The sequence below is a fragment of the Photobacterium sp. R1 genome (assembly GCF_054600795.1).
Genome location: NZ_BAAHZP010000011.1, coordinates 1 through 57671 on the forward strand (window position 1 = coordinate 1; position 57671 = coordinate 57671).

General features: G+C 53.7%; 47 protein-coding genes, 1 tRNA gene, 2 rRNA genes and 1 riboswitch (1 of these 51 running past the window's edge). Of the genes, 32 read left to right on the forward strand and 18 right to left on the reverse strand.

All coding sequences use genetic code 11. The features are described from left to right. Window positions 1–155 precede the first annotated feature (155 nt). From rrf (ACYP03_RS17230) to metA, 4 genes are all read left to right on the forward strand, one after another. A 5S ribosomal RNA gene (gene rrf / locus ACYP03_RS17230) occupies window positions 156–271 on the forward strand. Window positions 272–430: 159 nt separating this feature from the next. Continuing rightward, window positions 431–506 (forward strand) — tRNA-Thr (locus ACYP03_RS17235). 7 nt (window positions 507–513) lie between these two features. After that, a 5S ribosomal RNA gene (rrf, locus tag ACYP03_RS17240) occupies window positions 514–629 on the forward strand. 219 nt (window positions 630–848) lie between these two features. Then, the gene (gene metA, locus ACYP03_RS17245) at window positions 849–1790 is read left to right on the forward strand and encodes a homoserine O-acetyltransferase MetA (protein ID WP_248143850.1); all 942 of its coding nucleotides are present in this window, start codon (window positions 849–851) and stop codon (window positions 1788–1790) included. Between the two features lie 70 nt (window positions 1791–1860). Here the strand turns inward: metA and ACYP03_RS17250 are convergent, their stop codons facing one another. Next, window positions 1861–3198, reverse strand: coding sequence for a cation:proton antiporter (locus ACYP03_RS17250; protein WP_459781276.1), 1338 nt, complete (start codon window positions 3196–3198; stop codon window positions 1861–1863). A 199-nt stretch (window positions 3199–3397) separates the two neighbouring features. On the opposite strand from ACYP03_RS17250, the gene metH reads away from it, so the two are divergent. Next, window positions 3398–7066 carry a methionine synthase gene (gene metH / locus ACYP03_RS17255; protein WP_459781277.1) on the forward strand — a complete coding sequence of 1223 codons (3669 nt, stop codon included), beginning with the start codon at window positions 3398–3400 and terminating at the stop codon, window positions 7064–7066. A 106-nt stretch (window positions 7067–7172) separates the two neighbouring features. Here metH and lysC read toward each other — a convergent pair whose 3' ends face one another. Continuing rightward, window positions 7173–8552, reverse strand: coding sequence for a lysine-sensitive aspartokinase 3 (gene lysC, locus ACYP03_RS17260; protein ID WP_256549365.1), 1380 nt, complete (start codon window positions 8550–8552; stop codon window positions 7173–7175). A 104-nt stretch (window positions 8553–8656) separates the two neighbouring features. Then, window positions 8657–8838: riboswitch (Lysine riboswitch) on the reverse strand. Between the two features lie 253 nt (window positions 8839–9091). Between lysC and ACYP03_RS17265 the strand changes: the two genes are divergently transcribed. Beyond that, window positions 9092–10210, forward strand: coding sequence for a pyridoxal-phosphate-dependent aminotransferase family protein (locus ACYP03_RS17265; RefSeq protein ID WP_459781279.1), 1119 nt, complete (start codon window positions 9092–9094; stop codon window positions 10208–10210). A 49-nt stretch (window positions 10211–10259) separates the two neighbouring features. Here the strand turns inward: ACYP03_RS17265 and ACYP03_RS17270 are convergent, their stop codons facing one another. Further along, the gene (locus tag ACYP03_RS17270; RefSeq protein WP_459781281.1) at window positions 10260–12038 is read right to left on the reverse strand and encodes a PglL family O-oligosaccharyltransferase; all 1779 of its coding nucleotides are present in this window, start codon (window positions 12036–12038) and stop codon (window positions 10260–10262) included. Window positions 12039–12109: 71 nt separating this feature from the next. After that, on the reverse strand, window positions 12110–14956 hold the full coding sequence (gene uvrA, locus ACYP03_RS17275; RefSeq protein WP_459781282.1) for an excinuclease ABC subunit UvrA: 2847 nt from the start codon (window positions 14954–14956) through the stop codon (window positions 12110–12112). Window positions 14957–15205: 249 nt separating this feature from the next. On the opposite strand from uvrA, the gene ACYP03_RS17280 reads away from it, so the two are divergent. Then, entirely contained in the window at window positions 15206–15736 is a 531-nt protein-coding gene (locus ACYP03_RS17280) for a single-stranded DNA-binding protein (protein ID WP_459781284.1), read from the forward strand. 133 nt (window positions 15737–15869) lie between these two features. Here ACYP03_RS17280 and ACYP03_RS17285 read toward each other — a convergent pair whose 3' ends face one another. After that, complete coding sequence (locus ACYP03_RS17285; RefSeq protein WP_248143857.1) at window positions 15870–16754, reverse strand: LysR family transcriptional regulator; 885 nt, start codon at window positions 16752–16754, stop codon at window positions 15870–15872. 201 nt (window positions 16755–16955) lie between these two features. Here ACYP03_RS17285 and csrD point away from each other — a divergent pair, with 201 nt between their 5' ends. From csrD to tldD, 24 genes are all read left to right on the forward strand, one after another. Continuing rightward, entirely contained in the window at window positions 16956–18899 is a 1944-nt protein-coding gene (gene csrD / locus ACYP03_RS17290; RefSeq protein WP_330961418.1) for an RNase E specificity factor CsrD, read from the forward strand. A gap of 161 nt (window positions 18900–19060) precedes the next feature. Further along, on the forward strand, window positions 19061–20515 hold the full coding sequence (locus ACYP03_RS17295) for a PilN domain-containing protein (protein ID WP_459781288.1): 1455 nt from the start codon (window positions 19061–19063) through the stop codon (window positions 20513–20515). Further along, on the forward strand, window positions 20512–21147 hold the full coding sequence (gspM, locus tag ACYP03_RS17300) for a type II secretion system protein GspM (RefSeq protein ID WP_330961420.1): 636 nt from the start codon (window positions 20512–20514) through the stop codon (window positions 21145–21147). Before ACYP03_RS17295 ends, gspM begins: the two co-directional genes overlap by 4 nt. After that, window positions 21140–21466, forward strand: a complete 327-nt coding sequence (locus tag ACYP03_RS17305; RefSeq protein WP_459781289.1) for an MSHA biogenesis protein MshK — start codon at window positions 21140–21142, stop codon at window positions 21464–21466. Before gspM ends, ACYP03_RS17305 begins: the two co-directional genes overlap by 8 nt. An 11-nt stretch (window positions 21467–21477) precedes the next feature. Then, window positions 21478–23142: a pilus (MSHA type) biogenesis protein MshL gene (mshL, locus tag ACYP03_RS17310; protein ID WP_459781290.1), complete on the forward strand. Its 1665-nt coding sequence runs from the start codon at window positions 21478–21480 to the stop codon at window positions 23140–23142. A gap of 5 nt (window positions 23143–23147) precedes the next feature. Then, window positions 23148–23990 (forward strand): ExeA family protein, encoded by an 843-nt coding sequence (locus tag ACYP03_RS17315; protein WP_248143863.1) that lies wholly within the window; start codon window positions 23148–23150, stop codon window positions 23988–23990. Window positions 23991–23992: 2 nt separating this feature from the next. Further along, a complete protein-coding gene (locus tag ACYP03_RS17320) occupies window positions 23993–25243 on the forward strand; it encodes a tetratricopeptide repeat protein (protein WP_459781292.1) in 1251 nt (416 codons plus the stop codon). A 4-nt stretch (window positions 25244–25247) separates the two neighbouring features. After that, on the forward strand, window positions 25248–26993 hold the full coding sequence (locus ACYP03_RS17325) for a GspE/PulE family protein (RefSeq protein ID WP_459781294.1): 1746 nt from the start codon (window positions 25248–25250) through the stop codon (window positions 26991–26993). After that, window positions 26993–28213 (forward strand): type II secretion system F family protein, encoded by a 1221-nt coding sequence (locus ACYP03_RS17330; RefSeq protein ID WP_459781296.1) that lies wholly within the window; start codon window positions 26993–26995, stop codon window positions 28211–28213. Before ACYP03_RS17325 ends, ACYP03_RS17330 begins: the two co-directional genes overlap by 1 nt. Window positions 28214–28417: 204 nt before the next feature. Continuing rightward, complete coding sequence (locus tag ACYP03_RS17335) at window positions 28418–29032, forward strand: type II secretion system protein (protein ID WP_459781297.1); 615 nt, start codon at window positions 28418–28420, stop codon at window positions 29030–29032. Window positions 29033–29041: 9 nt separating this feature from the next. Further along, complete coding sequence (locus ACYP03_RS17340) at window positions 29042–29512, forward strand: type II secretion system protein (protein WP_459781299.1); 471 nt, start codon at window positions 29042–29044, stop codon at window positions 29510–29512. Between the two features lie 96 nt (window positions 29513–29608). Next, window positions 29609–30115 (forward strand): prepilin-type N-terminal cleavage/methylation domain-containing protein, encoded by a 507-nt coding sequence (locus ACYP03_RS17345; RefSeq protein ID WP_459781301.1) that lies wholly within the window; start codon window positions 29609–29611, stop codon window positions 30113–30115. Continuing rightward, window positions 30102–30713: a type IV pilus modification PilV family protein gene (locus ACYP03_RS17350; RefSeq protein WP_459781302.1), complete on the forward strand. Its 612-nt coding sequence runs from the start codon at window positions 30102–30104 to the stop codon at window positions 30711–30713. Before ACYP03_RS17345 ends, ACYP03_RS17350 begins: the two co-directional genes overlap by 14 nt. Continuing rightward, window positions 30713–31456 carry a PilW family protein gene (locus tag ACYP03_RS17355; protein ID WP_459781304.1) on the forward strand — a complete coding sequence of 248 codons (744 nt, stop codon included), beginning with the start codon at window positions 30713–30715 and terminating at the stop codon, window positions 31454–31456. The genes ACYP03_RS17350 and ACYP03_RS17355 overlap by 1 nt, the downstream gene beginning before the upstream one ends. Next, window positions 31446–31895 carry an MSHA biogenesis protein MshP gene (locus tag ACYP03_RS17360; protein ID WP_459781306.1) on the forward strand — a complete coding sequence of 150 codons (450 nt, stop codon included), beginning with the start codon at window positions 31446–31448 and terminating at the stop codon, window positions 31893–31895. The genes ACYP03_RS17355 and ACYP03_RS17360 overlap by 11 nt, the downstream gene beginning before the upstream one ends. Then, a complete protein-coding gene (locus tag ACYP03_RS17365; RefSeq protein ID WP_459781308.1) occupies window positions 31888–35406 on the forward strand; it encodes a DUF6701 domain-containing protein in 3519 nt (1172 codons plus the stop codon). The genes ACYP03_RS17360 and ACYP03_RS17365 overlap by 8 nt, the downstream gene beginning before the upstream one ends. A gap of 189 nt (window positions 35407–35595) precedes the next feature. Next, window positions 35596–36639: a rod shape-determining protein MreB gene (gene mreB / locus ACYP03_RS17370; RefSeq protein ID WP_036749742.1), complete on the forward strand. Its 1044-nt coding sequence runs from the start codon at window positions 35596–35598 to the stop codon at window positions 36637–36639. 40 nt (window positions 36640–36679) lie between these two features. Further along, complete coding sequence (mreC, locus tag ACYP03_RS17375) at window positions 36680–37543, forward strand: rod shape-determining protein MreC (protein ID WP_248143873.1); 864 nt, start codon at window positions 36680–36682, stop codon at window positions 37541–37543. Continuing rightward, entirely contained in the window at window positions 37536–38024 is a 489-nt protein-coding gene (mreD, locus tag ACYP03_RS17380; protein WP_248143874.1) for a rod shape-determining protein MreD, read from the forward strand. The genes mreC and mreD overlap by 8 nt, the downstream gene beginning before the upstream one ends. An 88-nt stretch (window positions 38025–38112) precedes the next feature. Continuing rightward, window positions 38113–38679, forward strand: coding sequence for a Maf family protein (locus tag ACYP03_RS17385; protein WP_459781311.1), 567 nt, complete (start codon window positions 38113–38115; stop codon window positions 38677–38679). A gap of 19 nt (window positions 38680–38698) precedes the next feature. Next, on the forward strand, window positions 38699–40168 hold the full coding sequence (gene rng, locus ACYP03_RS17390) for a ribonuclease G (RefSeq protein ID WP_248143876.1): 1470 nt from the start codon (window positions 38699–38701) through the stop codon (window positions 40166–40168). A 25-nt stretch (window positions 40169–40193) separates the two neighbouring features. Continuing rightward, window positions 40194–44099 (forward strand): YhdP family protein, encoded by a 3906-nt coding sequence (locus ACYP03_RS17395; protein ID WP_459781313.1) that lies wholly within the window; start codon window positions 40194–40196, stop codon window positions 44097–44099. A gap of 88 nt (window positions 44100–44187) precedes the next feature. Further along, complete coding sequence (locus tag ACYP03_RS17400) at window positions 44188–45018, forward strand: carbon-nitrogen hydrolase family protein (protein WP_248143878.1); 831 nt, start codon at window positions 44188–44190, stop codon at window positions 45016–45018. A gap of 5 nt (window positions 45019–45023) precedes the next feature. Further along, entirely contained in the window at window positions 45024–46469 is a 1446-nt protein-coding gene (gene tldD, locus ACYP03_RS17405; protein ID WP_459781399.1) for a metalloprotease TldD, read from the forward strand. Window positions 46470–46555: 86 nt separating this feature from the next. Here the strand turns inward: tldD and yjgA are convergent, their stop codons facing one another. Continuing rightward, window positions 46556–47080, reverse strand: coding sequence for a ribosome biogenesis factor YjgA (gene yjgA, locus ACYP03_RS17410; RefSeq protein WP_248143879.1), 525 nt, complete (start codon window positions 47078–47080; stop codon window positions 46556–46558). Window positions 47081–47197: 117 nt separating this feature from the next. Here yjgA and pmbA point away from each other — a divergent pair, with 117 nt between their 5' ends. Then, window positions 47198–48541 carry a metalloprotease PmbA gene (gene pmbA, locus ACYP03_RS17415; RefSeq protein ID WP_330961435.1) on the forward strand — a complete coding sequence of 448 codons (1344 nt, stop codon included), beginning with the start codon at window positions 47198–47200 and terminating at the stop codon, window positions 48539–48541. A 78-nt stretch (window positions 48542–48619) separates the two neighbouring features. On the opposite strand, the gene mgtE is transcribed toward pmbA, so the two are convergent. The 12 genes from mgtE to ACYP03_RS17475 all read right to left on the reverse strand — a co-directional run. Then, window positions 48620–49978 carry a magnesium transporter gene (mgtE, locus tag ACYP03_RS17420; protein ID WP_330961436.1) on the reverse strand — a complete coding sequence of 453 codons (1359 nt, stop codon included), beginning with the start codon at window positions 49976–49978 and terminating at the stop codon, window positions 48620–48622. Between the two features lie 266 nt (window positions 49979–50244). Further along, complete coding sequence (locus ACYP03_RS17425; protein WP_248143881.1) at window positions 50245–50520, reverse strand: HPr family phosphocarrier protein; 276 nt, start codon at window positions 50518–50520, stop codon at window positions 50245–50247. A 2-nt stretch (window positions 50521–50522) separates the two neighbouring features. Beyond that, window positions 50523–51386 (reverse strand): RNase adapter RapZ, encoded by an 864-nt coding sequence (gene rapZ, locus ACYP03_RS17430; RefSeq protein ID WP_248143882.1) that lies wholly within the window; start codon window positions 51384–51386, stop codon window positions 50523–50525. 21 nt (window positions 51387–51407) lie between these two features. Further along, window positions 51408–51860, reverse strand: coding sequence for a PTS IIA-like nitrogen regulatory protein PtsN (ptsN, locus tag ACYP03_RS17435; protein WP_248143883.1), 453 nt, complete (start codon window positions 51858–51860; stop codon window positions 51408–51410). Window position 51861: 1 nt separating this feature from the next. Continuing rightward, window positions 51862–52149, reverse strand: a complete 288-nt coding sequence (gene hpf, locus ACYP03_RS17440; protein ID WP_036749710.1) for a ribosome hibernation promoting factor — start codon at window positions 52147–52149, stop codon at window positions 51862–51864. A gap of 31 nt (window positions 52150–52180) precedes the next feature. Next, a complete protein-coding gene (locus ACYP03_RS17445; RefSeq protein WP_248143884.1) occupies window positions 52181–53671 on the reverse strand; it encodes an RNA polymerase factor sigma-54 in 1491 nt (496 codons plus the stop codon). A gap of 78 nt (window positions 53672–53749) precedes the next feature. Continuing rightward, window positions 53750–54475, reverse strand: a complete 726-nt coding sequence (gene lptB / locus ACYP03_RS17450; protein ID WP_036749704.1) for an LPS export ABC transporter ATP-binding protein — start codon at window positions 54473–54475, stop codon at window positions 53750–53752. Window positions 54476–54488: 13 nt separating this feature from the next. Continuing rightward, window positions 54489–54989, reverse strand: a complete 501-nt coding sequence (gene lptA, locus ACYP03_RS17455) for a lipopolysaccharide transport periplasmic protein LptA (RefSeq protein WP_248143885.1) — start codon at window positions 54987–54989, stop codon at window positions 54489–54491. Next, on the reverse strand, window positions 54970–55533 hold the full coding sequence (gene lptC / locus ACYP03_RS17460; RefSeq protein ID WP_248143886.1) for an LPS export ABC transporter periplasmic protein LptC: 564 nt from the start codon (window positions 55531–55533) through the stop codon (window positions 54970–54972). Before lptC ends, lptA begins: the two co-directional genes overlap by 20 nt. Further along, window positions 55530–56078 carry a 3-deoxy-manno-octulosonate-8-phosphatase KdsC gene (gene kdsC / locus ACYP03_RS17465; RefSeq protein ID WP_371929367.1) on the reverse strand — a complete coding sequence of 183 codons (549 nt, stop codon included), beginning with the start codon at window positions 56076–56078 and terminating at the stop codon, window positions 55530–55532. The genes lptC and kdsC overlap by 4 nt, the downstream gene beginning before the upstream one ends. Window positions 56079–56089: 11 nt before the next feature. Then, window positions 56090–57061 (reverse strand): KpsF/GutQ family sugar-phosphate isomerase, encoded by a 972-nt coding sequence (locus ACYP03_RS17470; protein ID WP_248143888.1) that lies wholly within the window; start codon window positions 57059–57061, stop codon window positions 56090–56092. Window positions 57062–57075: 14 nt separating this feature from the next. Beyond that, window positions 57076–57671, reverse strand: the 3' portion of a protein-coding gene (locus ACYP03_RS17475) for a calcium/sodium antiporter (RefSeq protein WP_330961439.1). It continues 379 nt past the right edge of the window; 596 of the gene's 975 nt are visible here — the last part of the coding sequence; its start codon lies beyond the right edge, outside the window; the stop codon is at window positions 57076–57078.

The following is a 57671-nucleotide window of genomic DNA, read 5'->3' on the forward strand; positions in this document are numbered from 1 at the left end:
GTAAGCGTTGTGAGGCGCTCAGCTAACCTGTACTAATTGCCCGTGAGGCTTAACCATACAACACCCAAGGGGTTTTAAGTACGGACTCCATGAGCACTTGAATGATGTGCTGAGAACTTTAGTCAGATATTTCCGAGATTGTTGAACAAATTTTGCCTGGCGACCATAGCGCTGTGGAACCACCTGATCCCATGCCGAACTCAGACGTGAAACGCAGCAGCGCCGATGGTAGTGTGGGGTCTCCCCATGTGAGAGTAGGACATCGCCAGGCTTTGATTATCAATTTGTCTACTGTAGCTTGCCGCTTTTGAGTGCTGCGATGCTCATGTACTGAATGTACACTGCGCTTCTTGCATCAAAACCGCCATCGCACAGCGACAAATTAATCAAGCAAAGCTGTTAAATGTAAGACTTTGTGAGATAAAAATTTGCTGGTATAGCTCAGTTGGTAGAGCGCACCCTTGGTAAGGGTGAGGCCCCCAGTTCAAATCTGGGTACTAGCACCACAATTTGCTTAGCGACCATAGCGCTGTGGAACCACCTGATCCCATGCCGAACTCAGACGTGAAACGCAGAAGCGCCGATGGTAGTGTGGGGCCTCCCCATGTGAGAGTAGGACATCGCTAAGCCACCCTTTCAAAACCCAGCCTTCGGCTGGGTTTTTTCATTTCTGCCGCTTACGACTTCAGTTCAGGTTTACTGCTTGAAAATGAACTGTTTTCATTAGTTTTCTTCATTCATATCCCTCTATCTATAATTCTTTTAATGCGGTATTGCTTGCAGTCATGCGTGAAATTCTATAATTTTTGGGTATCTGGACGTCTAAACATCTTAGGGAGAGTGTGAACATGCCCATTAAAATTCCTGACCAGTTACCGGCTACTGATATTCTCAGGGGAGAGAATATTTTCGTTATGTCAGAAAAACGGGCAGCCAGTCAGGGAATACGTCCGCTGAAAGTGTTGTTGCTTAATCTGATGCCCAAAAAGATTGAAACAGAAACGCAGTTTTTGCGTCTGTTATCAAACAGTCCGTTGCAGGTTGATGTGGAGTTATTACGAATTGATAATCGCCCGACGAAGAATACACCCACCGAACACCTGGATACCTTTTATCGTCAGTTTGAAATGGTGAAAGACCGAAATTTCGATGGTCTGATTGTCACAGGAGCACCGCTGGGGCTGGTACAGTTTGAGGATGTTCTGTACTGGGAAGAGATCCAGACGATTCTCAATTGGGCGAAGGGACATGTCACTTCAACGATGTATGTCTGCTGGGCTGCTCAGGCCGGCCTGAAGCTGATGTATGATTTACCGAAGCGAACCCGAAAAGAAAAGCTGTCCGGCATCTACACCCATAGCATCCATCATCCGCATCATCCTTTGTTACGAGGCTTTGATGATACCTTTCTTGCACCACATTCCCGTTATGCTGATTTTTCACCAGATTTCCTCACGCAGCACACGGATTTGGATCTCTTAGCGACATCTGAGCAGGCAGGGGTTTATCTGGCAACAACGAAGGATAAGCGAAATGTCTTCGTCACAGGTCATCCAGAGTACGATGCGAAGACGTTACATCTTGAATATATGCGGGACTTGGGTGAAGGCATGGAGCCATGTTTGCCTGTGAATTATTATAAGGACGATAATCCGGACAATGAACCGGTTGCCAGCTGGCGCAGCCACGGGCATCTGCTTTTTTCGAATTGGCTCAATTACTGCGTTTACCAGCAGACACCATACGATCTGGAACATTTCTCAGAAGACAAGTTCACCAAAGACGACTGAGTGTTTCACGACAAGATGACAAACAAAAAAAGACCTGCGATTGCAGGTCTTTTTTGAAGGACGATAAACGTTAAGATTTTGGATTCGTTTCCGGCTGCTGATGTGACGCGATAGCCTGCTCGCTGTCCCCGCCATGTTTAGCTTCCCAGATTTTTGCCTTTTCAATCATTGGTGTAATGGTTGAGCCCTGGATCAGGATCGAGAACACCACAACCGCATAGGTCATCACCAGAATTAGCTCTTTAACGTCAATATTTTTTTCCGGGATAACAATGACACCAGCCGGAATCGCCATCGCCATGGCCAGTGCCAGTCCGCCACGCAGGCCACCCCAGGTTAGGATCTTCACCGACTCAGGGTTGTACTTCCGGAATCGTTTAAAGCCGACATAAGAGAGTTTGACACTCAGGTAACGGGCCAGCAGGACCAGCGGCACTGCAATGACCATCAGCGTCCAGTCTTCTTCGTGGAAGCTGAAAGAGAGCATGCTCATACCGATCAGCAGGAACAACACGCCATTCAGGAATTCATCAACAAGCTCCCAGAAGTGATCCAGGTGGTCCTCACTTTCTTTGGAGAAACCAATATAACGGGTCCAGTTGCCGATCATGATGCCGGAAACAACCATGGCCAGCGGGCCTGAGACATGAATGACATCAGCAAAAGCATAACCGGCGGTCGGGACACCCAGAGTCAGCAGTAACTCCATGGAGTGATCGTCGGTTGAGCTGATCAGATAGTGGAAAAGCAGGCCTAAAACAAAACCGTAAGTGATTCCGCCGATGGCTTCCTGTAAGAACAGGTGGCCAACGCCCAGCACGGTTGGTGCCTCATCACCAAAAGCGATGGTGAACAGGGTGACAAAAATGACCAGACCGAAACCATCGTTGAAGAGCGACTCGCCTTCGATCTGAGTTGAAATCCGGCGAGGCGCATGCAATTTTTTAACAATTGCAAGCACAGCAATCGGGTCCGTCGGCGAAATCAGTGCACCGAACAGCAGGCAGTAGATCAGGTCAAACTGGATGCCCACGGTCTGGCAAATCCACCAGAGCGCACCGCCGATAAAAAAGGTGGAAAACAGGGTAGCGCCAAGTGCCAGGATGGCAATTTCCCACTTTTGATCTTCGAGGTGAGGCAGCTTGATACCCAGACCGCCGGCGAAAAGCAGAAAGCCGAGAATCCCTTTCAGCAAGAAGCTTTCGAAGTCGATCTGTCCCAACTGCTCTGCGGCGATTTCTTCCAGGTGAAACCAGCCATTGTGACCCGCAATCACGATACCGAGCGATAAAACAATGGCGCCGGCAGTGATGGCAATGGTGGTTTGCATTTTGCCTATCTTATGATTAATAAATGCAATAGCCATCGCGGCAGCGGCGAGAAAACAGAGGGTACTGTATACCGACATCCTTGATCCTCATCTGTTGGAAAAGTGTTAAGCAAAAATTGTGACAGAATATAAATGTTCGGGCCTGTGATAGCCATAAAAACTTTGAGCTGATCGGTGAAGAATTAGTTTGCGCAAACGATGTATAGACGTCTAGATTTCCAATCAGGCTGTGATAGGATGATAGCAGCTGACAAGTTTAAGTGTAAGGAAGTAAGCAGTGTCGAAGGGAACGGAATTATTACACAAGCGATTAAATGAGCAGATCCTGATCATCGATGGCGGGATGGGCACCATGATCCAGAGTTATAAGCTGGATGAGCAGGATTACCGGGGTGAGCGTTTTGCCGACTGGCATTCGGACCTGAAAGGAAACAATGACCTGCTGGTCCTGACTCAGCCGCAGCTGATCAAGGATATTCACGCTGCTTACCTTGAGGCCGGGGCCGATATCCTCGAAACCAACACTTTCAATGCCACCACAATTGCGATGGCAGACTACGATATGGAAAGTCTGAGTGCCGAAATTAACCTGTCGGCCGCCAGGCTGGCCCGTCAGGTCGCAGATGAGTGGACCGCAAAAACACCGGACAAACCGCGTTTTGTGGCTGGTGTTCTTGGCCCGACCAACCGTACCTGCTCAATTTCTCCGGATGTGAACGATCCGGGATACCGCAATGTAAGCTTTGACCAGCTGGTTGAGGCGTACTCTGAATCGACCCGTGCTTTGATTGAGGGCGGTGCCGATATCATTCTGATTGAAACTATTTTTGACACGCTGAATGCAAAAGCCTGTGCCTTTGCGGTGGAGTCGGTATTTGAAGCGCTGGGACAAAGTCTGCCGGTGATGATTTCCGGGACGATCACTGATGCCTCCGGCCGTACCTTGTCCGGTCAAACGACCGAAGCTTTTTATAACTCACTCCGGCACGTCAAACCGTTCTCTTTCGGTCTGAACTGCGCACTGGGCCCGGATGAACTGCGTCAGTATGTTGAAGAACTGTCTCGGATCTCTGAATGTGCTGTCTCAGCACACCCAAACGCCGGTCTGCCAAACGCCTTTGGGGAATATGACCTGGAAGCAGATGAGATGGCCGAGCATATCCGGGAATGGGCGGAGTCCGGTTTCCTCAATCTGGTGGGGGGCTGCTGCGGGACCACACCTGAGCACATTCGTGAAATGGCCCGTGTGACGGCAAATATTCCGCCAAGGAAGTTGCCTGAATTACCCGTGGCCTGCCGGTTGTCTGGTCTGGAACCCCTGACCATCGAAAAAGAAACTCTGTTCGTCAATGTCGGCGAGCGTACCAATGTGACTGGTTCGGCCCGATTCCGCCGTCTGATCAAAGAAGAACTTTATGACGAGGCACTGGAAGTGGCGCGTCAGCAGGTAGAGGCTGGTGCGCAGATCATCGATATCAATATGGACGAAGGTATGCTGGATGCGGAAGCTGCCATGGTGCGGTTTCTGAACCTGTGTGCCTCTGAACCGGAAATTTCCCGCGTCCCCATTATGATTGACTCGTCTAAGTGGGAAATCCTTGAAGCGGGTCTGAAATGTGTTCAGGGTAAGCCGATTGTTAACTCAATCTCACTCAAGGAAGGCAAAGAGAAATTTGTTGAGCAGGCTAAATTAATCCGTCGCTACGGTGCGGCGGTGATCGTCATGGCGTTCGATGAGGTGGGTCAGGCGGATACCCGTGAGCGGAAGATCGAAATCTGTACCAATGCGTATCGTGTGCTGGTCGATGAAGTGGGTTTCCCGCCGGAAGATATTATTTTTGACCCGAATATCTTTGCGGTCGCGACAGGAATTGAAGAGCACAATAACTACGCCGTGGATTTCATTGAAGCCGTCGGGGATATCAAGCGTACCCTGCCGCATGCCATGGTGTCAGGTGGTGTGTCGAATGTCTCGTTCTCGTTCCGTGGCAATGAGCCGGTGCGTGAAGCGATTCATGCCGTCTTCCTGTATCACTGCTTCAAGAACGGAATGGATATGGGGATCGTGAATGCCGGTCAGCTGGCGATTTACGACGACCTGCCGGACGAGCTGCGTGTGGCTGTGGAAGATGTGGTCCTCAACCGCCGTGATGATTCGACAGAGCGGCTACTGGATTTAGCAGATAAATACCGGGGCAGCGGCGAAGCTGTGGAAGATAAAACCGCAGCAGAATGGCGCAGCTGGCCGGTCGATAAGCGTCTGGCGCATGCGCTGGTCAAAGGTATTACTGAGTTTATTGTTGAAGATACGGAAGAAGCCCGCCAGCAGGCCAGCAAACCGCTGGAGGTCATTGAAGGACCGCTGATGGCAGGGATGAACGTGGTCGGTGACCTGTTCGGTGAAGGAAAAATGTTCCTGCCACAGGTTGTGAAATCTGCCCGCGTGATGAAACAGGCTGTGGCCTATCTGGAGCCGTACATCAATGCCGAAAAGCAGGCTGGCAAGAGTAACGGAAAAATCTTGCTGGCAACTGTGAAAGGTGACGTGCACGACATCGGAAAGAACATTGTCGGCGTGGTGTTGCAGTGTAATAACTTCGAGATTATTGACCTCGGGGTGATGGTGCCCTGCGATAAGATTCTGAAAGTTGCCCGGGAAGAGAATGTCGATATTATCGGTCTATCCGGCCTGATCACACCATCTCTGGATGAAATGGTTCATGTGGCAAAAGAGATGGAACGTCAGGGCTTTGAGATCCCACTGCTGATTGGCGGCGCAACAACGTCTAAAGCACACACTGCCGTGAAAATCGAACAGAATTACCATGCGCCCGTGGTGTATGTGTCGAATGCATCCAGAGCCGTCGGGGTATGTGCGGCATTGTTATCTGAGACACAACGGCCTGCGTTTGTCGAACGTCTGGATCAGGAATACGAGGTGGTGCGTGAGCAGCATGCCCGAAAGCGTCCGCGCAGCGCGCCGGTCAGCCTGGAAGCTGCACGTGCCAATAAAGTGGCAATTGAATGGAACAGTTATACGCCGCCGGTTCCTGAACAACCGGGGATTCATGTATTCAAGGATTTTGATATCGCCACCTTGCGTCGTTATATCGACTGGACACCTTTCTTTATGACCTGGTCGCTGAGCGGTAAATATCCGACCATCCTTCGCCATGAAGTCGTCGGGAAAGAGGCGCAGCGGCTGTTCGATGATGCCAATCAGCTGCTGGATGAGATCGAAGCAACCGGCATGATCAAAGCCAATGGCGTGTGCGGTCTGTTCCCGGCCAATAACATTGGTGATGATATTGAAGTTTACACGGATGAAAGCCGGGCTCAGGTTCTGACGATACTGCGTGGTCTGCGGCAGCAGACGGAGAAACCGAAAGGGCCGAATTACTGTTTGTCAGATTATGTGGCCCCGAAAGACAGCGGGAAAGCTGACTGGATTGGTGCCTTTGCCGTGACTGGCGGGATTGGTGAGTACGAGATTGCCGAGCAATTTAAAGCCAAAGGGGATGACTATAATGCCATCATGATTCAGGCGGTGGCCGATCGTCTTGCCGAAGCGTTTGCCGAATGTATGCACGAGCAGGTGCGCAAGGAAATCTGGGGTTATGCGCCGGATGAAAACCTGGAAAATGAAGATCTGATCCGTGAGAAATATCAGGGGATCCGTCCGGCACCGGGCTATCCGGCCTGCCCGGAGCACACTGAAAAAGGTGAAATCTGGAAACTGCTGGATGCGGAAGCCAACGCTGGGATGCAACTGACAGAAAGCTTCGCGATGTGGCCGGGCGCGGCAGTGTCGGGCTGGTATTTCTCGCATCCGGAGTCTCGCTATTTTGCGGTTGCACAGATTCAGCGGGATCAGATGCTGAGCTATGCTGAGCGCAAAGGCTGGGATGAGGTTGAAGCCGAGAAATGGCTCGGTCCAAATCTCTGAGGCACCTCAGGTATCGGCCATCTGAATCCGGTGGCCGCATCAAAGGTTTCGTAAGATATTAAAAAAGGCGCTCACAGAGCGCCTTTTTTGAACGGTCAGGTTCAGATTACTCGAAAATCTTACTGTGCAGATTCTGGGCAATCGGAAGTGCGTGTTCGGTTTTCACCAGGAAGCACAGGTTGTGCGGGCTGGCACCGTAACAAATCATCCGCAGCTTGTATTCATCCAGCGTGTTGAAGACAGTGCTGACGGAACCTGCGGTCTGGCTCATGCGGTTTCCGATCAGAGAGATCAGACACAGATCCTGTTCGATCTCAACTCGGCACAGCTCGCTGAGGGCCGCATGTGCTCCCGGAGGAAGCGTTGGCGCGCCGCCGCCAGTGTCTGTCTGATCCATGGTCAGAGAAACGCTGACTTCAGAAGTCGAAATCAGATCGACTGAAACTTTGTGTTCAGCCAGAATACGGAATACTTCCGCGAGGAAGCCGTAAGCATGAAACATGTTCAGACTGGTCAGGGTGATCAGAGTCTGATTGTTGCGCAGGGCCAGCGCACGGAACAGGGGGGCATCACTGACCGATTTACGGATCCAGGTCCCGCCTTGCTCTGGTGCTTTGGAAGAGCCCACAAACACAGGGATCTGACGGCGAACCGCCGGGATCAGTGTAGACGGGTGAAGAATTTTGGCACCAAAGTTTGCCATCTCAGAAGCTTCGCTGAAGCTGATTTCCTTGATAGGCGTCGCTTTCGGGGCTATACGCGGATCGGTGGTATACATCCCAGGGACGTCAGTCCAGATTTCCAGCGTACCGGCATCGATCGCTTCAGCCATCAGCGCGGCGCTGTAGTCGCTGCCGCCGCGGCCCAGCGTTGTGGTGCGGCCCAGTTCATCACTGCCGATGAAGCCTTGAGAAACCACAATGTTATCCTGCAGCAATGGCAACAGCTTTTCTTCTGTCAGCTGACGGATCATCTCAGGTTCCGGGCTGGCTTTTCCGAAACGGCTGTCGGTACGCATGACGTCACGGATATCATAGCGCACGGCATCGGCACCCATTTCGCACATAATTTGGGTAAACAGGTAAGTTGACAGCAGTTCGCCGTTCGCGACCAGTTGATCGGTCAGTTCAGCAGATTTCTGGACTGCGGTCTGAGTTGCAATCTCTGCAACCTGATCCAGCAGCGCCTCAATCTTTCCGGCAACGGCTTCTGGTTGCTGCAGGTCCGCCAGTACACTGTGATGGATGGCACGCAGGCGCTCCATCAGGCTGGTACGGTGCTCAGCATCAGCGACGCCGTTGGCCAGTTCGACCAGAATATTGGTCACACCGGAGCACGCACTGATTAAAACCAGCTTGGTATTCGGATTATTCATCACGATCTTGGCACTGCGGCTCATTGCTACGTAATCGGCCACACTTGTGCCGCCAAATTTTGCGACAGTAATTTCAGCGTTCTGCGCTGAAGAAAAATGTACAGGGCTCAAAATGATCTCCCACTAAACAAAGCGTAAAGTCATGGGGCAAAATTTGGGGAATCTTTCCGACTTGATGTCAGAAGAGCCGTTCGGCGAGACATGAAAAGACTGCTGCGACCAGAAGCTCTCCACCTGTGCTTGATGCTGCAGGTGACAGCCAGAAGGATTCAACCTTCAAAGCCGATACGGCAAGCCCCCTGTCTCACCGTATCTCGGCGTTGCTCCCCCTCTCTATGGTGCTTTGGGGTGGGGCCCCGCCGCATAGATACCTGGATAACGCGCCTCTTCCGTTTTCACCTGAAAAATGAGCTCTTTCAGGGTGAACAAAAATTGCCCTTATTGAATAGGAGCAGGGGGGCTTTGTCAATGCCTGAATGCATTTTTCTGTGCCGTTATTGTTACTGATCCTGCAGAAATTTGTCTCTGTCATTTCTGCGGCGTCCGGTTCTGTTATGCTCGGTTGCGATACTGAACCGATATGACCGTTGCAAATCATCTTTAACGTGCTGATTGATAGGGATTTCAGCAACCATGCCAATGGAGGCCCCATGACAATTCAGAGTTTTTATCCGCCGCAGCGTACCCTGATGGGACCCGGCCCCTCAGATATTTATCCTCAGGTGCTGCAGGCGCTCAGTCGCCCGACTTTGGGCCATCTTGACCCATTATTCATCGGAATGATGGATGAACTGAAAGTCTTGCTTCAGTATGCATTTCAGACCACGAACCCGTTTACTATTGCCGTCTCTGCGCCGGGCAGTGCCGGGATGGAAGCGTGTTTTGTTAATCTGGTCGAGCTGGGCGATAAGGTGATTGTCTGCCGCAACGGGGTCTTTGGCGATCGGATGCGGGAAAATGTTGTTCGCTGCGGTGGTGAAGCCGTGCTGGTGGATAACGAATGGGGCGAGCCGGTTGATCCGTTGGCTGTTGAAGCGGTACTGAAAGCCCATCCGGATGCCAAGATCCTGGCCTTTGTTCATGCGGAAACCTCCACCGGAGCGCTCAGTGATGCCGAAACGTTGTCGAAACTGGCACGTGAACATGGCTGCCTGACGATTGTGGATGCGGTGACGTCACTGGGTGGTGTGCCGCTCAAAGTGGATGAATGGCAGCTCGATGCGGTGTACTCCGGCAGTCAGAAATGTCTGTCCTGTGTGCCGGGGCTGTCTCCGCTGACTTTTTCTCCCCGTGCGGTTGAGGCCATTCAGCAGCGTAAGACACCGGTACAGAGCTGGTTCCTGGACCAGAGCCTGGTTCTTGCATACTGGAGCGGCGAAGGCAAGCGGAGTTACCATCATACAGCGCCGGTGAACAGCCTGTACGCATTGCATGAAGCGCTGGTCCGTCTGCAAAATGAAGGGCTGGAAAATGCCTGGCAGCGTCACGTTGAGATGCATCAGTCGCTGCGTGAAGGCCTGGAAGCCATAGGAATTCGTTTTGTTGTAGAGGAAAAGAGCCGTTTGCCGCAACTCAACGCGGTCTACATTCCTGATGGTGTGGATGATGCCAAAGTGCGTCAGACCCTGCTGGAAAAATATAACCTGGAAATTGGCGCGGGTCTGGGCGCGCTGGCCGGGAAGGCTTGGCGTATCGGACTGATGGGGTATGCAGCCCGCAATGAAAATGTGGCGCTGTGTCTGAAAGCGCTGGAAGATGTATTGAAATAACCGGTAACGGATGGACAAACGGCTGCCGTGGCAGCCGTTTTTGTCTGGTTTAACCTTGTGTATTCCCAAGGCTGGCCTGAACGTTTTCTGTTTCCAGAGCAGGCTGAGCAAATATCGGCAATGCCTGCTCTGTGAAATCCAGTCCCGGGAACAGGTACCGGGCCTCTTCCCGTACATGTTCAGCCTGGCGGTGATTGTCCAGTGCCTGATGGGCGCGGATCAGATACTGATACAGAATCGGGCGCGGTAACTCCCGGGCCATGTGATCAGCCCAGGTGATAAATCCCTGTATCAGCTCAGGGTTGTTCTGGTGAATCCCCACTTTCAGCTGGGTCTGATAAAAATCCCATTCGAACCGGTGTCGCCAGGCCCAGGTATTGTTCACTTTCTCAAGGGCAGTCAGATCGGGCGGTGAAGTGGCTTCAAAGCGGGTCAGCATCGCCCCGGAGTAGAGTGTCGTGAGCATAAATGCGCTGATACAGGCGGGCAGCAGGATCCCCCCGACTTTGAATGGCTGGTGAAACCGCAGCGGCTGTTTGAAATACTTGGCGCTCAGCGAGTCGATCCAGTACAGCAGAAACAGAAAGACCACCCAATGAACCAGCGAGTGGTAGAACGGATACTCCAGCTGGGTGTGCAACGTGATCGGGAACAACAGGGCCACCAGTGCCAGCTGGGTATTGGCCGGGGCGCGCCTTATTTTTGCCAGCACGGCGGCGGCTGCAATGAGCAGCGCCAGCAGCGGCAGGATCCCGCCTTCACTGGCCCAGAACAGCAGTTCGTTGTGCGGATGGTCCAGACTGGCCAATCCGTAAGGCTGCGCTGGATCGGCCTGATGCCATTGCGCCGTCTGCATCAGATAGGCATGTTCGAAATTGCCGTATCCGACGCCCCGCATGGGTGCATGCAGGAACATCTCTGTGACTTGTGGGTAGATCACTGTCCGGGCACTTTCCAGAGAGACTCGGCCCGGCTGTGGAGACCATTGCAGTGTACTGGTCAGGTTCCAGGCCAGACTCAGCCCCATCATGACCATCAGTAACCACATACGCCATTTTGCCCGGGCGGCAAACTGGGTCAGGTACGGCAGGATCAGCAATACCCCGACGACAGCTGCAAGCCAGCCGGTCCGTGAGCTGAGGACAATCAGCATGGGCACAATGGCAACCGGCGTCAGCAAAAGCCCCAGCTGAGCCAGTGTCCAGCGGCGCTGATATGCGGGCTGGCGGGCCAGCAGATAGGCAGACAGGATCAGGCCGGTGGCCAGAAAACTGGCCATGACATTGGGTTGCTGAAAGATGCCGTAAGGTCGGTTGATGTCTGTGTTATACCCTATGGCATTCTCGGGAGAGATCCAGAGAAACTGATACCAGGCCAGCGCTGTTTGTAACCAGGCCGCTTTGAGGATCAGCCACAGAATTTGCTGACGCTGTTTCTGGCTGAAAGCAAATTGCTGAAGTGCAATAAAAAACAGCCAGCCAGCCCAGAGCGCAAACAATCGGTTGGCTGCTGCCTGAGGGCTCGCCTCCGGATAAAAGACCGGAAGAGTCAGCAGGAGGCAGCAGAGAAAGAGCACCAGCGTCAGGCGTGAATAGCGCAGGATTTTCTGACGGCTGATTTCCAGGAAACCAATCGCGATGGCAAAACTGAACGGAATCCAGCTGCTGACATTGAACGGGAGCTCGAGTCCGGACCCTCCCTGATTGTGCTGAAAGTAGTGCATGGTCAGCAGAAACAGGAAAGTCAGCGCCAGGATAAAGGGGCGCGTCAGGGGTTTGCTGATCGTGGCAGCAGCCAGTCGGGTGCCCCGTAATTGAATGACTGTCACGTTGTCCGGTCCCTCGACATATCGTCAAAAAATCAGGCTGGTGACCAGCCTGACAAAGATTGTTTTTATAATTAAGCCTGCTGAGCGGCCAGTGCCGGTAACAGGGGCTTGAGGAAGCGGGCTGTATGCGACCCGGCCACTTCCGCAACCTGTTCCGGTGTACCCGAGGCAATGATTTCACCACCGCCGTTGCCGCCTTCCGGTCCCAGATCGATGATCCAGTCTGCGGTTTTGATCACGTCAAGATTGTGTTCAATGACCACAATGGTGTTGCCGTGATCGCGCAGTTTATGCAGTACGCTCAGCAGTTGCTGAATGTCGTGGAAGTGCAGCCCGGTGGTTGGTTCATCCAGAATATACAGGGTCTTACCTGTATCGCGCTTGGACAGCTCACGTGCAAGTTTCACCCGTTGCGCTTCTCCGCCGGACAAGGTGGTCGCAGCCTGACCCAGACGAATATAGGATAAACCGACATCCATCAGGGTTTGCAGTTTTCGGGCAATTGCGGGGACAGGATCAAAAAATGTCCGGGCGTCTTCGACCGTCATCTCCAGAACTTCGTCAATGGCTTTGCCTTTATACTTCACTTCCAGAGTTTCCCGGTTGTAGCGCTTGCCTTTACAGCTGTCACAAGGCACATAAACATCCGGCAGGAAGTGCATCTCAACTTTGATCACCCCGTCGCCCTGGCAGGCCTCGCAGCGGCCGCCTTTCACGTTAAAACTGAAGCGGCCCGGTTTGTAACCCCGGGAACGGGATTCCTGCGTCCCTGAAAACAGCTCACGGATCGGGGTAAAGATACCGGTATAGGTCGCCGGATTAGAGCGTGGTGTCCGGCCGATCGGGCTCTGATCGATGTCGATCACCTTGTCCAGATGTTCCAGTCCCTGAATATCGTCATATGGCGCCGGTTCGCCGGAAGTGGCACCATTCAGTTCATGGTGGGCGATCCGGAAGAAGGTGTCGTTGATCAGGGTGGATTTGCCCGAGCCGGAGACACCGGTGACGCAGGTCATCAGACCAACCGGGATTGAGACATCTACCTTTTTCAGGTTGTTGCCGCGGGCACCGGTCAGCTGGACGACTTTCTCTGCATCCATCGGGGTCCGCTCAGCCGGAACTTCAATCTGTTTTTTACCGCTCAGGTAGTGACCGGTCAGAGATTCCTGAGAAGACAGAATGTCGTCCAGTGTCCCCTCGGCAATGACCTGGCCGCCGTGGACACCGGCGCCCGGACCGATATCAATAATATGATCGGCGCAGCGAATTGCATCTTCATCGTGCTCGACGACCAGCACGGTGTTCCCCAGATCGCGCAGGCGGGTCAGGGTACTGAGCAGACGTTCATTATCACGCTGGTGGAGGCCAATCGAGGGTTCATCCAGCACATACATGACTCCGACCAGACCAGCCCCGATCTGGCTGGCCAGACGGATCCGCTGGGCTTCGCCGCCCGACAGGGTTTCAGCACTGCGCGACAGGTTGAGGTAGTTCAGGCCGACGTTGACCAGGAAGGTCAGACGGTCATTGATTTCCTTCAGGATTTTATCGGCAATTTGTGCACGCTGGCCTTCCAGGGTCAGCTCAGTGAAGAAATCCAGTGCCTGACTGATGCTCATCTCGCTGACATGAGGCAGGTTGGTCTGCTCGATAAAGACATGACGCGCTTCTTCACGCAGGCGGGAGCCGTGACAGCTGGCACAGGGTTTGGTTGAGATATATTTGACCAGATCTTCCCGAACCGCATTGGATTCAGTTTCGCGGTATCGGCGCTCCATGTTGTTGAGGATGCCCTCAAACGGGTGGCGGCGCACCGTGACATCGCCGCGATCATTGATGTACTTGAATTCGATGTTGGTCGTCCCCGACCCTTGCAGCAGGACTTTCTGTACTCTGTTCGGCAGGGTGTTAAAGGGGGCTTCGACATCGAAATCGTAATGCTCAGCCAGTGAGCTCAGCATCTGGAAATAATAATAGTTGCGCTTATCCCAGCCGCGAATCGCACCGCCGGCCAGACTCAGCTCTTTATTCTGAACGACTCGAACCGGGTCAAAGTACTGCTGTACGCCCAGTCCGTCACAGGTTCCGCAGGCACCGGCCGGGTTGTTGAAGGAGAACAGGCGTGGTTCCAGTTCACGCATGCTGTAGCCACAATGGGGACAGGCAAAGTTCGCGGAAAAGATCAGCTCTTCCATGTCACAGTCGTCCATCGGGCTGATCACGACGGTCCCGCCGGACAGTTCCAGCGCCGTTTCAAAGGATTCCGCCAGACGCTGCTGGAGATCATCGCGGACTTTAAAGCGATCCACGACAACTTCAATGGTGTGCTTTTTGTGTAATTCCAGTGTCGGCGGATCGGACAGATCGCAGACTTCCCCGTCAATCCGGGCACGGATATAGCCCTGAGCTGACAGATTGGCTAGGGTTTTCAGGTGCTCGCCTTTCCGTTCTTTCACGATCGGGGCCAGCAGCATCAGCTTACTGCCTTCTGGCAGCGTCAGCACTTTATCGACCATCTGGCTGATGGTCTGGGCGGCCAGCGGGACATCATGGGTCGGACAACGCGGTTCGCCGACCCGGGCAAACAACAGACGCAGATAGTCGTAGATTTCGGTAATGGTACCAACGGTTGAACGCGGGTTGTGCGACGTTGATTTCTGCTCGATGGAAATGGCTGGTGACAGACCTTCAATGTGGTCGACATCCGGTTTTTCCATCAGTGACAGGAACTGGCGGGCATAAGCCGACAATGACTCGACATAGCGTCGCTGACCTTCGGCATACAGGGTATCGAAGGCCAGGGAAGACTTGCCGGAACCTGACAGGCCGGTAATCACAATCAGTTTATCCCGGGGGATAGTCAGGTTGATATTTTTGAGATTGTGGGTGCGGGCACCCCTGACTTCGATCTTATCCATGGTTGCAGTCATCAGCGCTGAATAAATTGGTCTGCATTATCGCATAGCCCCGAAAGGCTTAAAAGACTTGACTGTATAAAAACACAGTGCTTTGATCGTCTTTTATGCATTCGGTCTGAACATGGAATGGGTGATGTTGCCCTATGCCTGCAGGGGCCCACCATGTTAAACTCGACAATTAAGTTTAAACTTTGAATGAGAGAAGGGAGCCTGATTGGCAACCTCAACAGCGAAAACCTGGAGTGAACTATGGCCAGTCGTGGCGTGAATAAAGTTATCCTGGTAGGTAACTTAGGCAATGATCCTGAAATCCGTTATATGCCAAACGGCGGTGCAGTAGCAAATATTACCATTGCTACTTCTGAAACATGGCGTGACAAAGCGACCGGCGAGCAGCGTGAAAAAACTGAGTGGCACCGTGTTGTGCTGTTCGGCAAGCTGGCTGAAGTTGCTGGTGAGTACCTACGGAAAGGATCTCAGGTTTATATCGAAGGTCAGCTGCAAACCCGTAAGTGGCAGGATCAGAGCGGTCAGGATCGCTTCACCACTGAAGTTGTGGTTCAGGGCTTTAACGGTGTGATGCAAATGCTGGGCGGCCGTCAGGGCGGTCAGGGTGCCCCAATGGGTGGCCAGCAGCAGCAGGGCGGTTGGGGTCAGCCTCAGCAGCCACAGCAACAGCAACAGCAGAGCTATGCGCCGCAGCAACAGTCTGCGCCTCAGCAGTCTCAGCCTCAGTACAATGAACCACCAATGGATTTCGACGACGATATTCCATTCTGATCAACCCTTTGGGATTGACTGAATATTTGAAGAAGGCCCCTGAGATATCAGGGGCCTTTTCTTTGCATGTGGCTGGGAGGATTGGTGCTCGCATTCTGGGCTCTATGCAGCAGTGCAGTGGAAGCCTTGTTTCCTATCCTGACGCCCCGGCTTTTTGCTTGATAAAATCAATAAACAGCTTGGTTTTGGTGTGATTGTAATTCAGCTTGGGGTAATAGGCGTAAGCAGCATTCAGAGGCTGCTTGAGCTCGGGTAAAACCGGCACCAGCAGGCCATTGCTCAGTTCGCGTCTGACGGTATTTTGACCCACCAGGATCAGACCCATACCAGCCACTGCGGCTGCCACCAGAGCTTCCGGGTTTTGTGTGGTAAAGTTGCCGCGCAATCGCAACCGGCGGTTGTTTTCAAAGATATGCTCCTGCTCATGACCATGGTTGCCGAACAGCAGGCAGTTGTGCTGCGTCAGCTGCTCCGGACTTTCAATGGCCGGCCGGTCTTCCAGGTACCCCGGCGAGGCATAGAAACCGGCCTGAAAACTGAACAGCCGGGTGGCAATATAGCTGGTGGAATTAAAGTCGGTCAGCTCCCGGCTGATAAACACATCCAGATTCAGGTCCGGCAGCTGGCCCGGCGTAACCGTGTGCAGTTCGACCTGAATATTGGGATAGGTTTGCAGAAATTCATCCAGATAGTGCACCAGCACCCGGCTGCCTGTCGCCAGCGGTGCGCCGATACGCAGTACCCCCCGGACCTCACCAAAGGTCGAGGTGGTTTCCGCCAGGATCTGCTGCCAGTCATCGAGCAGGTGAACACTGCGGCGATAGAAGACTTTGCCTGCCTCGGTCACGGTCAGGTTGCGGGTTGTCCGTTTGAGCAACTGGACGCCCAGCTGTTTCTCCAGCCAGGACAGCCGCTTGGACAGTGCTGAGCTGGATGTATTGAGTGTGCTGGCTGCCTGGGCCAGTGAACCCTGTTCCACAACAGTGACAAAACTTTTGGTGCAGGTGATCCAGTCCATGTTTCTCCAATAAGATGGGTAAGCGAGCTTGTAACCCCCGGGTAACAAATCAGCAAAGTGTCGTACCGGGCACTGACGTTCCGGACCACCAGTGGTATTTTCCTGTGGAAACAGTCGCTTTAAAATTTTTGACCAACCTGCATGAGTTGACCACAGCGCCTGTCGGTTTTGAAATGTTTTTTGAATAAAGTTGGATACTGAATGAGAAAAGCCTCAGGGATGAAGCTGACCAATCGCTTGGTCGCTTTCGTCACCCTTATTGTCATCTGCGCCATGTTTGTCATTTTTATCGGTGGTGCGATCAGCTTTCGTAAGCTGGGACAGGACTATCTGCACCATTATCTGGCCGGAGTCGTTGAGGTGATCGATCTGGAAATGATTGAACCGCAAGGCTCACAATCGCTGAACCGCTGGCTGCCTAAATTGCTCAAGGCCAGTAATGTGGTCACACTGGATGTCAGTAACGACGCCGGTTCGGTATACCAGTTCCGGGGGCAGCAAAAAATTGATGACCCCAATATTCTCTATCGTACAGACTATCCGCTGACGCAGAACCCCGGCTATGTCGTCCGGATCCAGTCGATCCCGCCTTATACCGAGCTGACGTATTCGCTGGGGGCGATGTCGTCGATCAGTCTGGCAATTATGATCATCATTGCCGGTCTGGTGTGGGGCGTGAACTGGCTGAAACGTCAGTTGTATGGTTCTGAGCTGCTTGAAGAAAGAGGGCGGATGCTGCTGGCAGGTAAGCTGGATGACTTTGCCAAAGGCTCGGAGTTCGAGTGGCCGGATACGGCCAGTCTGGCGCTCGATAAACTGATCTCTGAACTGAAAGATGCGCGTCAGGAGCGCAGCCGGTTTGATACCTTCATCCGTACCCATACATTTTTGGATCAACTGACCGGTTCGGCAAACCGGGTGTTATTTGACAGCCGCCTGCAATCGGTGGTCCAGGATCAGGACAACCACGGTGCAGTGATCCTGATCCGCATTTCCGAGTGGGAAGAGTTGCTGCTCTCCAAAGGTAAGATTGTGGCAGATGAGCTGATCCAGGATGTCGGCATGGTGCTGTCAAATATGATCCAGCGTTACCCGGACAGCGTGTTATCCCGTTATTTTGAGGCAGAGTTTGCCATCATGCTGCTGCAGCAGCCCAGCAAGGAAATCAATCTGTTTGTAAGTCAGTTGCTGAAAGCGCTGGAACGGCTGACACCTGCCGCGCCGCTGCATCGTGATAACTGGTGCCACATAGGGGTGACCTATTTTGCCAGTGGCGAGCGACGAGGCCGGATCATGGATGAAGCTGACATGGCGCTGCGCAGTGCTCAGCTGCAGGGAACCAACAGCTGGTCCGTGTTCCAGAAAGATCCTCAGGGTGAAGATACCCGGGGCAGCGTGCGCTGGCGGACATTGCTGGACGGGGTGTTCAGTCAGGGGGGGCCGCAGCTTTACCAGCAACCGGCGTATCTGGCGGAAGGAAAAACACTGCTGCACCGGGAATTACTGGCCCGGATCCGGGACGAAAATGGCCTGGTGCTCAAAGCTTCCCGCTTTTTACCGGCGGTTGAACAGGTCGGCTTTCATGTCCGGATGGATAAACTGGTGATCAGCCAGGCTCTGGACCTGCTGAAAAACGGTCCGACGCTGGATAACTTCGCCGTCAATGTCAGTGTTGAATCCCTGCTGGATAAAGCTTTTGTGCGCTGGTTCAGGGATGAGTTACTTCAGACGCCCCGGCCCGTTCTGAAACGGCTGAGCATTGAGGTGCCGGAGCGGAATCTGTCACGTCATATCGATGCTGTCCGTACCTTTCTGAAAATGCTGACTGGTCTGGGATGCAGTCTGGGAGTCGATCAGGCCGGGAGAACCATCGTCAGTACTCACTACATCAAAGACGTGAATATCAGTTATATCAAACTGCACCGCAGTCTGATCCGGGAAATTGACCAGCGGCAGGAAAACCAGTTGTTTGTCCGCAGTATGCTGGGTGCCTGTGCCAATACCGGTGTGGCAGTGATTGCAGTTGGCGTGGAAAACGCCAGAGAGTGGCAGGTCTTGCAGCAATTGGGGATTCATGGTGGTCAGGGCCGCTTTTTCGAGCCTGAGAGAGATTTGACACAAATTGCGATGAAAAAGAGAAGATGAGGTTCTGCTGGTTAAAAAAATACCATCCTGGAGTGATTATTCTATACATGCCTGATTGCTAACAGTATCATCGGTCAAATAATTGACATAAACAGGTCAATATTTGGCCCGGGCGAGCACAGAACCGCCCGGATAAAGATGACGGAAAACGGGTTGATAACATGCTGATCAAAAAGCTTCTGAAGCGGAAAACTGTCAGTAAGGTTGCCAGTTTTGCTGTTTTCGAAAATAAGCTGACACTTGTCAGTCAATCCGGGGATGGCACTGATTGGATCTGCGACAGCCGGGAGCTTGGTTCGCGAGACAATTGGGGCCAGGCACTGGAAAGTCTGATTGTTCAGTATCAGCTCGCAGGCAGCCGAATCCGTTTTGTCCTCGGACATGGCCTTTATCAGAGCCTGACAATTGATAAACCCGCTTTACCGCATCAGGAATTAGCCAGCGCGCTGCCTTTCCTGGTGAAGGATCTGGTGTCTGAATCCCCGGCGAATCTGGTTGCCGGCGGGTACGACGAACCCTTGAAAAAACGTCTGCAGGTCTTTGTTGCAGAGCGAAAGCTGGTGCAGCGACTGGTTCTGGCCAGTCTGTCGCTGGGCTGTGTCACGGAAGTGATCACGGCCGATGAGGTGGTCCTGGGTGAATTGACGGATCTTCACCAGAGTCAGCTGGTGCTGCATGGCCGTCATCAATCCGGGCTTCAGTTGACTGCGTTTAAACAACAGGTGATGTGTTTTCAGCGTCAGTTGCGAGGCTTCCGCCAGCCGTTGCTGGGAGAAGAACCGTCTTCCCTGCAAATTGACGGACTGGCGCTGGAATTGCAGCGCTCTCTCGATTTTCTCAGTGCTCAGCTGCGCGACATGCCGATTGCTCAGGTACTGGTGAGCTGTGACAGCGAAGACAATGAGTTGCTCGCGGAGGCGCTAAGACGGCGGCTGAGTGTTCCCGTGGCGGCAGTCAGCAAGTTTCCATCCGGTCTGGCAGATTATGATGCCCGGGTCGCCTGGGCGGCACTGGCACATCAACCGATCCTCAACCTGTATCATGACAGTCTGAAGCCGCAATCCCGATTGCTGACATTGCCGAATCTGGCTGCCAGCTGGGCGATCGGAGCTGTGCTGCTGGCCTCTTTCGCTGGCTGGCAAAGCTGGCAGGAGCACCGGGTTCAACAGCAACTGGCGGAGGAACAGCTTCGTCTCAGCCAGAAAAAAACAGAGCTGGATACTGCAAAAGCGGCACTGGCGCGCCATCTGCCCAGTGAACTTAAAGTGAAACTGAACGGCGAGCTGGAACAGCAGCTTGCAGCCAAACAGGCCACGCTGAAAGCCATCGTCATGCATGACAAAAGCCTGCAAGCCGGTTTTGCCTCGCTGCTCCGGCAACTGGCACAGGCGGCGAGTCAGGAGATTTCCGTCAGCCGGATTCACCTGCAGGGTGACAAACTGGATCTGGAAGGGGTCGCCAGTTCTCCGAATGCCGTGCCTAACTGGCTTCAGAATTTTTCACGTTATCCGCAACTGACAAACCGGGGATTTGAAGTCATGACGCTGGGCAGAAATGAACAGAACGTCGTCACTTTCAAGCTGCATGCACAACGGCAAGATGAGGAGCAGCCATGAAAATCTGGTCCATGCTGGCCGAGCGTTTCGACCAGCTCAGTCGCAGAGAACAATGGCTGGTGGCAGTAACTGGCTGGATAATGCTGCTGTTGGGCGGATATCAGTTGCTGGTCGAGCCGCTTCAGAAAGTCCGGCTGTCGGCTGAGCTGCAGTATCACGCGATACAGGCGGAGTTCATCCGGAGTCATGGTGAATTGCATCAGATTCAGCGCCAGCTCAACACAGACCCGGACAAAGAGCTGGATGAGCAGATTGTCCGGCTGGAAGCAAAGAATGCCAGACTGGACAAAACGCTGAAAGAGCGGGTCGCCAGTCTGGTCACACCGGCTCAGATGGCCACTCTGATGGATCAGGTTCTGCAGCATTCTCAGCGGCTGAAACTGGTTTCTCTGGAATCCCTGCCACCCGCTCAGCTGGTTCATGGCGAGGATGCCGGGTATTACATTCACCCGGTACGTCTGACCCTGCGCGGCCGGTATTTTGACCTGGTGAATTATTTGCAGCAGCTGGAAGCCTTACCGGTGAAATATTACTGGCGAAGTCTGGAGTATCAGGTCGACATCTATCCCTGGTCTGATATAACACTTGATGTATATACCTTGGGTGAAAGTAAGGATTTCATTGGTGGTTAGAAACGCTTGTCTCGCATTCTTACTGGCAGGGATCAGTCTGCTGGCCCGGGCCGAAAGCGATCCGACAGCCCCGCTGGGCTGGCAGGCGCCGGCCGCACCGAAAAAAACGGTGACGCGCCGGCTTCCCGAACTGCAGGGAATTGTCTGTCCGCAGCAGGAAAAATGCAGTGTGATTCTGGATAACCGAGTCGTGCAGCCCGGTGAACAGATCAGCGGTTATACCCTGAAATCCGTACAGGATGATGCCGTTATCCTTCAGCGTGGTGGCCGGCAATGGCGACTGGCGCTGTTTCAAGAACAGATCAAAATACACGAATAAAGTGAGCTGACATGCGCTTATTGTTAACCGGGATCATGACTTTGTTGCTGACGGCCTGCGCTGCAAATATGGGCCATCACAAACCCGTTGAAGTGAAAGAAGCATTAAATCAGGCGGTGAATGAGGCACAGAGCCGTCCGCTGACAGATTTGCCTTCTGCTGTCAGTGCTGATCTCATGCCCAGTCTGAACCGGCAGGGATACGGGCGCAGTGGTGCTTACGAAAGGCGTTTCCGTGTGAATGCCCGCGGCGTTGAGGCCCGTGCATTTTTCTCCAGTCTGGTGCATGGCACCGCGTTTAACATGGTGATCCACCCCAATGTCAGCGGCCGTATTACGCTGTCGTTGCAGGATGTTACGCTGGATGAAGTGCTGGATGTGGTGTCAGATATGTATGGTTACAACGTCGAGCGCAAGGGCAATATCATCCAGGTTTTCCCGGCTGCTCTGCGGACGGAAGTGATCCCGGTAGATTACCTGCAGCTGCAGCGTCGCGGTATATCACTGACTTCCCTGACTACGGGCTCCATCAGTGATCCCAAGAATGACGGCAACTATCAGTCATATGATTATCGCCGGACCCGCAATAATGAAGAGGACAATAACAATCGCAGTGACAGTAGTGAGCGTACTTCGTATTCAACCGGCGGAACCCGGATTGAGACCCGCTCTGAAAGTGATTTCTGGAATCAGTTGCAGCGAGCCGTACAGGCCATGATTGGCACCGGGCAGGGACGGAGCATTGTTGTGTCACCGCAGGCCAGTCTGCTGACCGTTAAAGCCTTTCCGAATGAATTGCGGGAAGTGCGGGAATTTCTCGGGGTTTCGAAAAAGCGTTTGCAGCGACAGGTGGTACTGGAAGCCAAGATCATGGAAGTGACCCTGAATGACAGTTATCAGCAGGGGATCAACTGGAGCAATATTACCAAGACCATTGGCGGTACCGGGATCATTTTTGGCCGGACCGGTCCTTCTGCGCTGCCGGGCGGTAATGAGATAGCCAATCTGTTGGACGGGCAGACCAATATTACGATCACGGACGGGAATTTTTCTGCCGTCCTGAGCTTCCTTCAAACCCAGGGAGACCTGAACGTGCTGTCCAGCCCCCGGGTTACCGCGGCAAATAACCAGAAAGCGGTGATCAAAGTCGGGGGAGATCAGTACTTTGTGACCGAAGTGGATGGCGGAGAAGCGATCACGGATGGCGGCGTTGCCTCACCGAATGTGGTGCTGACGCCTTTCTTCTCAGGTATTTCTCTCGATGTTACCCCTCAGATTGACGATGATGGCGGCGTTTTACTGCATGTTCACCCCACAGTGGTTGAGGTGACTGAGGAAATCAAGGATATCGCACTGGGTGATACTTTCGGCACTTACAGCCTGCCGCTGGCCAAAAGCTCGGTCCGTGAATCAGATTCGGTGATCCATGCAAACAGCGGCGATGTGGTGGTGATTGGCGGTCTGATGAAATCGTCACTGAAAGACTTGGAAACCAAGGTCCCGCTGCTGGGTGATATTCCGGGGCTGGGGTATCTGTTCCGCAATATCAACAAGGTACAGACGAAGACTGAGCTGGTGATCCTGCTGAAACCAACCGTCGTGAGCGATCAGACCTGGCAGCAGGAAATCGAGCGGTCACGCTCACTGGTTGATCAATGGTTCCCGGATGAGGGGTAAGGCCAATGTATCTGGCGCACTTTGGTTTCACACAACTGCCTTTTCGGCTGACGCCGGACACTGAATTGTTTTACGCGCTGCCGCCGCATCTGGAAGCAATCCGGATGACATTGTCGGCACTCGCGATGGGAGAAGGGTTTATCCAGATTGCCGGTGAGGTCGGGACGGGAAAAACACTGGTGTGCCGGATGCTGGTCCGGCAATTACCGCAACAGTACGAATTGGCATATCTGCCGACTCCTGCCATGAGTGGCCGGGAGCTGCGTGCGGCCCTGGCAAAAGAGCTCGGGCTTGAGCCGGAAGAGGATCATCTGACCCTGACCGAATCCCTCCACAGCGCACTGGTGGAGCGCAAGCGGGCCGGGCGTTCTGTGGTGGTATTGCTGGACGAAGCTCAGGCACTACCCGATGAGGCGCTGGAAGCCCTGCGATTATTGGGAAATCTGGAAACGGAACAGGAAAAATTGCTGCATGTCGTTTTACTGGGCCAGCCTGAACTGGATACCCGGCTGGCGACCCCGCAACTGCGTCAGTTTCATCAGAGGATTACTTTCCGTGCTGTCTTACGCCCGTTGGATCTGGCTGAGACGGCCTCTTATATTGATCACAGGCTCGGGAAAGCGGGTGCGGAACCGGGATTGATCCCGCTGACACGGCAGAAAGAAATCTGGCATGCCAGTGGCGGGATCCCGCGTTTGATCAATCAACTGTGTCATAAGGCGTTTATTATGGCCTGCAGTGCCGGACGGGATTCTGTGGGCAAAGCTGATGTGCGTGCGGCCATTGAGGATACCCGGGCCGCCCGGCAGCCGCGCTGGTCTTTTCCGGTTTTATGGGGATGGAACTGAGCATGAGTCAGGTGAATCAGATGCTCAACAGTTTGAGCCAGAACGGCGCGTCTCAGGGCGCACCTGAATTGAAAGCCGCCCGGATCAAGCCATTGCCGAAAGCCCGGTGGCCGCTCTGGTTATTTTCGGGACTCATGATTGCCGGCGTGGCTGGTGCAACGGGCTGGTGGTTTGGTCAGCAGGACCGTGAACCAGTCGTGATGCATACGGATGCGGGCGAAACGATGCCTGTTTCAGACACACTGTCATCCCCTGAGCAGGATGACGGGCATGAGAATCATCAAGTGACGCCAGTTGTTTCAGCAAAGCCTTCTCCGAAACCCGCGGAGGGGGCGGCTTTAAGCCAGCAAACTTCTGCTGAACCTCCGACTGAGCGTCCAACAGATCGCTCCGCTCAGAAAGACGCAAAAACTCAGTTTCCCTCGGAACCGGTTGTCGGCAATTCTCCACAGCCGGATAAAGCGGTTGCTGAAATGAAAAGCCAGCGGCATATCCAGTCTGTTGTACCGGCAAAAACGCCAAGTCAGACACGGGCTCAGAATCAGGCCCAACCGCGAAAATTGGCATCTGTTGCCCCTGTATCACCGAAACCAGCCGGAGTGACTGCGGATGATGCGGGCCCCGTGGTAGAAGAGAGCAAAGATACCGAATTGTCGATTGAAAGCGTGGCTTTGCCGCCGAAGCAACTGGCTCAGGTGGATTACGACAAGGCGATGAAAGCGCTGAGCGAAGGTGACAGCCAGAAAGCGCTGGGATATCTCAAGTCGGTTCTGGACTATCAGCCGGACCGGGTGGAAGCCCGCCAGCAGTTGTCGGCGCTGTATTACGGCCGTGGGGATGTGCGCCGGGCGATGCTGACATTGCAGCAAGGGTTAGCGAAACAGCCTGAGCAGCAGACATTGCGCCTGACGATGGCGAAATTGCTGGCCAGTGAATCTCAGCCGAAAGTGGCGCTGGATGTGCTGAGCAAGCTGCCCCGAGAGCCCGAGAGTGAGTTTCTGGCCCTGCGGGGGGCGCTGGCACAGCAACTGAACAATCAGCCGCTGGCGCTGAGCAGCTATCAGCAGCTTATCGAAGCAGAACCTTTTGACGGCCGCTGGTGGCTGGGGTTGGGGATCGCGCTGGATCGCAGTGAGAAAACAGCCGAGGCCGTGGCCGCATACAGCAAAGCCCTGAAACTGGGGCAGGTGTCCGGCGCTTCTCAGCAGTTTATCCGTCAGCGTCTCAGCACGCTGAAGGCACAGGAGGGGTGAACTGATGCAACTTCGGTTACGTAAACGTCTGGGCGATCTGCTGGTTGAGGAAGGGATTGTCAAACAGGAGCAGCTGGATCGGGCGTTGGATCAGCAGCAGAGCACCGGGCGTAAGCTCGGAGATACCCTGATCAGTATGGGCTTTCTGAGTGAGCAGCAGTTGCTGTCGTTTTTGTCCCGGCAGCTGGATATTCCCCTGATCGATCTGAACCGGGTATCGGTCGACAGCGAGGCTGTCGGTCTGCTGCCGGAAGTCCATGCCCGGCGTTTGCGGGCATTGGTGATCAGCCATAAGGTCGACACGGTGCGGGTGGCTATGAGTGATCCGGCGGATTTGGCGGCGCAGGAGGCGGTGCTGAATCAGCTCTATCAGTACCGGGTTGAGCTGGTGATCGCCCCGGAACGACAACTGATTTCTGCGTTTGACCGGTATTACCGCCGCACCAAGGAAATTGTCACTTTTGCCGAGCAGCTGAATGCTGAGCATCAGGACAACCGGGACTTCAGCTTTACGGTCGACAATTTCGACAACGAAGAAGTCACCGTCGTCAAACTGATCAACTCTCTGTTTGAAGATGCAATTCAGGTGGGCGCGTCGGATATTCATATCGAACCGGATGCCAGTGTGCTGCGGATTCGCCAGCGGATCGATGGGATACTTCACGAGACCCTGATCAATGAATCGGCGATCGTCTCGGCGCTGGTGTTGCGCCTGAAACTGATGAGCGGGCTGGATATTTCAGAAAAACGTCTGCCGCAGGACGGGCGTTTTCATGTCACAGTGCGCGGCCACTCGGTGGATGTGCGTGTCTCGACGATGCCGGTGCAGTATGGCGAGTCGGTGGTGATGCGTCTGCTTGATCAGTCGGCCGGGATCCTCAGCCTGGATGAAATTGGAATGCCGCCGGAGATTTTGTCTCGTTTTCGCCGCCAGCTGAAACGTCCCCATGGGATGATTCTGGTCACCGGGCCTACCGGATCCGGTAAAACCACCACTTTGTACGGTGCGCTCAGCGAGCTGAACAAACCGGGTAAAAAGCTGATCACTGCGGAAGATCCGGTGGAATATCGCCTGCCGCGGGTGAATCAGGTACAGGTCAATCCCAAGATCGGTCTGACCTTTTCTTCGATCCTGCGAACTTTTCTGCGGCAGGATCCGGACATCATTCTGGTGGGTGAAATGCGGGATCAGGAAACCGTTGAAATTGGTCTGCGTTCCGCTCTGACCGGTCATCTGGTGTTATCGACCCTCCATACCAACGATGCGGTTGACAGTGCATTACGGATGATCGACATGCAAGCACCGGGGTATCTGGTGGCCAGTGCGGTCAGGGCTGTGCTCGCGCAGCGACTGGTCCGTCGGGTCTGCCAGGACTGTGCGGAAGATAGTGAACCGGATGCGGCGCAGCGGCAGTGGCTGAAAGCCCGTTTCCCAGAGTCAGCTGATCAGAATTTCCGGCAAGGCCGGGGCTGCCAGAGCTGTAATCTGACTGGATATAAAGGGCGAATCGGGGTGTTTGAACTGCTGGAAATGACACCGGCGATGATGGATGCCCTGCGGGCCAGTGATACTGTGACCTTTGCCCGGCTCGCACGAACAACTGAAGGTTATCAGCCCCTGATTGAGTCCGCGATGGCGCTGGCCCGGAATGGCAGGACCAGCCTGGAAGAAGTGCTGACGCTGAGCGAAGGAGACTATCTGGCCCCAGAGTTTGATACCTTGCTGGCGTCTGCCCTGGAGCATCATTGATGCCGACATTCGATTACCGGGGACGGAGCAGTCAGGGACAGTTGGAAAAAGGACAGCTGGAAGCTGCGACGGAAGAGGCAGCAGCGGAGCAGCTCATGCGGCAGGGGATCATTCCGCTGGAAATTCGGCGCGGGCACAGCCAGGGAAAACTGAATCTCGGTGAGTTGTTTCAGCGACAGGTTCCTCAGGAAGCGCTGGTGATCCTTTGCCGTCAGTTATACAGCCTGACCAAAGCCGGTGTGCCGTTGCTGCGGGCCATGAAGGGACTGGAACAAAGTACCAGTCATCCCTTATTACGTACCACGCTGGATGCAGTGACAGTCGAGCTGACCAATGGCCGGGCTCTATCGCAGGCGATGAAATTGCATCCGAAAGTCTTTTCTGAGCTGTTTGTTTCCATGATCCACGTGGGGGAAAACACGGGGCGGCTGGAAGATGCCCTGTTACAGCTGGCGCAGTATTACGAGCAGGAACTGGAGACCCGGCGCCGGATCAAGTCGGCGATGCGTTACCCGACGTTTGTGCTGACGGCAATTGTATTGGCGATGATCGTGCTCAATACCAAAGTGATTCCGCAATTTGCCGGCATGTTCAGTCGTTTTGGTGTCGAGCTGCCCTTACCGACCCGGCTTCTGATTGGTACTTCAGATTTTCTGATGAATTACTGGCCCTTGCTGCTGGGCGCTGCGCTGATGAGCTGGATTGGCGTCAAAGCCTGGCGGCAGACCGCAGAAGGCAAAGAAAAATGGGATCGCTGGCGGCTGAAAGTCCCGGTCGTTGGCGACATAGTGAACCGGGCTCAGCTGTCCCGGTTTTCCCGGACTTTTGCATTAATGATCCGGGCTGGTGTCCCCCTGAATCAGGCGCTGCAGTTATCTGCCGAAGCGCTGGAAAATCAGTATCTGGAAAATCGGCTGCTGGAGATGAAAAGCGGCATCGAAGGGGGGAGCAGTATTACGCAGACTGCCATGCAGAGCGGTATTTTTACTCCATTAGTGCTGCAGATGATCGCTGTTGGTGAGGAAACGGGTCAGGTAGACGAATTGCTGCATGAAGTGTCGGATTTTTATGATCGCGAAGTTGATTACGATCTGAAAACCCTGACTGCCCGGATAGAACCATTCCTGCTGGCGGTCGTGGCCGGTATGGTGCTGATCCTGGCATTGGGCATCTTTTTACCGATGTGGAACTTACTGGATTTGGCCCGGAGCGGGCTTTGAGTCCCATCGTTTTCTGCAGAAAGTTGTTCTGGCCATTCAGTAGTAACTTTCTTGTCATTATTTTGGCGGGAAATGGGTGCTAAGTTCACGTAAATCATATGAAAAAACTGAATTATCCCCGTTATTTTTGCTGGTATTTTTTTAGGATAGTGAGAGAATGGTGATGTTTATTTTGACGTCAAATCGTCATGATTTTGGCAATGTATGAATGAGTGTCTGAACAGACAAATAGGTTTCACACTGATAGAGCTGATCATGGTGATCGTTATCGTCAGTATATTGTCTGTGGTTGCCATTCCCCGGTATATCCAGATCGCCAATGAGGCCAGAGTGGCGGCACTGCAAGGCGTCGCTGGCAACTTTTCTGCCGCCGTCATTTCTGCGCGGGTGCAGTGGGAAGCCGATGGAAGGCCCCGTGAACCGTTTCCGGATGGGTTCCTCAATCAGGTTCGTTATGACGGGACGTTGTTTAACCTGACGTCGTCCGACATCAGAGGACGAGCAGGATATCCATTTTCTTTATCCGGGCAGGGAAGTGACCAGTTGTCGGCCGTTTCTGCTCAGGATTGCCTGGATCTGATGGGGGGACTTTTGCAAAGCCCGCCGTCGGCCACGCTGGATGATAAAGCGGCAGTTTCAGGACAATATCAGTATTTCGTCAGAGCTGAGGTAGTCAGCGGTCACCGGCTTTGTCGTTATTACCAGCTGGCTTCGGCCAGTGATTTTTGGACCGGTATGAAATCAATAACCGCCGGCCATTCTTTTATTTACACGCCGGCGTTGGGCCGGATTGATATGAAGATAGAACACAATAATTAGGAGTCAGTAATGAAACGTCAAGGTGGTTTTACCCTGATTGAACTGGTAGTGGTGATCGTGATTCTCGGTATTCTGGCTGTCACTGCGGCACCACGTTTTTTAGATTTACAGGATGATGCGCGGAATTCGGCCTTGCAGGGGTTGAAGGGCGCGATGGATGGGGCTGCTGGAATTGTTTACGGTAAGGCTGCGATCCGCGGGAATGAGGCGTCCTCGACAGAGGTTGCTGTTGACGGCGTGCAAACCATTTTTGGTTATCCGACTGCAGCAACAGACGGTATCGGTGCCGCGTTTGAGTCAGCGGATTGGATTGTTGCGCCAGCCAGTGTGACTGGCGGGGCTGCGTTACCAACCGGAAAGATTGGTTATACGTTCTCTGGCCGAACGACTGATGGCTGTTACGTACAATACACTCAGGCAACTTCTGGCGCCGTTGCGACAACACAAGTGGTGACTGGTGACGGTTGCACAATGAATTAAGATTTTCTGGCTGATGAGTATGAGCCAAATGCGTTGAGCTTGAGGGGCGGACTCCTGCCCCTTTTTTCTTTTTTACAGGGCGTCTCGGGTGACAGCATGGCGTGCCAATACCGCGCTGGCCGGCAATGCGGCTTTACGTTGATTGAGCTGATTCTGGTGATCATACTGCTGGGCATCCTCGGTATGACAGCCGCTTCACGCCTGATTGGCCGCAGCAGCTTCGATGCCTATCTGACCCGCGATCAGGCTGTCAGCCTGGCACGCCAGATCCAGCTCAGAGCCATGAGCAACAATACACCTCAGGGGACACAGGATCCTTGCCTGTCACTCATCGTGCAACCCGATCGCTTTGGTCCCGCGACTTGTGCTGATACCACTTATTCCGGCCGTGCACTGACGACCCAGGAAGATGGCGTGACGGTTTCCGGGACAACTCAGGGCGAAATCCGTTTTGATCTGCTGGGTCGGCCATATCAGTCAGACAGCAGCGGCAATAAAATTCAGCTTTGCGCCAGCATTTGCAAAATCACTTTTACCTCCCGCAATGCGCAGTCTGCGTCGCTCTGTATCAACCGTGAGGGCTATATCCATGCCTGCTCGTAATACGGCCGGAAGGCAACACGGTTTTACGCTGATTGAAGGGATCTTGGCGATTGTGATCATGGCGATGGCGCTGGTCATGCTGGTCAGCTTTTTATTCCCACAGGCCGAAGAATCGGCAGTTCCGCATTATCAGGCCCGGGCCGCAGCAATCGGGCAGGCCGCGATGAATGAAATTCTGGCACGAAAGTTCGACGAACAATCGGACCCGTTTAATGACAGCGTGATTCGTTGTGGAGAAGCCGGCTACACCTGCACCCCCCCGGCTTTGCTGGGAGGAGATGGCAGCGAACTGATCAGCAACCTGCTCAATGTCGGTGCGGCCGATGATGTGGATGACTTTACCGGATGCTGGGGGACTTCCGCTCAGTGTGCGGGCAGCGGCCTGAACCGCCTCGGCAACCTGCAGGATCTGGTCAAGGTTTCCGTGGCGGATGAGAGTGATTACCGCAATATCTGGCTGGAAGTGCAGGTCGGTTATGAACTTGATGCTTTTGATGGCGCATCGACAACAGTTACGGCTCAAAAACGCATTCGTGTGCTGGTGAAAACCACGCGATACGGAGACTATCTTTTCACTGCGTTCAGGAGTAATTACTGATGCGCCCGATGCGCGGATTTACGCTGATAGAGATGATCATGGCGATGGTGGTGCTGGCATTTATCACGCTGGGCATCGGAACCTATCTTCAGCTTGGCGCGCAGGGGTATACCGACACCATTCACCGTGAAAGGCTTCAGGCGGAGGCCCGTTTTGTGATTGAGCGGCTGACGCGTGAAATCCGTCACGCGGCCCCGAACAGCCTCAGTTTCAGCAAGGGTTGCCTGTCTTTTTATCCGGTCTATCTGGTTGCTGCTTATCGCAGTGAGCCGGATATGTCTGGGCTGCACGTTCTGGTGCCGCCCGATGCGCAGCAGATTGCGTTGTGGAATCGGGAACTGAAAGACTACCGGGCGGCGGCAGGCTTTACCGGTGCAGGGGAATATCAGGCTGCGGATGACGACAGTATGGTGATCACCGGCACCAGCAAGCAACCGACACTTGCCGATCCCACAGCCACGCTCCAGCTTTCACAATGGCTGGGAGACCGTTCTCCCGGGAAGCGCCTGTATCTGTTTTCACGGCGGGTGGCTTTCTGTCAGGAAGGTGAGCGTCTGATCCGCCGGGTGAATCAGGGGGCGGGTGAGGAACTGACCGATAAGCTGAATCGTTTTGATGTGGCGCTATCCGGCAGTGAACTCAACAGCAACGGGCTGATCCATCTGGAGATGACATTTGCCGACCCGGTCAGCCGGGAGTCCTCGGAATACAGTCAGAGTGTACAGGTGATCAATGTCTTATAGCAGGCGGAACTCTCCCAGACGGCAACAGGGCAGCGCACTGGTGGTTGCGATTTTCGTGATTGTGGTGATGGCTGCCATTGCCGCGGCCATGTTGCGGGTTAGTGGTTCCAGCCAAGACATGACAACCCGTGAGGTCCTGTCGACTCGCGCCTGGCTGACAGCACACTCTGCGAATGAAGTGATCATGAACCGGCTGTTTCCTGTGGCGGGCAGCGGTTCGTCGCTGACGGTTTGCGACAGCCTCAATCCGGCGACCGGGGCTCCTTATCGTTTTGCTCCGTCCGGGAATGGCGGGTGCGGCGCAACAGTGACGTGTGAGTCATCAACGAACGAGTCAGTGAATACTTACTATTTGGTCAGCGAGGCAAGCTGTGGCAGTGGTCCCCATACGGTTACCCGGACGCAGGTACTTTGGGCAAAGGATTTGGCACATGAGTAATGGTTGGCAATGGATGATGTTTACCTTACTGCTGTTTTGTCAGCAGGCCTGGGCGTCGGCTGAGCAGTGTAATGATATCCGGACCGACAGCAGGTTTAATGTGGCTTATCAGATTCATAATGCCCAGTTGAAAGAAACCATTTATGCGACCAAGAAGAACGACACGCGGCCTTTGGCACTCTGGAGTAATGATGCGTCCATCTCGCCAATTATCTCAGATACAGAGACGGTGGCTGGCGGTGACTATTACATCTGGCTGGAATATGAGCAGCTTGGGAATAAGCAAGGACGGCTGACTTACTATCTGTATGAATCGGGGTCTGTCCCGGTGGTGTGGCGAGCGGTGACAACAGTCTTTGCCGATTTATCTCCAATCAAGAGTGTTCCGATCAAGGTGGACGGGGTTGCGGTTGAGGGCATGTCCTGCACCATTGATGATTCCGCGCCAGATTTACCTGTTTCCCCCGATGTGTGTGAACTTTTCCCAGGACCGGCGCAGACCTGGGTCGGAAATCAGAATCATTTGTTCACTTCCGATGCCGGCACGCAAATCACTCATACGGACAATCACAGCGTTGGTTTCAGTAATGCCATTATTGACACGGATTACCCAGCCCCATACTCGCCCGGGGATAATGTTAAAGCACTGTGTGACGGAGTGATTTGTGCCCTGAATGGCAAGATGGCCCAGAAACGAAATCTGGCCTGGACGACAACGGGCACTACTGAGGTGAGGGATAAAGTCGTCATCGGGAGTGAGCGTGCGGTTCCCGGCACTTATTATGCGTCTTCTTTGGGTTCTCCTTATTTCGGCCTGTCGGTTGAGCCGTTTGGCAATTTGACTTTTCCGGCCGGAGAATACTGGTTAGACAGTGCGGATGTCCGTGGCACCATGACCATTGAAGGTGAGGTCGTATTGCATGTCTGGGACCGGTTCAGTGTCGCAGGGCAGGTGAATACAACCAGCCCGAGTGACAATCTGACCATCTATGCCTACAACCAAGGGCAAGACTGTCCGTTGCCGGGCCATCATCCGGATGGTCCGCCGGCAGTCAACATCAATTACTCCGTCGATATCAATTCCGCAGGCTTGTTCAACGGCAGGATTTATGCGCAGGGACCTGTCGCGTTGTCGAATCAGACGGGCTTAATCGGTGCGGTGACAGCCTGTCAGTTGCAGATGAGTAACAGTGCCCGGATTGTCGGGAACAGCCAGTGCTTTCAACCGCCGGAGACGAATTACCAGCTCATTGTCAGCCCGTCCCGGGCATTGAGTCTGATGTGTGAGCGTCAGCTGGTGGAATTTCAGGTGCTGGATAAAACCGGTGCGCTGGCAACAGGTTTTCAGGGCAGTATAGATGTGACTACAAACCTGACTGTCAGCGGGCAGGCAAGCTGGTATGAACAGGCCAGCGACGGTACAGGACAAGATGTCAGCCAAAGCCAGCGCTTTGCTGTGGTGAACGGGATCACCCGGCTCTGGCTGAAAAGTGAAGTGATTGAAACCATTCAGGTGAGTGGCCGTCTGGTTTCGGATGGTTATCCGACAGCGAATGGTCAGTACAGTTTTGTTCCTTTCAGACTGCAGCTTCAGGATCAGGCCCTGAAAATGGTGGCCGGGAAGCCTGAGTCTGTTGCGGTGTCGGCCATGAGCTGCGATGCCAGCCAGAGCACACCGGAAGTCGCGAAAGATTACAGCGGCGATCGCCTGCTCAATATGAGCACCGCTTACACCCTGCCGGACAACGGGACGAAGGCGATCGAACTGAAAGACAAGGCGGGGGACTGGCAGACATCTCGTGTAACGCTGACGTTTGCAGAAGGCGTGGCGAGTACTTTTCTCCGTTATCTCGATGCCGGGCAGGCACAATTGAAGCTGGTAGATCCGAACTGTACCAAATCCGGAGGATGCAGCATTCGTGGTGACGGACAGCCGCTGGATGATCTGGCACTCGGCGACTGGACGCAACTGGAAGGGACGCAGACCGTGTGGGCCCGTCCATATACTTTTGCACTGTGCGGAATTACCGCCAGCAACGGCAAGACGGATTTTTCCGGTACTGCCAGCAGCGGCCCCGGTTTTTCTGCGGCAGGGGAAAGTTTTTCCGCGATCCTGAAACCTGTGATCTGGACCGATGAAATGGCAGCCCCCGTACAGGATTTATCCGGAGATGGTCGCCATGATGTCGAAACAACAGTGTACGCCCGCGCTGACTGGTGTCGCGTGGCAACCACACCGAATTATTACTCTGTTGCATCTGTGAGTGCGCCGTTTGCGCTGTCAATTCCGGCCAAACCGGCTTCACCGGATGAGCCGGATGCTGCGGGAGGGATACTTGGCGGAACGCTGAGCGGGAAGTTTACCGCAGCGCAGGCTGCTCAAGGTCTCACCCTCAGTCACCTGAACTGGAGTGAAGTCGGCAGTGTGTGGCTTCAGGCGGATGCAGATTATCTGGGCATGACGGTGGATCAGGGCGTTGGGGAAATCGGACGCTTTTATCCGCATCATTTCGTGATCAAAGACAGCCTGGTCCTGGATGCCAACGGTGACCGCTTTACCTACATGGAACAGCCTTTCTCGGTTGAGGCCACGATAGAAGCACAGAATAAGCAAAGCGGTGCCACACAAAATTACGGCAACTTTGCCGGGCAATATCAGGAAGCTGTGTTGCTGCGAGCCGTCAATGACGATGCTTCTGGATCGGCGGCGAATGAGCTGACGGAGAGATTATCGGAGCACACGGTCTATCAGAGCTGGTCAAAGGCATTCCAGGCGATTCGTGCAGACAGCATTACTTTTCTGCGTGTTGTCAGCAGTGTCAGTCCGAGAGTGACACTGCCAGACGGGCCTTATCCGGTCAGTCTGGGACTGGTTGTGCGAGACAGGACAGATTGCGGTTCGAATGGTTGTACCGATTTTCAGACAAAATCGCAGGAAATCCGTGTTCTGGATGGTGTCACGCCGGAGAGGGCTGCAGCACTGAATGGGGACATTCATGCGCGTTATGGTCGGATGCGGCTCGAAGACAGCGTCGGTCGGGAAGGTGAAAACGTCAATATACCGGTGATTCTGGAATACTGGTCGCAAGGTCAGTTTGTCACGAATGGGGATGATTCATTTTCTCGCTTTGACGGACAGCATGCTTTCCGGCAGGGCCTCACGAATCCAGAGAGTCCGGCAATCACGGTTTCTGGCGGGGAAAAGACGGTTGTCAGTGGATCCTCACAATCTGGTGATCTGTATGCCACCGGCACCGCTGTCAGGGAGCAAGTCCGCTTCTGGCAAAAACTGGTGTCAGATATCCCGGCACCGATAGCCGGCGAAAATGAAATCAAAGATTCTGCTGCTGGCACACAGGTTGGGGCTGTGCCTCAGCGCTGGCTGCTGTACGATTGGCGCGGCCTCGGGGACGAAAACCCGTCAGCGGTCGTGACTTTCGGACTTTATCGCGGCAATGATCGCATCATTTACCGCGGTGAAATGAATATCAATCAGGCCCTGAATGAATAGGGAAGTGTGGGCTTACATCGTTTCTAACCGCAGTTCGCTGCCGGAAAAGCAAACACAAAAGGCTGACAACTCCTAAAAATGAGGATCTGTGGCAGGTTTGACAAAGCTTATCTTGTCTCGCTACCGACCCCTTGATACATTTAGGCGCAATTTTTACGAATTTTGAGCTTGCAGGATTAGCCGAAAACTATGTTTAAAAAACTTCGTGGCATGTTTTCTAATGACCTGTCTATTGACCTGGGTACTGCCAATACCCTGATTTATGTCAAAGGACAGGGGATCGTTCTCGATGAACCATCAGTGGTCGCCATTCGCCAGGATCGCGCCGGAGCAACCAAGAGTGTCGCGGCCGTTGGCCACGAAGCCAAACAGATGCTTGGTCGTACGCCGGGCAATATCGCGGCAATTCGTCCGATGAAAGACGGTGTGATCGCCGACTTTTACGTCACAGAGAAGATGCTTCAGCACTTTATCAAGCAAGTTCACGACAATAGTGTTTTGCGTCCGAGTCCGCGTGTACTGGTCGCCGTTCCTTGCGGTTCAACGCAGGTTGAACGTCGTGCTATCCGTGAATCTGCACAGGGTGCGGGTGCCCGTGAAGTTTACCTGATCGACGAGCCGATGGCGGCAGCGATCGGTGCGGGTCTGCCTGTTTCTGAAGCGACAGGTTCGATGGTGATCGATATCGGTGGTGGTACGACTGAAGTTGCAGTGATCTCCCTGAACGGTGTGGTTTATTCGTCTTCTGTGCGTATCGGTGGTGACCGTTTCGACGAAGCGATTATCAACTATGTTCGCCGTAACTACGGCAGCCTGATCGGTGAAGCAACCGCTGAACGTATTAAGCACGAAATCGGTTCTGCATATCCGGGTGATGAAGTTCGTGAAATCGAAGTTCGAGGTCGTAACCTGGCTGAAGGTGTGCCACGCAGCTTCACCCTGAACTCGAATGAAATTCTGGAAGCGCTGCAAGAGCCGCTGACCGGTATTGTCTCTGCAGTCATGGTAGCCCTGGAGCAGTGTCCGCCAGAATTGGCTTCTGATATCTCTGAGCGTGGTATGGTTCTGACCGGCGGTGGTGCACTGCTGCGTGATCTGGACCGTCTGCTGACGGAAGAAACCGGTATTCCTGTTGTTGTTGCTGAAGACCCACTGACCTGTGTTGCTCGTGGGGGCGGTAAAGCGCTGGAAATGATCGATATGCATGGTGGCGATCTATTCAGCGAAGACTAATGTCTACCCCGGCAAATATCCAGACAGGTCATAGTGTTACATGAAACCTATCTTTGGCAGAGGTCCTTCTCTGCAATGGCGCCTGTTTCTTGCCTTGTTACTGTCGGTCGGCCTGATGTTTGCCGACCGTCGTCTTGATGCTTTCGCTCAGGTTCGTTATGTCCTGAACTCGGCGGTTGCGCCACTGCAATACGCTGCAAATCTTCCTCGCGAAATTCTGGACGGACTTTCCAGTCAGCTGAGCTCTCATCAGCGGTTACTGGCAGAAAACAAAGCGCTTAAGCGTGATTTACTGGTGCTGCAGAGCGATGTGCTTTTGCTGGACCAGCTGCAACAGGAAAACCAGCGACTCCGTGAACTGCTGGGTTCGCCTTTCGTGCGTGATGAACGCAAGATGGTGGCCGAAGTCATGGCCGTCGACTCCGATCCGTACAGTCATCAGGTGATGATCGATAAAGGCCATGTCGATGGGGTTTATGAAGGTCAGCCTGTGATTAACGACAAAGGGATTGTGGGTCAGGTGTCTTATGTCGGTGCCCATAACAGCCGGGTACTGCTGTTGATTGACCCGACGCATGCGATCCCGGTGCAGGTGGTGCGGAACGACATTCGTGTGATTGCTTCCGGCAGCGGTGAACAGGACCAGATTCAGCTGGAACATGTGCCAAGCAGCACCGATATTAAGGTCGGCGATCTGTTGGTGACTTCTGGTCTGGGCGGTCGTTATCCTGAAGGTTATCCGGTTGCACGGGTCACTGAGTTCTCGTTCGACAATAAACGGCCTTTTGCACAAATTAAAGCGATGCCGACCGTGCAGTTCGACCGATTGCGCTATCTGCTGCTGGTCTGGCCGACCGACAGAGAAAGACAAGTCATAACCAAAGGAGAATCGGTCGATGGCTAATACTCGAGCCAATGGCATTCTGCTGATTTGGCTGTCGTTTGTGGTTGCGCTGATTTTACAGGCAGCCCCGTGGCCGGGACAGTTTGAGGCCTTCCGGCCTTCCTGGGTGATGCTGGTGGCATTTTACTGGGTGCTGGCCCTGCCGCATCGGGTCAATGTGGGGACCGCGCTGGTGCTGGGGCTGATCTGGGATTTGCTGCTCGGCTCAACCCTGGGAATCCGCGGCATGATGATGTCCGTGGTGTGCTATATTGTCGCGCTGAATTTTCAGGTGATGCGTAACCTGTCATTGTGGCAACAGGCGATGATCGTGGCTTTGTTATCACTGGCGGGCAAACTGGTCGAATTCTGGGCGGAATATCTGATCGTCGAAATCGAGTTCGATCCAAATCGGCTGTGGGCTGTGTTACTTAATTTCCTGCTCTGGCCGTGGCTGTTTCTGTTTTTGCGCCGTATTCGCCGTAAGTTTTCAATTCGTTAAGGGGCTTTCGCCCCTTTTTTGACAGTGCCGTTTGAGGCTGACCTGAAAGTGCCCTCAGGGTTCTGTCGTATTTCAAGGTAGAATCAAGATGACACAACTGTATCTGGCATCCGGCTCACCACGTCGTAAAGAATTACTGTCCCAACTCGGATATCCTTTCGAGATTCTTTCCCTGGATGTGGAAGAGTGCCATCAGGCCGGGGAAACGCCGGCAGAATATGTGCAGCGCCTGTCACTGGATAAAGCGATGGCCGGTGTCCGTGCTACCGATGGAAATATCCCGGTCGTCGGCTCAGACACGATCGTGGTTGTTGATGAGCAGATTCTTGAAAAACCGAGGGATTTTGCGCACAGCCACGAGATGCTCATGTTATTATCCGGACGAAGTCATCAGGTCATGACAGCGGTGTCTGTCGCGACGCAGACACGCCAGGTCACCAGACTTGTGGTGACTGAGGTCTGGTTCCGGCCACTGACCGAGCAGGATATCCGGGATTACTGGCAAAGCGGTGAACCCCGGGATAAAGCCGGCAGTTATGCCATTCAGGGGATTGGCGGGAAATTTATTCCCCGTATCGAAGGAAGCTACCATGCTGTAGTTGGCCTGCCGTTGGTGGAAACTGATGCGCTGATCCGTGATTTTATAGCCCACTAAAATAAAGACAGAGGCATCCATGAGTACCGAGCTGCTGATCAATGTGACACCCAGTGAAACCCGTGTGGCCATGATCGAGGGGGGAAACCTCCAGGAAATCCATATTGAGCGTGAATCGAAGCGTGGCATTGTCGGTAATATTTACAAAGGCAAGGTCAGCCGGGTTCTCCCGGGCATGCAGGCCGCTTTTGTGGATATCGGTCTGGATAAAGCCGCGTTTTTACATGCATCCGATATTGTGCCGCATACTGAGTGTGTCGCGGAAAATGAAAAACAGCAGTTTCAGGTGCGGGATATTTCAGAGCTGGTCCGTCAGGGGCAGGATCTGGTGGTGCAGGTAGTGAAAGATCCGCTGGGGACTAAAGGTGCCCGGCTGACCACAGATGTCACTCTGCCGTCACGCTATCTGGTGTTTATGCCGGGAGCCAGCCATGTCGGTGTCTCACAGCGAATTGAAAGTGAAACTGAACGTGAGCGGCTCAAAGCGCTGGTCATGCCGCATTGTGACGAGTTGGGCGGATTTATCATCCGGACTGCGGCAGAGGGTGCGACGACTGAAGAAATGGCTCAGGATGCGGCATTCCTGAAACATTTGTGGCGAAAAGTACTGGAACGTCGCAGAAAGTATAAAAGTAAGTCCATGCTGTACGGCGAACTGGGATTAGCCCAGCGTATATTGCGGGATTTTGTCGGGACGGAGCTGGACTCCATTTATGTCGATTCCCGCCTCGCTTTTGAAAATTTGATGGAATTTACCGACGAGTTCGTGCCAGAAATCAGCAGTAAGCTGGTGCATTACACTGGCGAGCAGCCCATTTTTGATTTGTACGATACCGAGAATGAAATTCAGCGCGCACTGGATCGTAAGGTTGAGCTGAAATCAGGTGGATATCTGATCATTGATCAGACGGAAGCCATGACCACGATCGATATTAATACCGGTGCATTTGTTGGTCGCCGTAATCTGGAAGAAACGATCTTCAACACCAACATCGAGGCGACCAAAGCCATTGCCCGTCAGCTGCGTTTGCGAAATTTAGGGGGCATTATCATTATCGATTTCATTGATATGGCCTCGGAAGAACATCGCCGCAGGGTACTGACTGCACTGGAGCACGCCCTGTCTTATGACAGAGTGAAAACCAATATTAATGGCTTTACGCAACTGGGGCTGGTTGAAATGACCCGGAAGCGTACCCGGGAAAGTATTGAACATGTACTGTGCGGGACTTGTCCAACTTGTGAAGGTCGCGGCACGGTGAAAACGGTCGACAGTGTCTGCTATGAGATCCTGCGTGAAATTACCCGGGTAAACCGGGCGTATGATGCCGACCGTTTTGTGGTTTATGTCTCGCCTGCTGTGGCCGAAACCCTGGCCGGAGAGGAATACCATGCGCTGGCCGAACTGGAAGTCTTTATCGGCAAACAGGTCGAAGTGAAAATTGAGCCTTTGTATAACCAAGAACAATTTGATGTTGTCATGATGTAACCCCTGATTCGAGAGTGGAAATGCTGTGCTGATAAAATTGACCCGCGTCCTGAAGTGGACGTTGCTGACACTGCTGGTCATCGGCGCGGTGCTGATTACATCTCTGCGTCTGCTGCTGCCTCAGCTGAACAATTACCGTGCGCCGATCACTGCCTGGCTTTCTGAGGAAACCAGCCTGCAGATCGGGGTCGCACAGGTGGAAGGGCGCTGGCATAACCTCGGTCCGGTCATGGCATTGCATGGTGTTCGTCTGGGCCAGAACAGCCACGACATGATCCAGGCCCGGGAAATCGATCTGGAACTCGACCTGTGGCAATCCCTCCTCAATCTGAAACCTGTGTTCCGGGACGTGCAAATCTACGGCCTGTCTCTGGATTTCACACAATTACCTGCCAGTAACGACGCCACGGATGGTGCCAGACAACTGGATCTGGCCCGGATTGAACAGGTGCTGTTCGTACAGCTGGGGACATTTTCACTCCGTGATGTAACGCTGGTGGTGACCTCCCCGGCAGGCCATCGTCAACCCGTGACGCTGAAAGAGCTGAAGTGGGACCGGCGGGGCGGGATGCATCTGGCTGAAGGTGTCGTCAGTATTCCGGGGACGGACCTGAATCAGCTGAATGTCGTTGCAAACCTGTCTGCAAAAAATGGCTTGCCCAGTTTGTCCGGTACCGTCTATGTCCGGACCCGAAACCTTTCTTTCACCCCCTGGCTCAATCAGGCCATTCTGGGCGGGGAGAAGATCACGGACAGCCAGATTAATACTGAAGTCTGGCTGACACTGGAGAATGGCCGGCTGAGTCACAGTAAGGTTCGCTTCCAGGACTCTTTTGTCCGCTGGCAGGAAAAAGGTGTGAAGCACGAACTGGCTCTGCTGCGCGGCATGCTGTCCCTTTCACCGGTCACACAAAATGGTGCGCCGGGATGGCGGCTGGACAGCCATAAGCTGGTGCTGGCAACGGATGAGAAGGCCTGGCCGCGTCTGGATTTTTCTGCCCAATGGCTGGCTGCGAACGGGCATGGGCAGGCATTGGCTGCGGACTTGCCGTTGACGGACACCATTCGTCAGGGAAGCTGGCAACTGGCGGTCAGCAACATTGAGCTGGCGCGGCTGCACCCGCTGAGTACTTTATTACCCGATGAAAATGCGGCCCGTCAGGCGATTCAGACACTTCAGCCAGCCGGTTTGTTGAAAGATCTGCGCTTTGCCGGTCAGGGGCTGGTAGTTCCGCGTTTTTCCCTGACGCTGGACAGTGTCTCCAACAAGCAATGGATGTACCTGCCGGCTTTTCAAAACCTGAATGCGACTGTGGCGGGTGATGCGCATCAGGGACAAATCATGCTGGATGTCGCTCAGCAAACGCTGGATTACGATAAAGTATTCCAGGCGCCGATGAAGATCGATCAGGTGGATGTGCGGGCTTTCTGGCAGCAGGATGAACAGGGCTGGCGGATCTGGAGCGACGCACTCTCGGTCAGTACCCCGCACCTGAAGGCCAGCGGGCAGTTCAGACTGGATTTTCCGGCCAATGCTCCTTCCTGGCTGTCATTTTACGGGGAAACAGAACTGAAAGATGCCGGGGCTGCCTGGCGTTATCTGCCCAGACCAGCTCTGGGTCAGCAACTGACGGATTATCTGTCTGCGGCGATCCGCGGCGGTCAGTCTGAGCATGCTCAGTTATTGTGGTACGGCGATCTGCCGGCTTTTCCTTACGCACATCATGACGGTAATTTTGAGGTTCATGTGCCGCTTCAGGCGGGGCGGTTCAGTTTTGACACGGCATGGCCGGAACTGACGGATTTGGATCTGGATCTGGTGTTTCGCAATGATCGGATGCTGATCGATGCGCGTCATGCCAAAACCAAAGGCGCAATTGCACAGCGGGTGACCGGGGATGCCTGGCTTCACCCCGATGGTCATCTCAAGCTGGATATGGAAGTGGGCGCACAGGGAGAGCTGGTGCGCGACTACATGATGGCGACCCCGCTGGTTGACTCCGTCGGCGCTGCATTGACAGCTGTGCAGGTCGAAGGCCCGGTCAATGCCCGGTTGTTGCTGGATATTCCGTTCAGCGGTGAGCTGGTGCACGCGAAAGGGGAAGCGATACTGGATAATAACGACGTGACGATTGAGAGTCTGGCGTTACCGCTGTCGCAGGTTAAAGGAAAAATTGAGTTCAGCGACGATCAGATCACAGCTCAGAACATGACGGCTTACTGGCTGGGTCAGCCGCTGACGGTGAGTTTTGATGGTGCCAGCGCGGCATCGGGGTATCAGGTCAGTGTCGACCTGGATGGCGTGTGGCAGTTCCCGTCTCTGCAACAACGGTTACAGGATCCTTTGCTCGCCCAAATGACGGGCAACAGCCGGTGGCACGGCAACGTGGGTGTGGTGCTGCACGATACCGGGCTGGATTATCAGGTTTCGATACAGGCGCCTCTGAAAGGGATTCGCAGTCAGCTACCGTATCCGCTCACACTGGTGCCCGGTAATTCGGGCAAAGCTTTGCTGACCGCTGCGGGCAATAGCTCACGACTGGAAGCCAGCCTGACGGTCCCGGATGCACAATATAAAGCCGAGATCCTTCTGTCACCGACGCCGAAAATAGTGCGCAGCGGACTGAGTATCGGATTGTCTGAACGTCGCAGCTTGCCGAAGAAAGGCCATGACATCCGGATTCAGGCTAACCGTGTGGATGCGGATGCCTGGGAAGCTCTGGTTCAGGCTATCATGGCCAAAAAGCAGCATCAGTCCGGACCTGCGCTGATCGAACTGCCTGTACCGACCCGGGTGAATGCCCGTATTCAGCAACTGAAACTGGCGGGGCTGAACTGGCACGATCTGGAACTGGCGGTGCGTAAACAGCCGTCCCAGTGGCATGCGGTGTTAGGCAGCCGGGAAGTGAGTGGTGAACTGTTCTGGCCGGATAAACAGCCACTGAAGATTAACCTTGAGCAGTTCCATCTGAATCTGCCGGAAGGAAAAAAACCGTTGGAGCCAATTGCTTCCAAACGTAAATATGTGCCGCAAGTCAGTATCCCGCCGGTCACTGACTTTGACCGGAGCATGATGACTTTTCTGCCGGAAATGGATGTGAAGGTGAAAGATCTGTGGTTGCAGGGCTATCGCCTGGGGGCGCTGAGCGGGCGTCTGCGCCGTGAGGATCAGACGCTGATTCTGGAGGAGCTGCAGCTGGATTCGGGGACCACGTCGCTGAGTCTGGATGGCCACTGGACCATGAGTCAGTATCAGAATGAAACTCAGATTGCTTTTGATATTTCCGGTGAAGACAGTTCTGAACTGATGGGACGTTTAGGCGTTTCCGGCGGTATTCAGGATGCCAGCTTTAAGAGTTATGCCTCTATTCAGTGGCAGGGTGCGCCCTGGTCCATGCACCGTGAAACCCTGACCGGTGAACTCAAAACAGAAACCGGGAAAGGGGTGATCCGGGATGTGGGCGGTGCCGGGCGGATTCTGGGGCTGTTCAGTCTGGACTCGATTATTCGTAAGATGCAGCTCGATTTCACTGGCGTGTTTGATGATGGCATGGCTTTTGACTACATCAAAGGCTCCGGGCGAATTGAAAATGGCCTTTTCCGCACCGATGATGTCGAAATGAAGGCACTGGCCGGGGATATGTATATTCAGGGAAGTGCTAATCTGGTAGATGAAACGGTGAATGCGCGGGTGAAATTTATTCCGGATCTGACTTCAGGGATTCCGGTGCTGACGGCATTTGCCGTGGCGCCTCAGACGGCGATTGTCGTGTTTGCGATTTCGACGGCACTGTCGCCGGTTGTGGACGTCTTTACCCAGATAAACTATGTGGTGAGCGGACCGATTGAGTCACCGACCGTGACCGAGCAGTCCCGCTTTACCGGGGAATTCAAGGTTCCGGAATCGCTGAAACAACAAGCGACCCCTTAAACCGACTGCGAAAGGACATGCCCGACTTTACCTGAAAGGAAAGTTGAGGTCATAATGATAAGAAAATCAATTCATAATGGAGTATGTGATGGCCAAAGTGGGTGTTGTACAGATGAATTCCGGGCCGGATCCTGAGGTGAATCTGGCGCAGTTGAAGAAGAAGCTGAAAGGGTTACAGCTCCAGGGCGCCAAGCTCGTTGTGACCCCGGAAAACTGCCTGGTCTTTGGGACGCGTCAGGATTATGAACGTCATGCGGAGCCTCTGGGCAACGGACCTTTACAATCTGAACTGGCGGCAATCTCGAAGCAGCTGGGGATCTGGCTGCTCATTGGCTCGATGCCGGTTCGTCGCGATGATGGTGCTATGACGACCACAGCGCTGCTGTTCAATGATCAGGGAGAGCTGGAGGCGCATTACGACAAACTGCATATGTTTGATGTGGAGGTGGCCGATCGTCACCACAGCTATCGGGAGTCGGATACCTTCCGGCCGGGTGGTGCGGTCCGGGTTGTGAAAACACCTTTCGGCAACATCGGACTGTCAATCTGTTATGATGTGCGTTTTCCGCAGCTCTACAGTGCGCTGCGGGCTCAGGGCGCAGACATTATCGTTGTCCCCGCGGCCTTCACGAAAGTCACCGGTAAGGCGCACTGGGATATCCTGCTGCGCGCCAGAGCGATCGAAACGCAGTGCTGGATTGTGGCAGCCGCGCAGTGGGGCGAGCATAACCAGGGCCGGGAAACCTGGGGGCACTCCATGATTGTGGATCCCTGGGGACAGGTGGTTGCCTGCCAGGAGCAGGGAACGGGGGTTGTCGCCGCGGAGATCGATCTGGGCCTGAGTGAGCAGATTCGAACCAATATGCCATTGCTGCAACACACCCGATTTCAGGTGCAGCAGTGCAACACAGAAGAGTAAAGGCAATGATGCTGGAAACCGTAGAACAGACCATGCTGGCCCAGTCCGGACTTGAGCGTAAAGATCTCAGCCAGATTCTGGCCCTGATGACCGCCCGTAATGTGGATTATGGCGACATCTATTTTCAGTCCAGCTGGCATGAGTCACTGGTCCTGGAAGACAGCATTATCAAGGATGGTTCATTCAATATTGACCGGGGGGTCGGGGTTCGTGCGGTCTCCGGTGAAAAAACCGGATTTGCCTATTCGGATCAAATCAGCAAGCTGGCTCTGACGCAAAGTGCGAAAGCAGCGCGCGGGATTGCGCGCAGCGGCGGAGAAGGGAAAGTCAAAACACTGGCAGCTTCTCCGGTGCCTGCGGTCTACGCACCGGTCAATCCGCTGGAAAGTATTGAACGGCAGGATAAAATAGCCCTCCTGAAGGAAGTGGATGCTTACATTCGTGCCAAAGAACCACTGGTGAAAGAAGTTTCCGTCAGCATCAACGGTGTCTATGAACAGGTGCTGGTGGCTGCCATTGACGGTACTTACGCCGCAGACATCCGTCCGCTGGTCCGTTTTTCGGTCAGTGTGCTGATCGAAAAAAATGGCAAGCGGGAAAGCGGCAGTGCGGGTGGTGGCGGCCGGTTCGGCTACCAGTACTTTAAAACGGAAACGGATGGTAAATCTGTTGCCCTTCAGTATGCCGATGAAGCCCTGCGTCAGGCATTGATTAATGTAGATGCGGATCCGGCACCTGCCGGAACCATGCCGGTGGTCCTTGGGGCCGGATGGCCTGGTGTATTGCTGCATGAAGCTGTGGGCCATGGCCTGGAAGGCGACTTTAACCGAAAAGGCTCTTCTATGTTCTCCGGTCAGATGGGACAGCAGGTGACCTCCAGCCTGTGTACCATTGTGGATGACGGCACCCTGGCAGATCGCCGGGGCTCTCTGAATATCGATGATGAGGGCACACCGGGTCAGTACAATGTGCTGGTGGAAGGCGGCAAGCTGAAAGGTTACATGCAGGATAAACTGAATGCGCGCCTGATGGGGGTAAACCCAACGGGGAACGGTCGCCGTGAATCCTATGCGCATCTGCCGATGCCACGCATGACCAATACTTATATGCTGCCGGGCGAGCATACCCCGGAAGAAATTATTGCCAGTGTCTCGAAAGGTATTTATGCGCCGAATTTTGGCGGTGGTCAGGTCGATATTACTTCAGGCAAGTTTGTATTCTCCGCGTCTGAAGCGTATTTGATTGAAAACGGTAAAATTACGCGTCCGATTAAAGGCGCGACGCTTATCGGCAGCGGTATCGAAGCCATGCAGAAAGTGTCGATGGTCGGTAATGATCTGGAGATTGACCGCGGGGTTGGCGTCTGCGGCAAAGCGGGTCAGAGTGTTCCGGTTGGTGTCGGCCAGCCGACGCTGAAACTGGAATCGATGACTGTGGGTGGTACACAGTAAATTCTGTAGTATTGCGACCGAAACAAGCATAAAAAATGCCAGCGAAATGCTGGCATTTTTATTCGCAGCAAAGCGTATCGGATACATCAGTCAGTGATGTACAGACCTTTCAGGATCTGGAAGATCTCGCGATAGGCTTTGGCGGGTTTGTTCTGTGCTTTTTCTTTGTTAGCCATGCGAACAAGCTGACGCAGTTGCTGACGATCAGCTTCCGGGTGAGCATCCATCACTTCATTGATGACGCTGTCGCCGTCGTCAATCATGCGATCCCGCAGGGTTTCCAGCTTGTGCAGTTGTGCAGTGACCTGAGCATGTTTGTTGTTCAGTTTATCCAGTGCAGTCTGAATCGGCTCAATGTCTTCATTTCGCATGAGTTTGCCAATCAACTGTAACTGGCGACGATAAGCTTCCTGCTTGAACCGGTGCGCATCTTTAATGGCACGCAGCAGGTCTTCGCTGACCGGTACTTTTGCCAGGGCATTTGGCTTGAGCTTGACCAGCTCTTCGCCCATTTTCTGCAGGGCTTCCATGTCACGTTTCATCTCGGATTTACTGACCCAGATGATTTCCTCTTCCTCTTCCCAGGGGGCTCTCTTGTTTTTACGACTCATAACAGGCTCATGACTGACTTCAATGTCTCTATTTTATCAGTTTCAGGTTGAATTTGGGCGCATTTTAATTCCCTTGAGTGTTATCCTTAGGAAAACAGTACAGATTAAATGATGGCTATGGATGTGAAACAACAAGTCGCTCAGCAACGCCGCGAGCTGGAACAGGCAGTCGCCCGAGCTCTGGAACTGGCTGGTCAGCAGGCAGATGCTGCCGAAGTGGCGATTAACAAGTCAACAGGGATCAGTGTCTCGACGCACCTGTGTGAGGTTGAAAACGTTGAGTTCAACAGTGATGGTGCCATGGGGATTACCGTGTACCGCGGCCAGAAAAAAGGCAGCGCCTCGACTTCTGATCTCAGCGAAGCCGCGATAGCTCAGACTGTGGCTGCGGCGCTGGAAATTGCCCGCCATACCTCGGAAGATCCTTATGCTGGTCCCGGCCCTGCGGAACTGATGGCCCGGAATATTCCGGATCTGGATCTTTTCCATCCGGATGAACCCGAGCCGGATCATGCCGCTTCTATCGCAATTGCTGCCGAACAGGCTGCGCTGGATGCTGACAGCCGGATCAAACAAAGTGACGGTGCCAGTTATGACAGCCACTACGGCGTTCGGGTTTACGGTAATAGCCATGGCATGCTGGCCAGTTATGCGAGCAGTCGCCACAGCATCAGTTGCAGCGTAATTGCGGAAGGCAAAAACGGGGATATGGAGCGAGATTACAGCTACACGCTGGCGCGACGTACTTCTGATTTGTGGTCGCCGGAGCAGGTCGGGCGCCATGCTGCCGAGCGTACCGTCAGCCGTATTGATCCACAGAAACTGACCACCCGTCAGGCGCCGGTGATGTTTGCATCGGATATTGCGACCGGGCTGTTTGGTCATCTGGTGATGGGGATCAGCGGTGCAAACCTGTACCGGAAATCGACCTTTTTGCTGGATATGCTGGATGAGCAGATTTTTCCGTCCTGGCTCAATATCAGTGAGCGGCCGCACCTGCTGCGCGGATTGGCCAGTACGCCTTTCGATAGTGAAGGTCTGGCAACTCATGACCGGGAAATTATTCAGGACGGGGTTTTGAAAACCTACCTGATGACCAGCTATGCAGCCCGGAAACTGGGGCGTCAGCCAACGGGACATGCCGGTGGTATTCACAACTGGTTGGTGTCCAGTACCGGTGAAGATTTTCAGGCGATGCTGCGCAAGCTGGATACAGGCTTCCTGGTGACCGAGCTGATGGGGCAGGGCGTGAACATTGTGACCGGTGATTATTCCCGTGGTGCAGCCGGTTTCTGGGTCGAGCGGGGCGAAATCCAGTTCCCGGTCAGTGAAGTCACGATCGCTGGCAATCTGAAAGACATGATGACCAACATTGTGGCGATCGGCACAGATACGGAAACACGCAGCCAGATCCAGACTGGATCGGTCTTGCTCGAATCAATGAAGATCGCGGGCGAATAGCAGCGTTTAGCGTATAAAATTGTCGTATAAAAAAGGTCTGGCAGTGCCAGACCTTTTTTGTTTCTGTGCTGTCACTTGTCAGGTGATAAAGACGGTTGCAAGGCCGAGGAAGACCGACAATCCGACAATGTCGGTAATGGTGGTCAGTGCCATGCCGCCTGCCAGTGCGGGGTCAATGTCCAGTTTCTTGAGAATAATGGGGACACCGACACCAGCCACCCCGGCAACCAGCAGATTAGTCATCATGGCCCCGGCAATAATACCGCCCAGCATCACATTGCCTTTCCACAACATGACCACACCGCCAATGATACAGGCCCAGAGAATCCCGTTGATCAGGCCGACCCGGGCTTCTTTGCTCAGCAGCCAGCGGGTGTTGGAATCCCCGATGTGGCCCACGGCAAGACCACGGATCACCAGGGCGACGGTCTGGTTGCCAGCCACACCGCCCATGGAAGGCACAATCGTCATCAGGACGGCAATGGCTGCCATCTTGTCCAGTGTATCTTCGAACATATTGGAAACCGATGCCGCAGCCAGGGCTGCCAGAACATTCACACCCAGCCAGATACTGCGGCGACGGGCTGATTTCATCACGGGGGCAAAGGTGTCTTCGTCATCATCCATACCCGCCATACTCATCATGGAGTGTTCGGCATCTTCACGGATGATATCAACCACATCATCAATGGTGATCCGGCCGACCAGCTGATTATTGGCATCAACGACTGGGGCTGACAGCCAGTTCCGGCGCTCGAACAGATTCGCGACTTCGCTGTCGTCCATGTCGACATTGATGGCTTCATCCGGGTCGTCCATCACTTCGCTGATTTGTACATCAGGCTGGGTCGTGATCAGAGTGGCGAGTGAGAGGTGACCAATCAGCACATTATTTTCGTCAACTACGTACAGGGCGTCGGTCGCTTCCGGCAGTTCGCCTTTCATCCGCAGGTAACGCAGCACCACATCTGCGGTTACATCGCCGCGAATTGTGACGAAGTCGGTACTCATCATACCGCCGGCGCTTTCTTCCGGATAGGCCAGCGCCAGTTCGATCCGGTGTCGATCGGCGGCATCCATTTGCGCCAGAACTTCCTGGAACCGCCGGTCCGGCAGGCTACGCAGGACGTAAGCGACGTCATCGCTTTCCATACCTTCAGCAACGGCCGCCAGCTTTTCCGGGGCCATCATGGCGACGATGCCGTCTTTGACATCTTCAGACAGTTCGTCGAGGATCTCGCCCTGTTCTTCCGGATCAGTCAGTTGCCAGAGCACCTGGCGCTCTTTCGGCGGACAGGCTTCAAGCAGGTGGGCAATGTCTTCCGGCTCCATATCCTGCAGCATTCGCCTGACGTGCACGAACATCCCTCGTTCCAGGGCCTGGTTGACTTGTTGCAGCGTCTGGTGGGTCTGATCTTGTTCGAAAACGTCCGCCATGAGAACTACCTTGCTTCGTGAATATGTCCGGCGCTCAAATGAAAGCGGACGGAAAATGGCGCAATAAGCTGAATATTAACGCAATAATGTGTCCTTTGTCTCATTGGATCTGAAATCTTACTGAGATTTCACCAGATGGCGGGACAATTCCGGAAGAGTCTGAAAAGCGGTAGAGTATTGTCAGAAAGGTTCATATTGCCGCAATTCAAAGCGATTTCAGCACAATTCGCGGCAAATGTTTTGTTCACAAAGCAACGGGACAGCGGTCAGCTATCTTCATCAAAGCCGTTTTCAATCAGGGAAGTGACGGCTTCCAGCGCGGCACTGGCATCACTGCCTTCGGCGCTGACGGTGATTTTCTGTCCCTGCGCCGACTCCAGCATCAACAGTCCCATCACACTGTCCGCGGTCGCAGACTTGTCTGCGTTGGTGACGGTGACGGTCGATTCAAAGCTCTGGGCCAGTTCGACCAGTTTGATTGCAGCTCTGGCGTGCAGGCCCAGGCGATTTTTGATGAATAGTTCTCGGCTGACTGTACTCATGCTCAATGCTTCTGTTTTGTCTGTTGTTCCAGGGTCCGGTGCCGGATCTGAACCTGCTGGCCCTGATGCCGGAAATACTCTGCCAGTTGCTGGGCGACATAGACCGACCGGTGCTGACCACCGGTGCAGCCAATGGCAACCGTGACATAACTGCGGTTGTTTTTCTCCAGCATCGGCAGCCAGTTCTCCAGGAAGTTACGGATCTGATAGATCAGCTGGGAAACTTCATGGTGGCTGGCGAGGTAATCCTGAACAGCACTGTCAAGGCCCGTCTGTGGTTTCAGTTCCGGAACCCAGTGCGGATTAGGCAGGAAACGAACATCAAAGACGAAGTCTGCATCGGTCGGCAGACCGTGTTTGAAGCCGAAGGATTCAAAGACCATCACCAGTTCACGGGATTCACGTCCCAGTACCCGGGCACGCACGGTCTCACTCAGATCATGAATCGATAGCTGTGTGGTATCCAGCACCAGATCAGCCTGTTCCTTGAGATTGGCCAACCAGGCGCTTTCTGCCTGAATGGCTTCTTCCAGGCTCATATTCTGGCGGGATAATGGATGCAGACGCCGGGTTTCACTGTAGCGCTTCACCAGGGTTTTATCGTCTGCATCGAGAAACAGCAGGCTGACATCTGCCTGCTGACGTACATCGTGCAGAACGCCACTGGTAATATCGTGATCGGCCGGCATATTGCGCACATCAACGCTGACAGCGACATTCTGGGTGAGCGGGTCCAGTGTTTTGATCAGATCGGAAAGCAGGTGAACCGGCAGGTTATCGACACAATAGTATCCGAGGTCTTCCAGTACCCGCAGGGCAACTGATTTTCCTGAGCCTGAGCGGCCACTGACTATCATCAATTTCATGACGGGCTTTCCTTGTGCCGGTTAAGAGGGCTCTGTGGTCATGATCTGGTAAAGCTCTTCGTCGCTTTTCGCGGCCCGCAGCTGTTTCAGGATGGTTTTATCACTGAGTTTTTCGGCCATACTGGACAAAGTTTTCAGGTGCTCTTTGCATTGAGCATCCGGAACCAGCAGTGCAAACAACAGATCGACCGGTTGATTGTCGATGGCATCAAACTGAATGGGTTGCTGGCATTGGATCAGAACAGCAATGGCTTGCTCACTGTCGCTGATGCGGCCATGGGGTATCGCGATGCCGTTACCGATCCCGGTGCTGCCCATTTTTTCCCGGTTCAGCATGCACTCAAACAGTGGCTGAGGGTTTTGGTTTAAATGTTGGCCGGCGATTTCGCTGATAATTTCCAGCGCGCGTTTTTTGCTGGAGCAGTGGACTGCACTCTTGGTGCAGTCCAGGCTTAATACTCGACTCAGTTGCATGTTAATGACTATTGAGTTTGTCTTTGTGTTTGTTTAGTTGACGGACCAGTTTATCAGTTAATTGGTCAATTGCAGCATACATATTTTCAGAATCTGCTCTCGCATGGATTTCACCGGCGTTAATGTGAAGGGTCGCCTCGGCGATTTGCTGCAATTTCTCCACATTCAGGACCACATGCACGTTGTTAATCTTATCGAAAAAGCGCTCCAGCTTATCGAACTTGGTTGTCACATATTCACGCAGCGAAGGGGTGATTTCAATGTGGTGACCAGTGAGATTAATTTGCATAGACATCTTCCTCCTTTTGCTGCCTCTCTCCTCAGAGCAGGCGCTTTCTTTGGCTTGAAGGCGGGATACCAAGCGATTCACGGTATTTGGCAATAGTACGTCGGGCCACCATGATGCCTTGATCCGCCAGTAATGTCGCTATTTTGCTATCACTCAAAGGTTTGGCCTGATTTTCGGCCGCAACCAATTTCTTCACCAGTGCTCGGATCGCGGTGGAAGAACATTCACCCCCGTTATCCGTACTGACATGGCTGGAAAAGAAGAATTTCAACTCAAAGATACCCCGGGGGGTATGCATATATTTCTGCGTTGTGACCCGGGAAATGGTGGATTCGTGCATATCGACGGCCAGTGCGATGTCGTTCAGAACCATCGGCTTCATGGCTTCTTCGCCGTATTCGAAAAAGTCCTGCTGGTGCTCCACAATGCAGCGGGCAACTTTGAGCAGGGTTTCATTCCGGCTTTCCAGACTTTTGATCAGCCACTTGGCATCCTGCAGGTGACTGCGAATAAACTGGCTGTCTGCGCTGTTTCGCGTGTGTTTACTCAGCGCTGCATATTGCTCATTCACCCGCAGGCGAGGCACGCTGTCGGGGTTGATGGTGACCACCCACTTGCCTTTGTCCTTGAAGACGGACACGTCCGGAACAACATATTCGGTCTCAGAGGCGACGACCCGGTTTCCGGGACGCGGATCCAGCGAGTGGATCAGGGACATCACGTTTTTCAGCTCATCTTCCTTGAGCTTGGTATCGCGCATCAGCTGGCGGTAATCACGGTTTGCCAGCAAGTCGAGGTGTTGAGTCAGAATCGTTTTGGCTTCATTCAGCCACGGAGTGTCTTCCGGATAGGTTGCCAGCTGAAGTAACAGGCATTCTTGAAGGCTGCGCGAGGCAACACCGAGCGGGTCAAACTGCTGAACCCGTTTCAGCACGGCTTCGACTTCATCAAGCTCGACGTTTTCATCGCCCATGCTCTCAAGAATGTCTTCACAACTGCAGGTGAGATAGCCCTTGTCATCAATGGCATCAATGATGGCGAAGGCGATGGCACGGTCGGTATCGCTGAACGGGGTCAGCTCCAGCTGCCACATCAGGTAATCTTGCAGGGTTTCCGTGGTTTCCCCCTGATAGACCGGCATATCATCATCGGGGGCAATTCCGGTGCTGCCGGTACCCGCGCTGTAGACGTCGTCCCAGGTGGTATCAACGGGTAAATCGGAAGGCATTTCCCGCTGTTCAATGACTTCAGAGGTGTCAAAGCTGTCACTACTGATCTCGTCGTATTGTTCGACTGAATCATCCTTGCCGTTTGCACTTTCCGCACGGATTTCATCATTATCTGAGGATGTGGTGTCGTTGTCATGACTCTCGTCGAGCTCCAGCAAAGGGTTGGCATCTAAGGCTTCCTGGATTTCCTGTTGCAGGTCCAGTGTCGACAGTTGCAACAAGCGAATGGCTTGTTGCAGTTGCGGCGTCATTGCCAATTGTTGACCTAGCTTAAGCTGGAGCGAAGTTTTCATGTGTGTACAGACACCTTGTGATTATTGTATGAATCGCTTGTGGGTCAGCTTACCTCTCTTGTGCCCTTTTATCTATAACTATAGACGGAACTGGTCTCCCAGATAGACACGTTTCACATGCTCATCATTCAGCACTTCAGCGGGCGTTCCATGGGCGATGAGCTGCCCCTGACTGACAATGTAAGCATGCTCACAAACGTCCAGCGTCTCCCTGACATTATGGTCCGTGATCAGGACGCCGAGGCCGCGATCTCGCAGGTGTTCAATGATCTTCTTGATATCGATCACAGAGATAGGATCGACCCCGGCAAAGGGTTCATCCAGCAGGATGAATTTCGGGTTCGCCGCCAGAGCACGGGCGATTTCAACCCGGCGGCGCTCACCACCGGACAGCGCCATGCCCTGACTGTTACGGATGTGCTGAATGTTGAATTCGTCCAACAGTTCTTCCAGCTTGTCCTGACGTTCGGCTTTAGAGAGCTCAGAGCGGGTCTGCAGCACGGCCATCAGATTGTCATGGACTGTCAGGCGACGGAAGATCGATGCTTCCTGCGGCAGATATCCGATCCCCATCCGGGCTCGGTTATGCATGGGCTGCAGGCTGATGTCATGATCGTCAATGGTGATTGAGCCGGCATCGCGGGCGACCAGGCCCACAATCATATAAAACGATGTGGTTTTGCCAGCCCCGTTCGGGCCGAGCAGACCGACAATCTTGCCGGACTCCACTTCCAGGCTGACATCGGATACGACTTTGCGCCCGTTGTAACTTTTTGCCAGATGGGTTGCGGTTAACTTTGACATTCGTTCTCTTTATTTATGGTTTTTGCTTGAGCTGATTTGGCTGCAAAATCGTGATCACCCGCTGCTGACCGCCGCTGGTGGCAACCAGTTTCTGCTCATCAATCTTATAGCTGATGGTTTTGCCCTTAATTTCACTGCCTTCCTGAACCAGCACGGCTTTATCCGTCATTTTCAGGAACTCGGTGGCGGTCTCGTAGCGCATTTGCATCGCGGAACCATTGATTGGCTTGCCATCATCCATTTTCTGGAAAAACGTGGCGGGTGAGCCATAAGCATCAATGGTTTGCTGATCACCGTTCTGAGTCTGGCGGGTGACGACAATTTTGTCCGCGCGAATATCAATACTGCCCTGACGCAGCGTGACATTGCCGGTGAACGTCACCACATTTTTCTGGATGTCCAGTTCCTGACTATCCGAATTGATGTAAATTGGTTGTTCGGTATCGTTGCTTAATGCCCAGCCGGATGTGCTGACTGCCAGGCAAAGCAGGGCGCTAATTTTGCAAAGCTTCATATCTACCTTTTACATTGTTCATCAGGGTCGCCACACTGCGCTCCATATTGCCTTTCATGCCAATCCCTTCATTCTGAAAGGCGCTGCCGGTAATCGTAACCGGATCGGGCGTATCGAAATCTTTACTGATTAAATCCAGCCGCAGTGTATCTGTTTTTATTGCTTCAATGGCGGAGTCGGGTAACAGGTTGAAGATTCTTACATTACCAGACATCTGCAGGATGTGTTCTTTATTTAGTGTGGCGTGATTTGCACTGATACGCCATTCGGTTTCATCGCCGTCTTTGTAAACCCAAATCACCGGCTGTTGGAAATCCGTGTTGCCGCTGAGATTGAAATACTCCAGCGTCTCAGATTCGATCCGATAACTGCGAATGCCCGACTCGGTATATGAGGTATTTCTGACCCCAGTACCCGTGAAGATTGGTTTTTCAGTATCCGGGGCGATCTGTGTTTCCTGTTGCCAGTGTTTCTGGAGCAGGTAGTAACCGGTCCATGCGCACAGGACGATCAGGAGCGCATAGAGCAGCCGGTTAAACGTCATATGCTCAGTCCCTTATGCTGATCCAGCTCACCGCGTGCTTCCAGAATCAGATCGCACACCTCACGTACGGCGCCGTAACCCCCTTTGATCCGGGTGGTCAGCTTGGCGCGCTGTGCCAGAAGCGGATGGCCATCGGCAACACAAACGGACAGTCCGACTTCGGCCATGACCGGCCAGTCAATCAGATCATCACCGATATAGGCGGTATGTTCCGGCGCGATAGCCAGTTTTTCTGTGAGATCCCGATACGCAGCCAGCTTGTTGTCCTGTCCCTGATAGACATGACGGATCCCCAGTGCGGACATCCGGTCTTCGACAATTTGTGAACGGCGGCCGGTAATGATGGCGACTTCCACACCGGCCGCCATCAGAGATTTGATGCCGTAGCCGTCACGGGTATGAAAGGTTTTCAGTTCTTCACCGTGGTTACCCATGTAGATCCGGCCATCAGAAAATACCCCGTCCACATCGCAGATCAGCAGACGGATATTTTTGGCTGTGTTGAAAGTTGCATCCGGGACTGGCCCGTACAATGTTGTTTGCATGGCATTTGTCATTACATTACTCCGGCTCTGAGCAGGTCATGCATGTTCAGAGCGCCCACCAGTTGCTGATCATCCACAACAAGCAGGCCATTGATTTTTCTTTCTTCCATCAGTTTCAGGCCTTCGGCAGCCAGGACCTGAGAGGAAATCGTGCTCGGATTCGGTGACATGACCTCACCGATCGGGGTCTGATGGATATCGATACGTTTGTCGAGCAGGCGGCGCAGGTCGCCATCTGTAAAAATGCCGCTTAACTGCTGGTTATCATCAACAATAGCGGTCATGCCAAGTCCCTGACGGGACACTTCCAGCAGGGCATCTTTAATGCTGGCATCCTGATGGACGACGGGCAGACGTTCGCCGCTATGCATGACATCGCTGATCCGCAGCAGCAGTTTTCGTCCCAGCGCACCGCCTGGGTGGGAGAGAGCGAAATCGTTGGCGGTGAAGCCGCGTGCTTCCATCAGTGCAATGGCCAGCGCGTCTCCCATGGCCAGGGTTGCTGTGGTGCTGGAAGTAGGTGCCAGATTTAGCGGGCAGGCCTCCTGAGAGACTGTAATCTGTAAATGCACCTGAGCCAGCCGGGCCATGGTGGATTCTGGTTTGCCTGTCATCGCAATCATCTGAATGCCCTGGCGTTTGATGACCGGGAGCAGGGTCAGAATCTCGCCGGCTTCGCCGGAATTTGAAATTGCCAGAACAATATCGCGTTTATCCAGCATCCCCAGATCGCCATGGCTGGCTTCTCCCGGATGAACAAAAAAGGATGGGGTCCCTGTGCTGGCCAGTGTGGCAGCAATTTTATTGCCGATATGGCCGGATTTGCCCATTCCCATCACGATCACTTTGCCCTGACAACGGCGAATCAGCCGGCAGGCTTCGCTGAAGCTACCGTTGATATACTGGGACAGCCCCTTGAGGGCTGTCGATTCGATTTCAATTACGCGGCGGCCAATCCGGCCGTAGTCAAAGGAATCAGGCATAGTTTCGCTCTCTGTTAGGCTGACAGATTATAAAGCAGATAACCCTGGTAAGCGACAAAGCATAAAATCAGCACCAGGCCTTCAAAACGATTGATTCGACGACGCTTGCCCAGCGCCATCAGAACCAGCAGGACAGAGACGCCCAGCATAATATAAAAGTCGCGGCCCATAGCCAGCGGGCTGAGTACTGAAGGATTCAGGAGCCCTGGGATTCCCATGACAGCCAAAATGTTAAATACATTGGAACCGATGATGTTCCCGACGGCCATGTCATCCTCACCCTTGTAAATACTGGCGATGGATGCCGCTAGCTCTGGCAGGCTGGTGCCGACAGCAATGATGGTCAGTCCGATCACCAGATCGCTCATGCCGAAGTGTTTGGCAATGATGACTGCCGAGTCAACCAGCATGCCTGCAGCGTAAGGCAGCAGGACCAGACCGATGATGACCCAGACGACGGCTGCCATATTACTGACCCCGTCCGGGATTTCTGATTCCTGTTCTTCTAAGAGGATGTCCTGATCTTTATTGCTGTTGCTGTTGCTTTTGCTGATTTTCAGCATCGCCAGGATAAAAATGATAAAGAGAACAACCAGCAGGACACCTTCAA

What these genes read in the sequence shown, in the direction of transcription:
- metA (WP_248143850.1), top strand. Translation starts at nt 849, where the DNA reads ATGCCCATTAAAATTCCTGACCAGTTACCGGCTACTGATATTCTCAGG.
- ACYP03_RS17250 (WP_459781276.1), bottom strand. Translation starts at nt 3,198, where the DNA reads ATGTCGGTATACAGTACCCTCTGTTTTCTCGCCGCTGCCGCGATGGCT.
- ACYP03_RS17265 (WP_459781279.1), top strand. Translation starts at nt 9,092, where the DNA reads ATGACAATTCAGAGTTTTTATCCGCCGCAGCGTACCCTGATGGGACCC.
- uvrA (WP_459781282.1), bottom strand. Translation starts at nt 14,956, where the DNA reads ATGGATAAGATCGAAGTCAGGGGTGCCCGCACCCACAATCTCAAAAAT.
- ACYP03_RS17280 (WP_459781284.1), top strand. Translation starts at nt 15,206, where the DNA reads ATGGCCAGTCGTGGCGTGAATAAAGTTATCCTGGTAGGTAACTTAGGC.
- ACYP03_RS17285 (WP_248143857.1), bottom strand. Translation starts at nt 16,754, where the DNA reads ATGGACTGGATCACCTGCACCAAAAGTTTTGTCACTGTTGTGGAACAG.
- csrD (WP_330961418.1), top strand. Translation starts at nt 16,956, where the DNA reads ATGAGAAAAGCCTCAGGGATGAAGCTGACCAATCGCTTGGTCGCTTTC.
- ACYP03_RS17295 (WP_459781288.1), top strand. Translation starts at nt 19,061, where the DNA reads ATGCTGATCAAAAAGCTTCTGAAGCGGAAAACTGTCAGTAAGGTTGCC.
- gspM (WP_330961420.1), top strand. Translation starts at nt 20,512, where the DNA reads ATGAAAATCTGGTCCATGCTGGCCGAGCGTTTCGACCAGCTCAGTCGC.
- mshL (WP_459781290.1), top strand. Translation starts at nt 21,478, where the DNA reads ATGCGCTTATTGTTAACCGGGATCATGACTTTGTTGCTGACGGCCTGC.
- ACYP03_RS17315 (WP_248143863.1), top strand. Translation starts at nt 23,148, where the DNA reads ATGTATCTGGCGCACTTTGGTTTCACACAACTGCCTTTTCGGCTGACG.
- ACYP03_RS17320 (WP_459781292.1), top strand. Translation starts at nt 23,993, where the DNA reads ATGAGTCAGGTGAATCAGATGCTCAACAGTTTGAGCCAGAACGGCGCG.
- ACYP03_RS17325 (WP_459781294.1), top strand. Translation starts at nt 25,248, where the DNA reads ATGCAACTTCGGTTACGTAAACGTCTGGGCGATCTGCTGGTTGAGGAA.
- ACYP03_RS17330 (WP_459781296.1), top strand. Translation starts at nt 26,993, where the DNA reads ATGCCGACATTCGATTACCGGGGACGGAGCAGTCAGGGACAGTTGGAA.
- ACYP03_RS17335 (WP_459781297.1), top strand. Translation starts at nt 28,418, where the DNA reads ATGAATGAGTGTCTGAACAGACAAATAGGTTTCACACTGATAGAGCTG.
- ACYP03_RS17340 (WP_459781299.1), top strand. Translation starts at nt 29,042, where the DNA reads ATGAAACGTCAAGGTGGTTTTACCCTGATTGAACTGGTAGTGGTGATC.
- ACYP03_RS17345 (WP_459781301.1), top strand. Translation starts at nt 29,609, where the DNA reads ATGGCGTGCCAATACCGCGCTGGCCGGCAATGCGGCTTTACGTTGATT.
- ACYP03_RS17350 (WP_459781302.1), top strand. Translation starts at nt 30,102, where the DNA reads ATGCCTGCTCGTAATACGGCCGGAAGGCAACACGGTTTTACGCTGATT.
- ACYP03_RS17355 (WP_459781304.1), top strand. Translation starts at nt 30,713, where the DNA reads ATGCGCCCGATGCGCGGATTTACGCTGATAGAGATGATCATGGCGATG.
- ACYP03_RS17360 (WP_459781306.1), top strand. Translation starts at nt 31,446, where the DNA reads ATGTCTTATAGCAGGCGGAACTCTCCCAGACGGCAACAGGGCAGCGCA.
- ACYP03_RS17365 (WP_459781308.1), top strand. Translation starts at nt 31,888, where the DNA reads ATGAGTAATGGTTGGCAATGGATGATGTTTACCTTACTGCTGTTTTGT.
- mreB (WP_036749742.1), top strand. Translation starts at nt 35,596, where the DNA reads ATGTTTAAAAAACTTCGTGGCATGTTTTCTAATGACCTGTCTATTGAC.
- mreC (WP_248143873.1), top strand. Translation starts at nt 36,680, where the DNA reads ATGAAACCTATCTTTGGCAGAGGTCCTTCTCTGCAATGGCGCCTGTTT.
- mreD (WP_248143874.1), top strand. Translation starts at nt 37,536, where the DNA reads ATGGCTAATACTCGAGCCAATGGCATTCTGCTGATTTGGCTGTCGTTT.
- ACYP03_RS17385 (WP_459781311.1), top strand. Translation starts at nt 38,113, where the DNA reads ATGACACAACTGTATCTGGCATCCGGCTCACCACGTCGTAAAGAATTA.
- rng (WP_248143876.1), top strand. Translation starts at nt 38,699, where the DNA reads ATGAGTACCGAGCTGCTGATCAATGTGACACCCAGTGAAACCCGTGTG.
- ACYP03_RS17400 (WP_248143878.1), top strand. Translation starts at nt 44,188, where the DNA reads ATGGCCAAAGTGGGTGTTGTACAGATGAATTCCGGGCCGGATCCTGAG.
- tldD (WP_459781399.1), top strand. Translation starts at nt 45,024, where the DNA reads ATGATGCTGGAAACCGTAGAACAGACCATGCTGGCCCAGTCCGGACTT.
- yjgA (WP_248143879.1), bottom strand. Translation starts at nt 47,080, where the DNA reads ATGAGTCGTAAAAACAAGAGAGCCCCCTGGGAAGAGGAAGAGGAAATC.
- pmbA (WP_330961435.1), top strand. Translation starts at nt 47,198, where the DNA reads ATGGATGTGAAACAACAAGTCGCTCAGCAACGCCGCGAGCTGGAACAG.
- mgtE (WP_330961436.1), bottom strand. Translation starts at nt 49,978, where the DNA reads ATGGCGGACGTTTTCGAACAAGATCAGACCCACCAGACGCTGCAACAA.
- ACYP03_RS17425 (WP_248143881.1), bottom strand. Translation starts at nt 50,520, where the DNA reads ATGAGTACAGTCAGCCGAGAACTATTCATCAAAAATCGCCTGGGCCTG.
- rapZ (WP_248143882.1), bottom strand. Translation starts at nt 51,386, where the DNA reads ATGAAATTGATGATAGTCAGTGGCCGCTCAGGCTCAGGAAAATCAGTT.
- ptsN (WP_248143883.1), bottom strand. Translation starts at nt 51,860, where the DNA reads ATGCAACTGAGTCGAGTATTAAGCCTGGACTGCACCAAGAGTGCAGTC.
- hpf (WP_036749710.1), bottom strand. Translation starts at nt 52,149, where the DNA reads ATGCAAATTAATCTCACTGGTCACCACATTGAAATCACCCCTTCGCTG.
- ACYP03_RS17445 (WP_248143884.1), bottom strand. Translation starts at nt 53,671, where the DNA reads ATGAAAACTTCGCTCCAGCTTAAGCTAGGTCAACAATTGGCAATGACG.
- lptB (WP_036749704.1), bottom strand. Translation starts at nt 54,475, where the DNA reads ATGTCAAAGTTAACCGCAACCCATCTGGCAAAAAGTTACAACGGGCGC.
- lptA (WP_248143885.1), bottom strand. Translation starts at nt 54,989, where the DNA reads ATGAAGCTTTGCAAAATTAGCGCCCTGCTTTGCCTGGCAGTCAGCACA.
- lptC (WP_248143886.1), bottom strand. Translation starts at nt 55,533, where the DNA reads ATGACGTTTAACCGGCTGCTCTATGCGCTCCTGATCGTCCTGTGCGCA.
- kdsC (WP_371929367.1), bottom strand. Translation starts at nt 56,078, where the DNA reads ATGCAAACAACATTGTACGGGCCAGTCCCGGATGCAACTTTCAACACA.
- ACYP03_RS17470 (WP_248143888.1), bottom strand. Translation starts at nt 57,061, where the DNA reads ATGCCTGATTCCTTTGACTACGGCCGGATTGGCCGCCGCGTAATTGAA.